The 57,671-nt window shown below is 27.0% G+C and carries 66 protein-coding genes (2 of these 66 cut by a window edge); 42 read left to right on the top strand and 24 right to left on the bottom strand.

From position 1 onward, the window contains the following. From coaBC to hypF, 11 genes are all read left to right on the top strand, one after another. Positions 1-687 carry the 3' portion of a bifunctional phosphopantothenoylcysteine decarboxylase/phosphopantothenate--cysteine ligase CoaBC gene (coaBC, locus tag ATH_RS09225; protein ID WP_066172502.1) on the top strand. It extends 525 nt beyond the left edge of the window, so 687 of the gene's 1,212 nt are visible here — the last part of the coding sequence; the start codon falls outside the window, past its left edge; the stop codon is at positions 685-687. Then, positions 687-1,379 carry a di-trans,poly-cis-decaprenylcistransferase gene (locus tag ATH_RS09220; RefSeq protein WP_066172497.1) on the top strand — a complete coding sequence of 231 codons (693 nt, stop codon included), beginning with the start codon at positions 687-689 and terminating at the stop codon, positions 1,377-1,379. The genes coaBC and ATH_RS09220 overlap by 1 nt, the downstream gene beginning before the upstream one ends. A 2-nt stretch (positions 1,380-1,381) precedes the next feature. After that, positions 1,382-1,873 (top strand): prepilin peptidase, encoded by a 492-nt coding sequence (locus ATH_RS09215; protein WP_066172493.1) that lies wholly within the window; start codon positions 1,382-1,384, stop codon positions 1,871-1,873. Further along, the gene (locus tag ATH_RS09210) at positions 1,870-2,886 is read left to right on the top strand and encodes an LptF/LptG family permease (RefSeq protein ID WP_066172490.1); all 1,017 of its coding nucleotides are present in this window, start codon (positions 1,870-1,872) and stop codon (positions 2,884-2,886) included. The genes ATH_RS09215 and ATH_RS09210 overlap by 4 nt, the downstream gene beginning before the upstream one ends. 2 nt (positions 2,887-2,888) lie before the next feature. Beyond that, positions 2,889-3,611 (top strand): tRNA pseudouridine(38-40) synthase TruA, encoded by a 723-nt coding sequence (gene truA, locus ATH_RS09205; RefSeq protein ID WP_066390076.1) that lies wholly within the window; start codon positions 2,889-2,891, stop codon positions 3,609-3,611. Between the two features lie 70 nt (positions 3,612-3,681). Next, positions 3,682-4,845, top strand: a complete 1,164-nt coding sequence (locus tag ATH_RS09200; RefSeq protein ID WP_066172484.1) for a hydrogenase small subunit — start codon at positions 3,682-3,684, stop codon at positions 4,843-4,845. Between the two features lie 2 nt (positions 4,846-4,847). Further along, the gene (locus ATH_RS09195; protein ID WP_066176775.1) at positions 4,848-6,584 is read left to right on the top strand and encodes a nickel-dependent hydrogenase large subunit; all 1,737 of its coding nucleotides are present in this window, start codon (positions 4,848-4,850) and stop codon (positions 6,582-6,584) included. A 9-nt stretch (positions 6,585-6,593) separates the two neighbouring features. Beyond that, on the top strand, positions 6,594-7,262 hold the full coding sequence (cybH, locus tag ATH_RS09190) for a Ni/Fe-hydrogenase, b-type cytochrome subunit (protein WP_066172478.1): 669 nt from the start codon (positions 6,594-6,596) through the stop codon (positions 7,260-7,262). Continuing rightward, on the top strand, positions 7,259-7,819 hold the full coding sequence (locus ATH_RS09185) for a HyaD/HybD family hydrogenase maturation endopeptidase (RefSeq protein WP_066180612.1): 561 nt from the start codon (positions 7,259-7,261) through the stop codon (positions 7,817-7,819). The genes cybH and ATH_RS09185 overlap by 4 nt, the downstream gene beginning before the upstream one ends. Then, entirely contained in the window at positions 7,803-9,422 is a 1,620-nt protein-coding gene (locus ATH_RS09180) for a hypothetical protein (protein ID WP_066172473.1), read from the top strand. The genes ATH_RS09185 and ATH_RS09180 overlap by 17 nt, the downstream gene beginning before the upstream one ends. 11 nt (positions 9,423-9,433) lie before the next feature. Continuing rightward, the gene (gene hypF / locus ATH_RS09175) at positions 9,434-11,674 is read left to right on the top strand and encodes a carbamoyltransferase HypF (RefSeq protein ID WP_066172470.1); all 2,241 of its coding nucleotides are present in this window, start codon (positions 9,434-9,436) and stop codon (positions 11,672-11,674) included. On the opposite strand, the gene ATH_RS09170 is transcribed toward hypF, so the two are convergent. After that, entirely contained in the window at positions 11,664-12,311 is a 648-nt protein-coding gene (locus ATH_RS09170) for a hypothetical protein (RefSeq protein ID WP_066172468.1), read from the bottom strand. The two genes, hypF and ATH_RS09170, sit on opposite strands and share 11 nt — an antisense overlap. 117 nt (positions 12,312-12,428) lie before the next feature. Here ATH_RS09170 and hypB point away from each other — a divergent pair, with 117 nt between their 5' ends. From hypB to mltA, 17 genes are all read left to right on the top strand, one after another. After that, on the top strand, positions 12,429-13,196 hold the full coding sequence (hypB, locus tag ATH_RS09165; RefSeq protein ID WP_066172465.1) for a hydrogenase nickel incorporation protein HypB: 768 nt from the start codon (positions 12,429-12,431) through the stop codon (positions 13,194-13,196). Positions 13,197-13,200: 4 nt separating this feature from the next. Further along, positions 13,201-13,482 carry a HypC/HybG/HupF family hydrogenase formation chaperone gene (locus tag ATH_RS09160; RefSeq protein WP_066172463.1) on the top strand — a complete coding sequence of 94 codons (282 nt, stop codon included), beginning with the start codon at positions 13,201-13,203 and terminating at the stop codon, positions 13,480-13,482. A 2-nt stretch (positions 13,483-13,484) separates the two neighbouring features. Then, on the top strand, positions 13,485-14,612 hold the full coding sequence (gene hypD, locus ATH_RS09155; protein ID WP_066172459.1) for a hydrogenase formation protein HypD: 1,128 nt from the start codon (positions 13,485-13,487) through the stop codon (positions 14,610-14,612). 3 nt (positions 14,613-14,615) lie between these two features. Then, positions 14,616-15,758: an McrC family protein gene (locus ATH_RS09150; RefSeq protein ID WP_066176783.1), complete on the top strand. Its 1,143-nt coding sequence runs from the start codon at positions 14,616-14,618 to the stop codon at positions 15,756-15,758. 1 nt (position 15,759) lies between these two features. Continuing rightward, a complete protein-coding gene (locus ATH_RS09145) occupies positions 15,760-16,986 on the top strand; it encodes an McrB family protein (RefSeq protein WP_066172455.1) in 1,227 nt (408 codons plus the stop codon). Continuing rightward, complete coding sequence (locus ATH_RS09140) at positions 16,983-17,339, top strand: nucleotide pyrophosphohydrolase (RefSeq protein ID WP_066172451.1); 357 nt, start codon at positions 16,983-16,985, stop codon at positions 17,337-17,339. The genes ATH_RS09145 and ATH_RS09140 overlap by 4 nt, the downstream gene beginning before the upstream one ends. Further along, a complete protein-coding gene (gene hypE / locus ATH_RS09135) occupies positions 17,336-18,334 on the top strand; it encodes a hydrogenase expression/formation protein HypE (protein WP_066178286.1) in 999 nt (332 codons plus the stop codon). Before ATH_RS09140 ends, hypE begins: the two co-directional genes overlap by 4 nt. Before the next feature lie 17 nt (positions 18,335-18,351). After that, on the top strand, positions 18,352-18,693 hold the full coding sequence (gene hypA, locus ATH_RS09130; protein ID WP_066172445.1) for a hydrogenase/urease nickel incorporation protein HypA: 342 nt from the start codon (positions 18,352-18,354) through the stop codon (positions 18,691-18,693). Positions 18,694-18,785: 92 nt separating this feature from the next. Continuing rightward, a complete protein-coding gene (locus tag ATH_RS09125; RefSeq protein WP_066172442.1) occupies positions 18,786-19,511 on the top strand; it encodes a DUF4198 domain-containing protein in 726 nt (241 codons plus the stop codon). Between the two features lies 1 nt (position 19,512). Continuing rightward, positions 19,513-20,115, top strand: a complete 603-nt coding sequence (locus ATH_RS09120) for a CbiM family transporter (protein WP_066172436.1) — start codon at positions 19,513-19,515, stop codon at positions 20,113-20,115. Continuing rightward, entirely contained in the window at positions 20,112-20,591 is a 480-nt protein-coding gene (locus ATH_RS09115; RefSeq protein ID WP_066172433.1) for a hypothetical protein, read from the top strand. The genes ATH_RS09120 and ATH_RS09115 overlap by 4 nt, the downstream gene beginning before the upstream one ends. After that, positions 20,588-21,232 carry an energy-coupling factor transporter transmembrane component T family protein gene (locus ATH_RS09110; RefSeq protein ID WP_066172429.1) on the top strand — a complete coding sequence of 215 codons (645 nt, stop codon included), beginning with the start codon at positions 20,588-20,590 and terminating at the stop codon, positions 21,230-21,232. The genes ATH_RS09115 and ATH_RS09110 overlap by 4 nt, the downstream gene beginning before the upstream one ends. Further along, positions 21,229-21,876 (top strand): energy-coupling factor ABC transporter ATP-binding protein, encoded by a 648-nt coding sequence (locus ATH_RS09105; protein ID WP_066172426.1) that lies wholly within the window; start codon positions 21,229-21,231, stop codon positions 21,874-21,876. Before ATH_RS09110 ends, ATH_RS09105 begins: the two co-directional genes overlap by 4 nt. A gap of 101 nt (positions 21,877-21,977) precedes the next feature. Next, complete coding sequence (locus ATH_RS09100; protein WP_066172424.1) at positions 21,978-22,766, top strand: heat-shock protein; 789 nt, start codon at positions 21,978-21,980, stop codon at positions 22,764-22,766. A gap of 10 nt (positions 22,767-22,776) precedes the next feature. Beyond that, on the top strand, positions 22,777-23,346 hold the full coding sequence (gene grpE / locus ATH_RS09095; RefSeq protein WP_083191849.1) for a nucleotide exchange factor GrpE: 570 nt from the start codon (positions 22,777-22,779) through the stop codon (positions 23,344-23,346). Positions 23,347-23,410: 64 nt separating this feature from the next. Further along, a complete protein-coding gene (dnaK, locus tag ATH_RS09090; RefSeq protein WP_066172421.1) occupies positions 23,411-25,294 on the top strand; it encodes a molecular chaperone DnaK in 1,884 nt (627 codons plus the stop codon). Between the two features lie 10 nt (positions 25,295-25,304). Next, on the top strand, positions 25,305-26,366 hold the full coding sequence (mltA, locus tag ATH_RS09085; RefSeq protein WP_119184133.1) for a murein transglycosylase A: 1,062 nt from the start codon (positions 25,305-25,307) through the stop codon (positions 26,364-26,366). 30 nt (positions 26,367-26,396) lie between these two features. Here mltA and ATH_RS09080 read toward each other — a convergent pair whose 3' ends face one another. Together ATH_RS09080 and ATH_RS09075 are read right to left on the bottom strand one after the other, a co-directional pair. After that, entirely contained in the window at positions 26,397-26,624 is a 228-nt protein-coding gene (locus ATH_RS09080; protein WP_066180635.1) for a hypothetical protein, read from the bottom strand. Between the two features lie 146 nt (positions 26,625-26,770). Further along, entirely contained in the window at positions 26,771-27,013 is a 243-nt protein-coding gene (locus ATH_RS09075) for a hypothetical protein (RefSeq protein WP_066180638.1), read from the bottom strand. 84 nt (positions 27,014-27,097) lie between these two features. Here ATH_RS09075 and ATH_RS09070 point away from each other — a divergent pair, with 84 nt between their 5' ends. The 8 genes from ATH_RS09070 (at position 27,098) to ATH_RS09035 (ending at position 33,934) form a co-directional block, all read left to right on the top strand. Beyond that, positions 27,098-27,901 (top strand): phosphatidylserine decarboxylase, encoded by an 804-nt coding sequence (locus ATH_RS09070; RefSeq protein ID WP_066180641.1) that lies wholly within the window; start codon positions 27,098-27,100, stop codon positions 27,899-27,901. Beyond that, positions 27,888-29,261 (top strand): EAL domain-containing protein, encoded by a 1,374-nt coding sequence (locus tag ATH_RS09065; RefSeq protein ID WP_170167571.1) that lies wholly within the window; start codon positions 27,888-27,890, stop codon positions 29,259-29,261. The genes ATH_RS09070 and ATH_RS09065 overlap by 14 nt, the downstream gene beginning before the upstream one ends. Before the next feature lie 57 nt (positions 29,262-29,318). Continuing rightward, a complete protein-coding gene (locus ATH_RS09060; protein WP_066180647.1) occupies positions 29,319-29,543 on the top strand; it encodes a hypothetical protein in 225 nt (74 codons plus the stop codon). 51 nt (positions 29,544-29,594) lie between these two features. Beyond that, complete coding sequence (locus ATH_RS09055) at positions 29,595-30,017, top strand: ATP-dependent zinc protease family protein (RefSeq protein WP_306457598.1); 423 nt, start codon at positions 29,595-29,597, stop codon at positions 30,015-30,017. Then, positions 30,017-30,949, top strand: a complete 933-nt coding sequence (rimK, locus tag ATH_RS09050; RefSeq protein ID WP_066390077.1) for a 30S ribosomal protein S6--L-glutamate ligase — start codon at positions 30,017-30,019, stop codon at positions 30,947-30,949. The genes ATH_RS09055 and rimK overlap by 1 nt, the downstream gene beginning before the upstream one ends. A 94-nt stretch (positions 30,950-31,043) precedes the next feature. Continuing rightward, a complete protein-coding gene (locus ATH_RS09045; protein ID WP_066180655.1) occupies positions 31,044-31,403 on the top strand; it encodes a thioredoxin family protein in 360 nt (119 codons plus the stop codon). Between the two features lie 8 nt (positions 31,404-31,411). Further along, positions 31,412-33,169, top strand: a complete 1,758-nt coding sequence (gene dsbD, locus ATH_RS09040) for a protein-disulfide reductase DsbD (protein ID WP_066180657.1) — start codon at positions 31,412-31,414, stop codon at positions 33,167-33,169. A gap of 15 nt (positions 33,170-33,184) precedes the next feature. Then, on the top strand, positions 33,185-33,934 hold the full coding sequence (locus tag ATH_RS09035; RefSeq protein WP_066180659.1) for a sulfite exporter TauE/SafE family protein: 750 nt from the start codon (positions 33,185-33,187) through the stop codon (positions 33,932-33,934). A gap of 29 nt (positions 33,935-33,963) precedes the next feature. Here ATH_RS09035 and ATH_RS09030 read toward each other — a convergent pair whose 3' ends face one another. Next, positions 33,964-35,373, bottom strand: coding sequence for an anion permease (locus ATH_RS09030; RefSeq protein ID WP_066185901.1), 1,410 nt, complete (start codon positions 35,371-35,373; stop codon positions 33,964-33,966). A 120-nt stretch (positions 35,374-35,493) separates the two neighbouring features. Between ATH_RS09030 and ATH_RS09025 the strand changes: the two genes are divergently transcribed. Both ATH_RS09025 and ATH_RS09020 read left to right on the top strand, forming a co-directional pair. Continuing rightward, complete coding sequence (locus tag ATH_RS09025) at positions 35,494-36,120, top strand: GDSL-type esterase/lipase family protein (protein ID WP_066180665.1); 627 nt, start codon at positions 35,494-35,496, stop codon at positions 36,118-36,120. 3 nt (positions 36,121-36,123) lie between these two features. Further along, positions 36,124-36,723 (top strand): MarC family protein, encoded by a 600-nt coding sequence (locus ATH_RS09020; RefSeq protein ID WP_066180668.1) that lies wholly within the window; start codon positions 36,124-36,126, stop codon positions 36,721-36,723. On the opposite strand, the gene ATH_RS09015 is transcribed toward ATH_RS09020, so the two are convergent. Continuing rightward, positions 36,720-38,003: a tellurium resistance protein TerC gene (locus tag ATH_RS09015; protein ID WP_066180671.1), complete on the bottom strand. Its 1,284-nt coding sequence runs from the start codon at positions 38,001-38,003 to the stop codon at positions 36,720-36,722. The two genes, ATH_RS09020 and ATH_RS09015, sit on opposite strands and share 4 nt — an antisense overlap. Before the next feature lie 67 nt (positions 38,004-38,070). On the opposite strand from ATH_RS09015, the gene maf reads away from it, so the two are divergent. Then, positions 38,071-38,616 carry a septum formation inhibitor Maf gene (gene maf, locus ATH_RS09010; protein WP_066180674.1) on the top strand — a complete coding sequence of 182 codons (546 nt, stop codon included), beginning with the start codon at positions 38,071-38,073 and terminating at the stop codon, positions 38,614-38,616. A 57-nt stretch (positions 38,617-38,673) separates the two neighbouring features. Here the strand turns inward: maf and ATH_RS09005 are convergent, their stop codons facing one another. From ATH_RS09005 to gap, 9 genes are all read right to left on the bottom strand, one after another. Continuing rightward, a complete protein-coding gene (locus tag ATH_RS09005) occupies positions 38,674-39,699 on the bottom strand; it encodes a cytochrome-c peroxidase (RefSeq protein WP_066180677.1) in 1,026 nt (341 codons plus the stop codon). 119 nt (positions 39,700-39,818) lie between these two features. Next, on the bottom strand, positions 39,819-41,624 hold the full coding sequence (gene dxs, locus ATH_RS09000) for a 1-deoxy-D-xylulose-5-phosphate synthase (RefSeq protein ID WP_066180680.1): 1,806 nt from the start codon (positions 41,622-41,624) through the stop codon (positions 39,819-39,821). A gap of 8 nt (positions 41,625-41,632) precedes the next feature. Beyond that, entirely contained in the window at positions 41,633-42,736 is a 1,104-nt protein-coding gene (gene hisC / locus ATH_RS08995) for a histidinol-phosphate transaminase (protein WP_066180683.1), read from the bottom strand. Positions 42,737-42,748: 12 nt separating this feature from the next. After that, positions 42,749-43,828: a chorismate mutase gene (pheA, locus tag ATH_RS08990; RefSeq protein ID WP_066180685.1), complete on the bottom strand. Its 1,080-nt coding sequence runs from the start codon at positions 43,826-43,828 to the stop codon at positions 42,749-42,751. A 9-nt stretch (positions 43,829-43,837) separates the two neighbouring features. Beyond that, positions 43,838-45,046, bottom strand: a complete 1,209-nt coding sequence (gene lysA, locus ATH_RS08985; RefSeq protein WP_066180689.1) for a diaminopimelate decarboxylase — start codon at positions 45,044-45,046, stop codon at positions 43,838-43,840. Between the two features lie 110 nt (positions 45,047-45,156). Further along, positions 45,157-45,981 carry an enoyl-ACP reductase FabI gene (gene fabI, locus ATH_RS08980; RefSeq protein ID WP_066180692.1) on the bottom strand — a complete coding sequence of 275 codons (825 nt, stop codon included), beginning with the start codon at positions 45,979-45,981 and terminating at the stop codon, positions 45,157-45,159. Next, positions 45,978-46,691 (bottom strand): triose-phosphate isomerase, encoded by a 714-nt coding sequence (locus ATH_RS08975; protein WP_066180696.1) that lies wholly within the window; start codon positions 46,689-46,691, stop codon positions 45,978-45,980. The genes fabI and ATH_RS08975 overlap by 4 nt, the downstream gene beginning before the upstream one ends. Continuing rightward, positions 46,692-47,894, bottom strand: a complete 1,203-nt coding sequence (locus ATH_RS08970; protein ID WP_066180698.1) for a phosphoglycerate kinase — start codon at positions 47,892-47,894, stop codon at positions 46,692-46,694. A gap of 8 nt (positions 47,895-47,902) precedes the next feature. Further along, a complete protein-coding gene (gene gap, locus ATH_RS08965; RefSeq protein ID WP_066180701.1) occupies positions 47,903-48,901 on the bottom strand; it encodes a type I glyceraldehyde-3-phosphate dehydrogenase in 999 nt (332 codons plus the stop codon). A 90-nt stretch (positions 48,902-48,991) separates the two neighbouring features. Between gap and nadD the strand changes: the two genes are divergently transcribed. Both nadD and rsfS read left to right on the top strand, forming a co-directional pair. Next, entirely contained in the window at positions 48,992-49,546 is a 555-nt protein-coding gene (nadD, locus tag ATH_RS08960; protein ID WP_066180704.1) for a nicotinate (nicotinamide) nucleotide adenylyltransferase, read from the top strand. After that, on the top strand, positions 49,543-49,869 hold the full coding sequence (gene rsfS / locus ATH_RS08955) for a ribosome silencing factor (RefSeq protein ID WP_066180707.1): 327 nt from the start codon (positions 49,543-49,545) through the stop codon (positions 49,867-49,869). Before nadD ends, rsfS begins: the two co-directional genes overlap by 4 nt. A gap of 22 nt (positions 49,870-49,891) precedes the next feature. Here rsfS and argS read toward each other — a convergent pair whose 3' ends face one another. Genes argS through ATH_RS08905 form a run of 10 tightly spaced genes read right to left on the bottom strand, consistent with a single transcriptional unit; the run spans position 49,892 to position 57,385 of the window. Next, positions 49,892-51,490, bottom strand: a complete 1,599-nt coding sequence (argS, locus tag ATH_RS08950; protein WP_066180710.1) for an arginine--tRNA ligase — start codon at positions 51,488-51,490, stop codon at positions 49,892-49,894. Positions 51,491-51,499: 9 nt separating this feature from the next. Next, positions 51,500-51,712 (bottom strand): twin-arginine translocase TatA/TatE family subunit, encoded by a 213-nt coding sequence (locus tag ATH_RS08945; RefSeq protein ID WP_066180712.1) that lies wholly within the window; start codon positions 51,710-51,712, stop codon positions 51,500-51,502. A 2-nt stretch (positions 51,713-51,714) separates the two neighbouring features. Further along, positions 51,715-51,945, bottom strand: a complete 231-nt coding sequence (gene tatA / locus ATH_RS08940) for a twin-arginine translocase TatA/TatE family subunit (protein WP_066180715.1) — start codon at positions 51,943-51,945, stop codon at positions 51,715-51,717. A 59-nt stretch (positions 51,946-52,004) separates the two neighbouring features. Then, the gene (gene crcB / locus ATH_RS08935) at positions 52,005-52,391 is read right to left on the bottom strand and encodes a fluoride efflux transporter CrcB (RefSeq protein ID WP_066180717.1); all 387 of its coding nucleotides are present in this window, start codon (positions 52,389-52,391) and stop codon (positions 52,005-52,007) included. After that, positions 52,381-53,067 carry a lysophospholipid acyltransferase family protein gene (locus tag ATH_RS08930; RefSeq protein WP_066180720.1) on the bottom strand — a complete coding sequence of 229 codons (687 nt, stop codon included), beginning with the start codon at positions 53,065-53,067 and terminating at the stop codon, positions 52,381-52,383. Before ATH_RS08930 ends, crcB begins: the two co-directional genes overlap by 11 nt. Beyond that, a complete protein-coding gene (locus tag ATH_RS08925; RefSeq protein WP_066180723.1) occupies positions 53,054-54,124 on the bottom strand; it encodes a hypothetical protein in 1,071 nt (356 codons plus the stop codon). Before ATH_RS08925 ends, ATH_RS08930 begins: the two co-directional genes overlap by 14 nt. A gap of 24 nt (positions 54,125-54,148) precedes the next feature. Beyond that, positions 54,149-54,820 carry a phosphoribosylformylglycinamidine synthase I gene (purQ, locus tag ATH_RS08920; protein ID WP_066180726.1) on the bottom strand — a complete coding sequence of 224 codons (672 nt, stop codon included), beginning with the start codon at positions 54,818-54,820 and terminating at the stop codon, positions 54,149-54,151. Between the two features lie 2 nt (positions 54,821-54,822). After that, complete coding sequence (gene purS / locus ATH_RS08915; protein ID WP_066180731.1) at positions 54,823-55,068, bottom strand: phosphoribosylformylglycinamidine synthase subunit PurS; 246 nt, start codon at positions 55,066-55,068, stop codon at positions 54,823-54,825. A 45-nt stretch (positions 55,069-55,113) separates the two neighbouring features. Further along, the gene (locus ATH_RS08910) at positions 55,114-56,067 is read right to left on the bottom strand and encodes a phosphoribosylaminoimidazolesuccinocarboxamide synthase (RefSeq protein ID WP_066390078.1); all 954 of its coding nucleotides are present in this window, start codon (positions 56,065-56,067) and stop codon (positions 55,114-55,116) included. 10 nt (positions 56,068-56,077) lie between these two features. Beyond that, the gene (locus ATH_RS08905) at positions 56,078-57,385 is read right to left on the bottom strand and encodes a S41 family peptidase (protein WP_066180736.1); all 1,308 of its coding nucleotides are present in this window, start codon (positions 57,383-57,385) and stop codon (positions 56,078-56,080) included. Between the two features lie 111 nt (positions 57,386-57,496). Here ATH_RS08905 and ATH_RS08900 point away from each other — a divergent pair, with 111 nt between their 5' ends. Further along, positions 57,497-57,671, top strand: the start of a protein-coding gene (locus tag ATH_RS08900) for a hypothetical protein (protein ID WP_066180737.1). 404 nt of this gene lie beyond the right edge of the window; the window shows 175 of its 579 coding nt (coding positions 1-175); it begins with the start codon at positions 57,497-57,499; its stop codon lies beyond the right edge, outside the window.

Below are 57,671 nucleotides of genomic sequence, written 5' to 3'. Positions count from 1 at the left end.
AAAACTGCAAGAGAATTATTAAAAAGTGAATATTGGGAAAATAGAGATGCTGTAATAAGTGGTGGTGGAACATTAGAAAAAATTGATGAGGTAAGATATATTTCAAACTTTTCAAGTGGGAAAATGGCATCATCTATGGCAATGGCACTTTATTATAAAGGTGCAAATGTAAAGCTTGTAAGTACAAGAGGATATGAAAATATTGCTAAAAACATAGAATTAAGAGTTGTAGAGAGTTCTAAAGAGATGTTAGATAGTTTACTTTATTTTATGGAAAATGCGAATTTATATAAAAAACCATATCTCTTTAAAGCAGCAGCTGTTAGTGATTATATTCCTAAAAAAACATATGAAGGAAAACTAAAAAAAGAGAGTTTAGGAGATAGTTTTTCCCTAGAATTAGTTCAAAATATAGATATATTGAATACTCTTCCAAAAAACTATTTTTATAGTATTGGATTTAAAGCAGAAATGGATAAAGAAAATGCAAAAAAAAATGCACAAAATATGCTTATAAAAAAATCATTAGATTCTGTTTGCCTTAATATTTTAGAAAACTCTGATAGTTTTGGAACATCAAATAATAAAATAGAGCTAATAGGAAAAAACTTTGAGCAAAGTTTTAATGGAGATAAATTAAATTTATCTTTAGAAATATTAGAATTTTTTGAAAAAGAGTATAAATAATGGAGCAAACTTCTAATAATTCCTTAAATCATATTGCAATAATAATGGATGGAAATGGAAGATGGGCGAAAAATAAGGGATTAAATAGAACAGCAGGTCATGAAGAGGGTGCAAAAGTTGTAAGAGAAATCACAACTTATTGTGCAAAAATAGGTATTAAATATTTAACTTTGTATGCTTTTTCTACTGAAAACTGGGCAAGACCAAAACTTGAAATAGAGTATCTTATGAAACTTCTTGATAAATATCTAAAAAATGAGTTAAAAACTTTGATGGAAAATAGTATTAGATTTAAAGCAATTGGAGATTTAAGTAAATTTTCTAAAGCTTTACAAAAAACTATAAAAGATGTAGAAGAGAAAACGGCAGATAATAAAAACTTAACTCAAGTTTTAGCACTGAATTATGGTTCAAAAGATGAGATTATTAGAGCTATAAAGAAATTAACTGAGAAAAATCTTGAAATAAATGAGAAAAACTTCGAAGCTTGTCTTGATACAGCAGAGATAGGAAATGTTGACTTACTTATAAGAACAAGTGGAGAAATAAGGCTTTCAAACTATTTATTGTGGCAAAATGCGTATGCAGAGATGTTTTTTACATCTACACTTTGGCCAGATTTTAACTCAAAAGAGTTAGAAAATATTATTGAAGAGTTTTATAATAGACAAAGAAGATTTGGAGGAGTTTGATTATGGAAAATATTTTATTGGCAATTTTTTGTATAAATTTATTGCTTCTTGTTATTTATGATTTTAAATACAAAGCAGTTCCTGATTATCTTTTATTAATATCATTAATTTTGGCATTTTTCATAACAAGTGAGAATTTAATAGAAGCTATTAAAACAGCATTTATAATAAGTGGTGCATTTGTACTTCTTAATTTTTTGGCAACTTTTTATATACAAAATATAAAATCAAGAATATTTAAAGATGAAAGTTTAAAAACTCAAACAGCTTTGGGAGAAGGAGATGTTATCTTATTAGCATCTTTTGGAGTTATTTTAGGTCTTACATCTACTGTAATTTTAGTATTTCTAGCAGCAATATTTGCAATATTCTTATATATATACCAAGTAAAAAGAGGTGGAAATAGAGAAATTCCTTTTATTCCTCCTTTAGCAATAGCATTTTTTATAACACATTTTTCTGATATTTTAACGCTTTTTAAGGATTATATTTGAGATTAAACAGATATTTACATACACAACTTAGCCTTACATTTTTTCCTATATTTTTAGGACTATTTTTTATAACTTCAGTTGTATTCTTAGTAAAACTTGCTAGTCTTACATCTGTAATTACAATGAGTTTATGGGAATTAATAGTTCTATTCTCTTACTCAATTCCACAAATTATTTTTTATACTTTACCAATTACTTTTTTTATTTCACTTGCTATTAGTGTTGGTAAATTATCAAGTGAATATGAACTTACTGTTATTACATCTTTTGGACTAAATCCTTTAAAAGTATTAAAAATATTTTTACCAATAACAGTTTTAATGACAGCTATTCTTTTAGTTATATCTTTAGGATTAATTCCTAAAACAAAATATCTTACAAAAACATTTATGGATTTTAAGAAAAAAGAGGCAAACTTTAATATAAAAGAGAGTGAATTTGGACAAAAATTTGGAGATTGGCTTATTTATATCTCTTCAAAAGATGATAAAACATATAAAGATGTAAAACTATTTAAAACAGAAAAAGATAAAGAGCAATTTATTATAAGTGAACAAGCACACTTAATAAATCAAGATGGAAACCTTAGTTTTAAACTTGAAAGTGGAAAAGTTTTTATAATTGATCATAAAGAGTTTAATCAAATTGATTATGAAAATATGTATATAAATGACACAATAGAAAATTCAAATTATGAAGATTTTAAAAATAGTTATAAGTTTTGGAAAAGTAATTTAAAGAAGAATAAAGATCTTGATGATTTTACTTTTTTTATATTAACTTCAATTTTTCCTTTGATATCTCTGTTTTTAGTTGTTGTTTTTGGATATTTTAATCCAAGATATGAAAAAAACAAAACAACAGCTTTTGCAGTTTTAGCAGTTGTTTTATACTATATATTAATAAAGTATATTGGAGATAACTTTCTTTTACACGCAATATATATTATTCCACTTATTTGGATAATAGCTAGTTATATTTTATATAGTACAACAATCAAAAAAGAGTATTAAACTTGAATTTAAAGTTTACTATCTCTTATGATGGAAGTGCTTTTTTGGGAAGTCAAAAACAAACAAATAAGAATACAGTTGAAGATGAGCTTTTAAAAGTCTTTAAAGCTTTAAATATTAGTACAAAAATTATTCTAAGTGGAAGAACTGATAGAGATGTTCACGCAACAAAGCAAGTATTTAATTGTGAAATACCAGATTTTTGGGAAGATTTAATTAAATTAAGAGAAGTTATAAATAGAAGAGTAGTTCAAAGTATAAAGATTTTGAAAATAGAAAAAGTAAATGATGATTTTCATTCAAGATTTTCTGCAAAGAGAAGAACTTATAGATATCTAATAACAACAAAGAATACAAATCCTTTTAACCAAAAATATATAACTTATGTAAAAAGTGTTGATGAAGAACTTTTAAAAGAGGCAATAAAAGAGTTTATTGGTATCTATGATTTTAAATATTTTCATAAAACAGGAAGCGAAAAAGAACAAACAAAAAGGCAAATTTTTGACACAAAATTTTATAAATATAGAGATATTTACGTTTTTAAATTTACAGCAAACTCATATTTAAGATCTCAAATAAGATTAATGGTTGGATTTTTACTAGCAATTAATGAGAAAAAATTAAGTATTGAAGATTTAAAAGATCAATTAAGAGTTAAAAAACATATATTTAAAACTCCAGTAGCTCCCAATGGATTGTATTTGACTAAAATCGATTATTGATTATTATTTATAAATGATTAAAGCTAAAGAAGATAAAATAAACTACAAAAAATATAAGCAAGGAGCATTTTTGAAGAATAGTGAACTTTATGAAAAATTATCTAATCGATTAATTGGTTTAGAAGCTTTAGAAGGTTTTAAAGAAGAAAAGTCTTTAACTACACACTTAGAAGAAAAAGGTGTATCAAGAAGGGATTTTATGAAGTGGGCAGCTGCTATGACAGCTATGTTAGCTCTTCCTTCAAGCTTTTCTCCTTTAATTGCAAAAGCAGCAACTTTGAGTGATAGATTACCAATTATTTGGTTACATATGGCTGAGTGTACAGGATGTAGTGAATCTTTACTTAGAACAGATGCTCCTACAATTGATTCACTTATTTTTGATTATATCTCTTTAGAATATCATGAAACTTTGATGGCGGCTTCTGGTTGGCAAGCTGAACACAATCTTGAAACAGCTATTGAAAAATATAAGGGAAGATATATTTTAATGGTTGAGGGTGGAATACCAACAGGGGAAAATGCTTCTTTTTTAACAATTGGAGGTCATGGAAAAACAGGAGAACAGTCAGCAATCGAAGCATCTAATAATGCTTTAGCAATATTTGCAATAGGAACTTGTTCTGCTTTTGGAGGGATTCAAGCAGCTCATCCAAATCCAACAGGAGCTCAAGCCTTATCAAAAGTTACAGATAAACATGTAATAAATGTTCCAGGGTGTCCACCAAGTGAGAAAAATATAGTTGGAACATTACTTCATTATATACTTTATGGAACTTTACCAGCACTTGATGCTTATAACAGACCAAAATGGGCTTATGGATTAAGAATTCATGACTTATGTGAAAGAAGAGGGCACTTTGATGCAGGTGAGTTTGTTGAAGAGTTTGGAGATGAAGGGGCTAAACAAGGTTACTGTTTATATAAAGTAGGATGTAAAGGACCATATACATTTAATAACTGTTCAAAGAATAAATTCAACTCTCATATGTCTTGGCCAATTCAAGCTGGGCATGGATGTATTGGTTGTAGTGAACCAAATTTCTGGGATACAATGGGACCACTTGAAGAACCACTTGCAAATAGATTGTACAATACAATATTTAAAGGTTTAGGGGCAGATGCAACAGCTGATAAAATAGGAGTTGGATTATTGACTCTTACAGGAATTGGAATTGCAGCACATGCAGCTATTTCAAAGTATAAAAATCCAAAAGATTCACAAGGAGAATAATAGTGTCAAATAAAAGAGTTATAATAGACCCAATTACAAGAATAGAGGGGCATTTAAGAGTTGAAGTTGAAGTTGATGAAAATAATGTGATTCAAAAAGCTTATTCATCTTCAACTTTATGGAGAGGATTAGAGACAATAGTAAAAAATAGAGATCCAAGAGATGCAGGTTTTTTAATGCAAAGAATTTGTGGAGTTTGTACATATTCTCATTATAGAGCAGGAATTGAGGCTGTTGAAAATGCTTTAGGAATAGTACCTCCTTTAAATGCAAAACTTACAAGAAGTTTAATGTCAATGGCACTTTTTATGCATGATCATGTTGTTCATTTCTATCATCTTCATGGGCTTGATTGGGTTGATATTGTATCAGCTCTTGATGCAGATGAAAAAAAAGCTTCAAATGAAGCGTTTAAATATGCAGACTTTCCAATATCAACAGGTGAAAATGATTTAAAAAAAGTTAAAACAAGAGTAAAAGAGTTTGTTGAAAAAGGACAATTAGGACCTTTTGCAAATGCTTATTGGGGACACAAAACTTATAGATTATCTGCTGAACAAAATTTAATCTTATTATCACACTATTTAAAAGCATTAGAAGTTCAAAGAGATTTAGCAAAACTTATGGCTATTTTTGGTGGAAAGCAACCACATCCTCAAAGTTTAAGTGTAGGTGGAGTTACATGTATTATGGATCTCTTAGATCCTTCAAGAATGGGGGAATACCTAACACTATTTAAAAATGCAGCAGAGTTTATAGAAAATGCTTATCATGCAGATATCGTAATGGCAGCTAGTGTTTATAAAGATGAGTTATCAGTTACGCAAGAGGCTGGAGTTATGAACTTTATGGCTAATCAAGAAGTTATGTTAAATAAGACAGAGTTTTTATTTGATTCGGGAATTATTTTTGATGGAGATTTATCAAAAGTATTTGATATAAATGAAGATTTAATAACAGAAGAAGCAACTCATGCTTGGTATGAAAATGATGAAGCACTTCATCCTTATGATGGTAAAACAAATCCTTTATATACAGGATTAAAAGATATGAAAACTGTTGGAATGAATAAAGAGCTTGTAGATTCAAAAGTCTTAGATGTAAAAGGTAAATATTCATGGATAAAATCTCCAAGATATGATGGAAAAGCTATGGAAGTTGGACCACTTGCTTGTATTTTAGTATCTTATGCAAGAGGAAATAAAAGAGTAGTTCCAATAGTTGATGAATTTTTAGCTAAAACAGGTTTACCAAAAAGTGCATTATTTACTGCTCTAGGAAGAACAGCTGCTAGAATGCTTCAAGTAAAAACTATTGCAAAACATGGATTAGAAACATTTAATACTTTAATAGAAAATTTAAAAGTAGATGAAGAGACTTTTACATCTTACAAAATAGATAAAAACAAAGAGTATAAAGGTAGATATTTAGGAGATGTTCCAAGAGGAATGTTATCTCATTGGGTAAGAATAAAAAATGGAGTTATTGAAAATTATCAAGCTGTTGTTCCTTCAACTTGGAATGCAGGACCAATTGATGCAAAAGGACAAATGGGACCTTATGAAGCAAATTTAGTTGGTTTAAAAGTTCAAGATATTTCTCAACCACTTGAAATTATTAGAATTATTCATAGTTTTGACCCTTGTATTGCATGTGCTGTTCATGTTATGGATCAAAAAGGTAATGATTTAGGAACATACAAAGTAGATCCATTATATGGTTTTTCTTGCAATAGTTAAGGATAAACTATGATAAAAAAACATTATGAATACTCTGTATGGCTTAGAATTACACACTGGCTTAGAGTTTTATCTATAACGGCTCTTACTTTTACAGGATTTTATTTAGCTTTTCCATTTATAGCACCAGCTTTAAATGGAGGAGAACCAACAAATTTCTTAAATGCTTTAATGAGAAGTTGGCATATAATTTTTGGATTTTTACTAATTTGTGTAACTATTGGGAAAATGTATCTTTTTTTCTTTGATAAAGAGAGTAAAAATGAAAGAGCTTCATTTTGGGATTTTATATCTCCAAAAATGTGGATAAAACAGATTAAATATTATATTTTAATAGGTGAACATACTAAATTAAAAGGACTTTATAATCCACTACAATTTATTGCTTATTCAACAGTATATATATCTTTGATATTTATATCTTTAACTGGATTGATTTTATATATACATGTTTATCATGAGGGATTAGGTGGATTTTTATATGATATTTTAAGACCAATTGAGGTTTTAATGGGTGGTTTAGCTTTAGTTAGAGAACTTCATCATATTTTTATGTGGATATTTTTAATATTTCTACCTATACATATTTATTTGGTTGTTTTCAACTCAATTTATGGAAAAAAAGGGGATATGGATTCAATTATCTCAGGATATAAATGGGAAGATGATCATAAATGAATATCTTAATTTTAGGAATAGGAAATATCCTATTCCAAGATGAGGGAATTGGAGCACATTTTATTCACTATTTAGATGAAAAGTATGAGTTCAAGTCTTCAAATAATAGTATAAGTTTAGTTGATGGTGGAACTTTGGCTCAAAGACTTATTCCTTTAATTGTTAAATATGATGAAGTTTTAGTGGTTGATTGTATTGATTCTTTAAACTCAAAAGCTGGAGATGTTTTCTTCTTTGATTATAGAAAAGTTCCATCAGAGATAAACTGGCAAGGAAGTGCTCACGAAGTTGAAATGCTTCAAACTTTAAATATGATTGAAATGAATGATGATTTACCAAGAACTCATATTTTGGGAGTTATTCCTAAAAGAGTTGCAGATGATACTACATTTGATTTAAGTAGTGAAATAATTGAAGCTACAAAAGTTATGGAAAAGAGTGTAATAGAGTATCTTTCTAAATTAGATGTAGAAGTAAAAAAAATAAAAGATATTAGCATAGAAGAGATAGCTATGATTTCATTTAAAAGAGATATAAAAAATGGTCCTAGAGTTTAAGTTTAACTATAAATCAAGTAATAAAACTTTGATGAAATTCTTGGATTTTGTTGCAAAAAAGTTTAATTGTGATTATAAAATATATCAAAAATTAGATTTTGTTTATTTGTATATTGAAGCAGAAGATGAGATATTAGAAGAGTTCTCAAATACTTTGTCTTTGTATGTACCTATGTCAATTTTTTATTATGGTTTGGAGCTTGAAGTAGTTGAAAAACTCCCTCTTGAAACTTCAAGCTCTTTTGATGAAGAGAGTATAATCTCTTTTTCTCCAAGTTCACTAAAAGAAGTAGAAGATAAAGATAGTATAGATTTTTATAATGCTTTTAAATCTTGTGAAGTTTCTAAAGGTTTTGAAGATGCAACTTTTATTTTTGAAAATCAAGAAGTAAAATCAGATAAAAAACTTTTTGAGAAATTAAGTTTTTTAATAAATGAAGATAAAAAGATAAAGATAAAGACTTTAAGTGGAACTTTTGTATTTTCAAAACTAAAAAATATAGAAAAAAGTAAAGAGCTTTTAGTTGTAAATTTAGAAAATATAAGTAGCTTAGTGGTTGAAGATGCAAATTCGATAGTTGCTCTTGCAAGTATTGAAAAACCTAAAATAGAGTTTAGAATAAATGATATTTTTAGATTAAAAAATAAAACAGATAAAAAAAGTATAGATATAAGATATGTAAATGATTTAACACTATACTTACTTAGTCTTGAGCTAAAAAAACTAGATATTGATTTTTTAAATATTGAAAATGAAGATGCTAGTTTTGATTATTTCTTAGATGTAAAAAGCAAAAATATTATAAATCTGGATATCCCAAAAATATTGTGCTTTGATAATAAAAAACTTATTTTGGAGTCAAACTCTTACTCTAAAAAATTAGATACAGTTTTTAGTAAATTTAAAGAGAAAGATAAATCTCAGTTTATGACAGTTTTGGCAGAAAATGAACTTTTTGAAAACTCTATTATAAGTTTTTATATTAGCTCTTCAAACAAAAATAAAATCTCTTATTACTCAAAAAATGGTTTAGTTGATATTTTGCAAGATCTATATATTCCAAGTACAATAGAAGAGGTTTTTGAATCTATAAAAAAAGATACAAAAGGTGAAAGACTCTTGAAAAACTATAAAAATAAGTTTGAAGATATTTACAACAAAGCATTAAATACAGAGATAGATTTTAGTGATAAAACATTTCTCTCATATTTTAAAATAGCAAAGATTATACTAAATTTTGAAGATGATATTATTTTAAATGCTACAAACTCTTTGCTTGAAAAAGGACCAAGAATAGACTATAAACTTTTTGATAATAAAGAGGTGTTTAATAGAAAGTTTGATTATTTGCCACTTTTAAAATCAGCTATGAGTTTTAAGTTAGCAGGAGTTGATGAACAAACAATTAGTTTGGGTTTTATTGAAAGTTTGGCACACTTTATAGCAAATGAAGTTGATAATTTACATGGTAATTATGAGCTTGAAGGAGTTAGTTTAAGTGGAGATATGTTTAGCAATATTAGATTTAATCAGCTTGTTGAAAAAAGCATAACAAAAAACTTTAAAATATACTACAACAAAGAGTTTGTAATTCAAAAATAGGTATAAAATTTATGATAAATCAAAAAATATCTATTTTTGGATTGGTTCAAGGTGTTGGTTTTCGACCATTTATCTATAATTTAGCATTAAAATACAATATAAAAGGTTGTGTTAAAAATGATGAAAATGGAGTTGAAATCCTTGCTTTTGCAAAGATAAAAGATATAGAAGAGTTTACAAAAGAGCTTAGATTAAATCCACCAAAATTAGCAAAAATAATTGATATAAACATTCAGAATTTAGAGTTTAAAAAGTATGATAAATTTGAAATTATAGCTAGCTCGAATTTAAATTATGGAAATAAAAATGCTCTTATTTACCCTGATATCTCTATTTGTGAAGAATGTATAGATGATATTTCTGATAAAAATAATTTTAGATATAACTATGCTTTAACAAACTGTATAAATTGTGGACCAAGGTACTCAATTATTGAAAATACTCCTTATGATAGAGAACACACCTCTTTAAAAGATTTTGTCTTATGTGAAAAATGCAAAGCTGAGTTTGAAAACCCTAAAAATAGAAGATATCATGCACAAGCAATATCTTGTGAAGAGTGTGGACCAACTACTTTTTTATATGATAAAAATCAAAAATTGATATCTAAAAAAATAGATGCTATAACTCAAGCAACACAATATATAAAAGATGGAAAAATTGTAGCTATTAAAGGTATAGCAGGTTTTCATATTGTTTGTGATGCAACAAATTGTAAAGCTATATTAAAAATAAGAGAGTTTAAAAAAAGAGCTACAAAACCTTTTGCTGTGATGTTTAAAGATATAGAAGAGTTAAAAAAGTATGCAGATTTTAATAAATTTGAAGAGAATATCTTAAGTTCAAAAGAGAGACCAATAGTTTTATTGAAAAAGAAAAAAAACAGTAAATTATCAAAGCAAATATCTCCAAATATAGAACTTGTTGGTTCTTTTTTACCAAATAGTGCTTTACACTATCTTCTTTTTAAAAATTTAGAAAAACCAATTTTAGCAACAAGTGCAAATTTAAAAGATGAACCAATTATTACAAAAAAAGAGTATATCTTTTCAAAACTATCTTTACTTGTTGATTATGTGCTTGATTATAATAGAGAAATAGTAAATAGTTGTGATGATTCAATAGTTCAAATCGTAGATGAAAAAATAATAAAGCTTAGAAATAGTAGAGGTTTCTCTCCAAATATATTGCAAGTAGAAAATAAGTTTTCAAAAAGAGTTTTAAGCTTAGGAGCTAATCAAAAATCTACTTTTAGTATAGCTTTTGGAAATAAAATTATAACAACACCATATTTAGGAGATTTAAAATCAATATCTTCAATAGAAAACTATAAGAAAACTCTTCATAAATTTCTTAATTTATATGATTTTATACCTGAAATTATAGTTTGTGATAAACATCCAAAATATGAGACCACAAAAATTGCTTTTGAGTTTTTAAATAAAAATGAAGAATTGAATTTAGTTCAAGTTCAACATCATTATTCTCATATTTTAGCTGTTTTAGCAGAAAAATCTTTAAAAAAAGATGTTTTGGCATTTTGTTTTGATGGAACAGGATATGGTGATGATGGAAATATTTGGGGTGGAGAAGTTTTTATAGCAAATCAAAAAGAGTATAAAAGAGTAAATCACTTAAAATATTTTAAACTTATAGGTGGAGAATTAGCTATAAAAGAGCCAAAAAGAGTAGCTTTGTCATTACTTTTTGATAGCCATTCACTAGAGGAAATTTTATCTTTACCTTTGGAATTTCTAAAAATATTTGAAAAAAATGAGATAAAAAATCTATATACAATTTGGCAAAAAAGTATAAATTCACCACTTACAAGCTCTTTTGGAAGAGTTTTTGATGCAGTTTGTTCACTTGCTAATATTCTTCATATTCAAGAGTTTGAAGGACAAACAGGTCTTTACTTAGAGAATTTATATGATGAAAATATCAAAGAAAGTTTCTCTTATGAGCTGATTGATAATATTATAGATATTTCACCAATGATAAAAGAGCTAGTGTTTGAAAAAGATAAAAGCTCTATTGCTTCAAAATTTATAAATACTATTGCAAATATAATTTTTGATATCTCAAATTTAAATCAAGAATTAGATATTGTTTTAAGTGGTGGAGTGTTTCAGAATAGAACTTTACTTAAAATTGTATTTGAAAAATTAAAAGATAAAGAGCTTTATATAGGTGAAAACTATAGTACAAATGATGAGAATATATCTTTAGGACAAGCTTTTTTTACTCTTTAAAATAAATAGAATTTAAAATCTCTAATTGCTCATTTTTATTGTAATTAAATCTAAACTCACACTCTTTTAAGTAGTAGAAAAAATTGTTTTCATCTACACCTTTGTATTTTTTCAACTCATCTTCAAGAAATTCCCAAAATAGTTTCAGAGTTGTTTTATGTGAATTTTGGGATTGAAGTTTGTACCAAAGTAGATATTGAAAAAAATCTTCATCGTTTGTAGCAAAAGTTCTATATTTTATATTTGGCATTAGAAGGGTATATACTTTTTGATTTGAGTGAAAACCTATAATATTTATAGCTTCATCTAGTGATTTTACTTTTTTACTTTTTCCTCTTTGTTTAAAGTAGTAAAACTCCTCATATTCACTATAATCTTTTATAGATGCTTGATAAGAGTTTTCTAAAAAAACAGCTATTTTTTTTCTAAATAGATCAAATCTATCTTTTATGGTTTTATAGTTTAGATTTAGCTCTTTTGAACTTTGAAGTGCATTTTTAGCTTCGCAAAATTTCTCTATGATTAATATATCTTTTTCTATTTTTTTTAAAGATAGCTTTTTTGCACATTTTTTGCATTTTATGTAATCATTTGCTAAATTATAAAATTTTTTGTTTTTGCAGTTTGGACAAATCATAAGAATAGTTTATCAAGTTTGTTCTAAAAATATATAAGTGACATAGACTATTATTAGATATTTAGCCTTTTTGAGTTAAACTAGATAAAAGATATATAAAAACAAAAGGAAATAAAAATGTGTAAAGATTGCGGTTGTACAATAGCAGGACAAGAACATAATCATCATGATCATCATCATTCACATGGGCATTCTCATTTAAATGAGAATATACATCATAATCCACAGCTAAATGATGCAAAAACAATTTCTGTTATTCAAAAGATTTTAGATAAAAATGACCATGAAGCAAGACATAATAGAGCTCATTTTGATAATCATAAAGTTTTAGGAATAAATCTTATGTCGAGTCCTGGAAGTGGAAAAACTACGCTTTTGGAACATATAGTAGATATTGCAGATTTTAAATTTGCAGTTGTAGAGGGTGATTTAGAAACTTCAAGAGATGCAGATAGATTAAAAGCAAAAGGAATAGATGCTGTTCAGATACAAACAGGAAGTGCTTGTCATCTTGACGCATTTATGGTTCATAAAGGTTTACATGATCTATCTTTAGAAAATATTGATGTTTGTTTTGTGGAAAATGTTGGGAATTTAGTTTGTCCAGCATCTTATGATGTAGGAACTCATTTAAATATTGTTATGGTTTCAATTCCAGAAGGTGAAGATAAAATAGCAAAATATCCAGTTATGTTTAGAAGTGCTGATTTAATACTTTTTACAAAAGTTGATCTACTTCCGCACTTTGAATATGATATAGAAAAAGAGAAAACTGAAGCTAGAAAACTAAAACCAAATGTTGATATTTTGGAAGTTTCTATAAAAGATAAGCAATCACTTCAAAATGTTATTGATTGGATAAACTTTAAAAGAAAGATGAGATAACAAGATGTGTTTATCAATCCCATCAAAAATAAAAAGTATAGATAAAGAGTTAAATAGTTGTGTAGTTGATACTATGGGTGTTGAAAGAGTTGCTAGTTTGGATTTGATAGATGAAGAGGTACAAATAGGGGACTATGTGTTGATTCATATTGGATTTGCAATGAATAAAATAGATGAAGAGTATGCTTTGGAATCTCTCAAGCTTTATGAAAAGATAATAGAAGAGCTCGAGGAAGAAGATAGGTTAGCGGCTATTGAAGATTCCCAAAATTGTCCAAATAGATAAAAATGAAAAATAGTTTAGAATTAAAAGATTTATATGATGGTTTTAGAGATGCAAAAACAATAAAAGCATTTAAAAAACTAATAGATGATGAGTTAAAAGATTATCCTAAAACTATAAATATTATGGAGGTTTGTGGAGGGCATACTCATACAATTATGAAGTATGGAATACCACAAATTATGGATAAAAAAATTAATTTTATTCATGGACCTGGTTGCCCTGTTTGTGTTATGCCAAAAGATAGAATTGATAGTGCATATACTTTAAGTTTACAAAAAGATGTGATACTTGTAACGCTTGGAGATATGATAAAAGTTCCAGGAAGCCTTGGTAGTTTACAAGATGCTAGAAGCAAAGGTGCTGATGTAAGATTTGTCTATTCTCCACTTGATTGTTTGAAAATTGCTAGTGAAAATAGAGATAAAATTATAATCTTTTTTGCAATTGGTTTTGAAACAACAACTCCTATGACTTGTGCTTTAATTGAACAAGTTATTAAAAATGATATTAAAAATATTTTGTTTTCTATAAATCATATTACCGTTCCTGAGGTTATGAGAGTTTTAGTAGATGATGAAAATTGTAAGATAGATGCTTTTTTAGGACCATCGCATGTAAGCGTTATTAGTGGAAGTAAAATTTATGAAGAGTTTCCTTTAAAGTACAATAAACCTGTTGTTGTAGCTGGTTTTGAGCCAGTTGATGTGATGCAAAGTATTTATATGATTGTAAAACAGTTTAAGGAACAAAGAGCAAATCTTGAAATAGAGTATAAAAGGCTTGTTTCTTATGATGGAAATATAAAAGCTCAAGAGCTTATAAATAGATACTTCAAAAAAGTTCCTTTTAAATTTAGAGGAATTGGCGAAGTAGAAAATAGTGGATATGAGTTAAAAGATGAGTTAGAAAATTATAATGCAAAAATAGTTTATAAAAATATACTTCCAACACACGAGGTAAAAGAGAATAAAGCTTGTAGATGTCCTGAAATTTTAAAAGGTGTTGCAAAACCAACTGATTGTAAAATTTTTGGAACTGTATGTAATCCAGCAAACCCAATTGGTTCTTGTATGGTAAGTAGTGAGGGTGCTTGTAGTGCTTATTATAAATATGGGAATTTATTAAAATAGTAAATGCAAAATATAATATATGAATATGAAGAGATAAAAGAAGATTTAGAGCATTATAAAAAATTAAAAAATCATATTATTAACACAAAAGAACTACATAAATATTTTACTCTTGATTGGAAAGATTTAAAAGCAAAGCAATATTGTGGAATTTTAAATTTTGACAATCAAGATTTTTATATCTTACCAAAAATAGCAAATAACAATGAACAAAATTTAAATATATTTATTTATATGCTTATGTATGCTTACGATATAAAATTATCAAATGAACAAATAGCAAGTTGTCAAAATCAAGAAAAGCATACAATTTTAGAAGTATTTGTACAAATGTTTGCAAATGGACTTTTAAAAGAGCTTAAAAAAGGAATATATAAGAAGTATATTACAGAGCAAGAAAATTTGAGTGTTTTAAAAGGAAAATATCTTATAAATGAAAATTTAAAATATAACTTTACAAAAAACAAAATTTATTGTGAATATGATGAATTTAGTTCAAACAATAATTTAAATCAATTTTTTTTATATACCGTGAAATATCTGCAAAAGTTTGTAAATGATAAGAAACTTCTAAAACAGTGTGAATTGATATTTGATGAGGTTGATTTTAGACAAATTGATATTAATAAAATAAACATTCATTTTGATAGATTAAATCTACGTTTTAAAATAAGTTTTGAAATAGCTCTTTTACTTTTGAAACAATCTATTCCACTATTTAATCAAGATAAAAAATCATTTGCCTTTTTATTTGATATGAATATATTGTTTGAAAAGTTTATAGCTAAAATGATAAAAGAGTTAGATAGTAATGCAAAAATACAAAATCAAGATGAGTTTGGAGATTTAACTTTAAAGCCAGATATAATACTAGAAAATCAAATAATCGATACAAAATATAAAAAAATCAAATCATTAGAAGATATAAAACAAAGTGATAAACTTCAAGCTTTTACGTATGGTATAAATTATAAATTAGGAAATGTAATGCTTTTATATCCAAAACATTTAGATAATATAAAATATGATTTAGTTTTAGGTAAAGAGAGTTTGGTAAATTTAAAAATACGAAGTATTGATTTGAATTATGATGAAAATAGCTTTGATAGATATATAAAAGAAATAAAACAAAACATAAGGATCTAGAATGAAGATAATACCTACAACAGAAGAGCATACAAAAGATTTATACGAAAAATTTAAATCTCTTTATGGGAATATTTCTAACCAAGAGTTAAAAGATAAAATTAAATATGAAATTATTAATGAAAATAAATTTCAATGGAATCAAGCAAGTTTAGATATGTATATTAATGCTTTAATTTCAATGATAAGTGGTAATAATTTTACATTCACTATAAATAACTATTCAAAAGAATACTTTCTTAATAGCATTAAAAAAGATTTTGGTGAGGAAAAGTTTAGGTTAGCAGAACAATCACTAAAACAGCATGAAGAAAATAGAAAGAATAAAAAAGAAAATAAAAATATTAATACAAATATAACTTTTAAAAATAATTATGAGAAAGAATATGACTATAAAGAAATTGAGATAAGTAATAAAATAAAAAATCTAATGCTCTATGGAGCTCCTGGTGTTGGTAAAACTCATAACTATAAAAGATTAATATCTATGATTGAAAATGGTGAAAATGAAAAAACTATTTTTGATGCTATTTCTAAAAATGAGATTACAAATAATTTTGATAATTCAATTTTTGAAACTATAAAAAATGAAAAAAGAGTAGAGTTTGTAACTTTCCATCAAAGTTACTCTTATGAAGATTTTATAGAAGGATTTAGACCTCAAGAAGATGGAAGTATAAAATTAGAAGACGGTATATTTAAAAAAATATGTGAAGATGCAAATAAAGAAAAACAAAAAAACTTCTACATAGTAATTGATGAAATAAATAGAGGAAATATCTCTAAGATTTTTGGTGAGTTAATAACACTTATAGAAGAAGATAAAAGAGATGATTATGAAGTTACACTTCCATATTCAAAAGAGAAGTTTAAAATCCCATCAAATCTTTATATTATAGCAACTATGAATAGTACAGATAAATCTATTGCAACTATTGATATAGCATTAAGAAGAAGATTTACATTTTTAAAGATGAAGCCAAATTTGAATTTAGTTAAATATGAAAATGCACAAAAGTTGATGGAAAAATTAAACAAACATATTTCAAATGCTATAAGTGAAGATTATGCTTTAGGACATAGCTATTTTATGAAAATAGAAGATGAAAACAATCTGGAATTTGTAAAAGAGTATAAAATAAAACCACTTTTAGAAGAGTATTTTTATGGTGATGAAACAAATTATAAAATTGCAGAAGATATTTTATATGGAAGAGATGATAAATGAATATAGAAAAAATAAAACAAAGAATTCAAAAGTTTAGTGATGATAGAAACTGGGAAGAGTTTCATAATCCAAAAAATCTAGTTATGGCATTAAATGGAGAAGTTGGAGAGCTAAATGAGATTTTTCAGTGGTTAAATTTTGAAGAGAGTATAAATTTACCAGAAGATGTGAAAGAGCATACAAAAGAGGAAGTAGCAGATATTGCAATATATCTTATACGAATTTGTATGAAATTGGATATTGACTTAGAAGAAGCAATTTTAAATAAAATGATAAAAAATGAATTAAAATATCCAAGTGAAACTTCTCAAGCAGGAAGTAAAAAATATAGTAAAAGTAGAGAAAATAGATGACAAAAAGAGTAAGTTTAGCTCATGGAAATGGTGGATTAGAAAATAATGAACTAATTAAAGAGGTTTTTTATAAAGCTTTTAAAAATGATATTTTAGAAAAAAGTGAAGATGCAGCTATTATTGAAAATGGAAAACTTGCTTTTAGTACAGATTCATTTACGGTAAGTCCACTGTTTTTTAAAGGTGCAGATATAGGAAAACTTGCTATTTGTGGAACTTGTAACGATTTAGCAATGATGGGAGCAAAGCCAAAATATCTTACATGTTCAGTAATCATTGAAGAGGGATTTGAAGTAGAACAACTACAAAATATAGTAAATTCTATGAAAAAAGAGCTTGAACTTAATGAAGCAATAGTTGTAAGTGGAGATACAAAAGTAGTACCAAAAGGAGCAGTTGATAAGATTTTTATAAATACAACAGGTATTGGAGAAGTGCTTTATCAAGGAATTAGTTCAAATAATATAAGTGAAGATGATTTAATAATAGTAAGTAGAGATATTGGAGCTCATGGAGCTACTATTTTTACTGCAAGAGAAGGAATAGAATTAAATTCAAATTTACAAAGTGATTGTGCCTCTTTATTTCCACAAGTAAAAGCTTTAATAGATAGTAAAATAAAGATAACTGCTTTAAGAGATGCTACAAGAGGTGGAGTTAGTGCAGTTTTAAATGAATGGGCAAAGCAATCAAATATTTGTATAGAAATAGAAGAAGATAGTATTCCTGTAAGTGATGAAGTAAAAGGAGTTTGTGAAATACTTGGATTTGAAGCAACAAATTTAGCAAACGAAGGAACATTTGTATTAGCAATCTCAAGAATTGATGCAGAAAAAACTATTGAGATACTAAATAGATTTAATGATAAAAAAAATGCTTCAATTATTGGGAAAGTGACACAAGAATATCCAGAAAAAGTTATTTTAAATAGTCCATGGGGAACTAAAAGATTTTTAGATATACCAAGTGGTGAGCTTCTTCCAAGAATATGCTAAAAGAGAGAAAATAAAATATGCATGAATATAGTATAGTTCAGTCACTATTGGAAAGTTGTGAAGAACACGCAAGACAAAATAGGGCAAAAGAAGTTACAAAAGTAGTTGTAAAAATTGGAGTTTTAAGTGGAGTTGAACCTGATTTACTTCAAACAGCTTTTGATACTTTTAAAGAAAAAACAATATGTGATAAAGCAGAATTTATAATAAATATTCAAAGAGTTGAGATTTCTTGTAATAAATGCAATAGTGAGTCAATATTGGAAAAACATGAGTTTTCATGTCCAAAATGCCAAAGTACAGATATAAAGGTGACAGATGGTGAAGATATGTATTTGATGAGTTTAGAATTAGAGTGAATTGGTTCTAAAAATATATAAGAAACTACAAAATTTATATTTTATAAAGTAAAGCCAATTATAATCTACAAAAAACTACAAAGGACAATTTTATGAAAAAAATTATAAGTTTATTAGCTTTAGCATCGCTTTTTGCAAATGCTCACTTCTTAACTCTTCTTCCAAGTACGGACAATGTTGAAGATAAAAAAGATGCAAAAATAGAATTAGATACTATGTTTATTCACCCTTTTGATCAAAGTGGTATGAATATGGAAAAACCAAAAGGAATTTTTGTAAATAGTACTAAAAACTCATTGCCTTTAACGGAGACAAAAAAGTTTGATCACAAAGCTTGGACTACAAGTTATGAGATTAAAACACCAGGTGTTTATAAGTTTTTTGTACAACCAGAGCCGTATTTTGAGGAAGCAGAAGATCTATTTATCAGCCATGTTCCAAAAGTTATAGTTAGTTCATTTGGTGTACAAGAAGGATGGGATGAGCCAATTGGTTTAAAATATGAGATTGTCCCTCTTACAAAACCATTTGCTTTATACTCTGGAAATCTTTTTCAAGGAGTTTTTCTAAAAGATGGAAAACCACAAGCTAATATTAGTGTTGAGGTTGAACTATACAATGAAGCTGGTATTAAAGCTCCAACAGAAATGCATACTACTCAAACTGTAAAAACAGATAAAAATGGAGTTTTCTCTTTTGTTATGAACCAAAAAGGTTGGTGGGGATTTGCTGGTTTAATGGTAGAAAATGAAAAAGAGCTAAATGGAAAAAAATATCCTATTGAAAATGGTGCATTAATTTGGATAAAAGCACACTAATATGCATATTAGTGATGGTGTTTTAAGCCTTGAGGTTACAGCAGTTAGTACAGCTGTAGCTTTTGGTTTTTTAGTTTACTCTTTTAAAAATTTATCAAATGATAAAATAGCATTGGCATCTTCGTTTAGTGCTTTATTTTTTATAGCTTCATTTATTCATATTCCTTTTGGTTTTACTCAAATTCATCTAATGCTTGTAGGTTTTATTGGAATATTTTTAGGAAGTATTGCAATATTTTCTATATCAATTGCACTTATTCTTCAAGCTTTACTTTTGGGATATGGTGGATTAAGTTCTATAGGAGCAAATATTTTGATTATAGCTGTTCCTGCATATTTGGTATTTTTGTTATTTAAAATAGAGATTCTTAAAAAACTAAATGAAAAAGTTAAATTCTTTTTAATTGGTTTTATTGGAGTACTTATTCCTACAATTATTATGTTTATACTTCTGATTTTTTCAAAAGAAGAGTATAAAAATGCTGCATATTCTATAATTATAGTAAATATACCAACTATGATATTAGAAGCTTTAATCACACTTTTCTTATTTTTATATGTAAAAAAAGCGATGCCAAATCTATTTAAAGGATTAAATATATGAGAATTTTTTTAATTTTAGTTTTGCCTATATTTTTATTTGCTCATAAGATAAATATGTATTTAGATATAAAAGATGATAGTTTATACATAAACTCATATTTTGCAAATGCAAAGCCATGTAAAAACTGTAAGTTTAAAATAGAGACAAAAGATAGATTAGTTCTTGAAGATAGATTAAATGATAATGGAGAATATATTTATAAAGGTTCAAATGAGTATTTTAAAGTGACAGTTGATGCTGGAAGTTCTCATATTGTGACTAAAGAGATAGAATCTTTAAAAATAAAAAATGAAAATATAATTGAAGAAAAAATAGAAGATAAAAAGCTTAAAGATTTAATAGAAGAAAATAGTTTACTAAAGAATAAAATAGAGGTTTTAGAAGAGCAATTAAACTATTTTGAAATATTCAAAATTGTTTTTGGTTTGATTTTAATATCTTTGATATTTTTAATTATAAAGAGAGTTAAAAGTTGAGACTAAACCCAGCTATCTCTTTATTGAGTGCAGTTGGATTTAGTTTGATTTTGAGTTTCTCAAAATTTGAACTTTTTTTTATACTTCCAATAATTTTCCTTATATATTTAAACTATAAAAATATTATAAATATTTTAAAGAAATTACTATTTTTAAATATCTTTATAGTTGTATTGGCTCTTTTTTTATATTTTGAAAGTAATATAAATGAAGCTTTAGAACTGTTCTTCAAAGTAAATTTTATACTTCTGTTTAATCTTTTACTTTTTTACTCTTCAAGTGGGTTTGATATTGTAAAAGCTTTTATGATATTGAGATTTCCAAAAAAAATTAACTCTATTTTATATTTTACAGTTAAGTTTATTTTTGATTTAAATCTTGAATTAAAAAGTATAAAAGAGTCTTTAAAAGCTAGAAATTTTAAAGCAAGAACAGATATATTTACATACAAAACATATGGAAATATTTTTGGAATCCTTTTTATAAAAACTATTAAAAATAGTGAAAGTTTAAAAGATACTTTTAAAATAAGAGCTTTTAAAGATGAGATTTTTTTAAACTATGAAAATAGTTTCAAAATTTTAGATTTTATTTTAGTAGTACTATTGATTATTATACTTTTAGTGAAGGTAGTTTTATGAGTTGTTCAATAAATTTAAAAAATATTTCATATAAAAAAGATGATTATGTATTGTTTGAAAATGTAATAATTGATTTAAAGCATAAAGAAAAGATAGCAATTATTGGGAAAAATGGTGTAGGTAAAACTACATTATTAAAAATTATAGCAGGATTACAAACTCCATCAGCTGGAACTATTGAACTTTTTCACAATAGAATAAATAGTAGTGATGATTTTGAAAAGTTTAGAGATAAAATAGCATATTTACCACAAAATATAAATAGCTTTTTTTTAACTATTAGTGTAATTGAAGATGTTATGTTCTCTTTAAGAACTCTTGGAATTAATAAAGAGGAAGCATATAAAAAAAGTATAGATATCTTAAAAAAACTAGATATTCTTCATTTAGAAAATAGAGTAATCTATGAATTAAGTGGAGGAGAGAAAAAAATTGTAGCATTAGCAGCTATTTTGGTTAAAGAGCCTGAGATATTACTTCTTGATGAACCTACAAATGACTTAGATGAAAGTAGTGAAAAGAGAGTTTTAGAAATTTTAAATAATACAGAAAAATCAATGATAATAGTGTCTCATAAACAAGCTTTTTTAGATAAGTTAGTCTCAAAAACATATCATTTAGAAGATAAAACTTTAAAATATTAAAATTTTCACAATACAATACTTGACAAACATTCACTCACTTTGTTATAATTCTTTAGCAGTTAAAGTTATAGAGTGCTAAAATTTAAATAAAGAGCAGGTTTATGATAGATAAAAAAGAGTTTTTACTACAATCTATAATAAAAGCATATATTGAGCATCTTGAGCCAATAGGTTCAAAAGAGCTGAAATCTATGTATGATCTAGAGTATTCAACTGCAACAATAAGAGGATATTTTAAAAAGCTTGGAGATGAAGGTTTTTTAGCTCAAGAACATGTAAGTAGTGGAAGAACTCCTACAAATGAAGCTTTAAAACAGTATTGGATAGGAAGATTAAATTTCAAGCTTAAAGGTATAAATATCAAAGCTTTAGAACATTTTGCAAAAAATATTGGATTAACAATTTTTTTACAAAAAGAAAGAAGTGATATCTTAGAGAATATTATAAATGTTGAGAGTAGATATATCATTTTAGAGTTTACAAATTTTGCAGTTAGTATAAAGTATAGTCAAGCTTTATACAAATTTTTGAGTGATTTTTTACAAATCTCTTTAGATGAAATTCTAAAAATTTCAAAAGATGTTGGAGCATATGAATTATATAATGCAATAAAACAATCTTTGCAAAATGATTTTGAAATATTTAACTATAAAGAGTTTTTAAATTTAGCTTTAAATTATGATTTTGATGAGTTTACAATTAATAGATTTCTTAAGGGAAATATTATGGAAGATTTGAAAGAAGGTCTATATTTTGATGGTTTGTTACCTCAAAATTATATTGGAATATGTAAATTCTGCAAAATCAATAATGAAGATTATAAGATGTTTATTGTTGGTGAGTTATCAAAAGATTATGAATACTTTTTTGAACAAATTACAAATTTTTAAGGAGTAAAACTTGAGTGAGAAAATAGAAGAAAAAATAGAAGAACAAGTAGAACAAGAGATTGAGAAATCTGAAAATTGTTGTGAAAATAAAGAGTGTGAAGAGAAAAAAGAGGAGAGTTCTGAAGATATTATTGCAAAACTTCAAGAAGAACTAAAGCAAAGTGAAGAGAAGTTTTTAAGAGTTCATGCTGATTTTGAGAATATCAAAAAAAGATTAGAAAAAGAGAAATTTATGGCAATAGATTATGCAAGTGAAAAGTTTGCAAAAGATATTTTAACACCATTAGATACTCTTGAAATGGCTCTTAAATCTTCAGAAGCTGATATTAAAGCAGAAGAGTTACTTCCAAAAATAAAAGAGGGAATAGAGCTTACAATTAAAAGTTTTTTAAGCACTTTTGAAAAACATGGAGTAAGTAAAGTAGAAACAGATGGCGAATTTGATCCAAACTTTCATAATGCTGTTATGCAAGTAGATAGCGAAAATCACAAAACAGGTGAAATTGTAGCTGAGTTACAAAAAGGTTATGTTTTAAAAGATAGGCTTTTAAGACCTGCAATGGTTAGTATAGCAAACTAAAATATTGACCGTAATGTCATAAAACTATTAATAATAGATTTAAAACTTAATAAAAGGAAAAAAAATGAGTAAAGTTATAGGTATAGATTTAGGAACAACAAACTCTTGTGTTGCTGTTTATGAGAATGGTGAAGCAAAAATTATTCCAAATAAAGAGGGAAAAAATACAACTCCATCAATTGTTGCATATACAGACAAAGGTGATGTTTTAGTTGGAGATCCAGCAAAAAGACAAGCAATTACAAATCCAGAAAAAACAATATATTCTATTAAAAGAATTATGGGTTTAATGATGAATGAAGAGAATGCTAAAGAAGCACAATCAAAAGTTGGATATAAAATTGTTGATAGAAATGGAGCAGCAGCTGTTGAAATTGGTGGAAAAGTTTATACTCCGCAAGAGATTTCTGCAAAAATTTTAGGAAAATTAAAAGCTGATGCTGAAGAGTATTTAGGAGCAAAAGTTACAGATGCTGTTATTACTGTTCCTGCATATTTTAATGATGCACAAAGAAAAGCTACTCAAGAAGCTGGAACTATTGCTGGATTAAATGTATTAAGAATTATAAATGAGCCAACAGCAGCTTCTTTAGCTTATGGACTTGATAAAAAAGGTGAAGAGAAAGTTTTAGTTTATGACTTTGGTGGAGGAACATTTGACGTTACAGTATTAGAAATAGGTGATGGAACATTTGAAGTTCTTTCAACAGATGGAAATGCTTTCTTAGGTGGAGATGATTTTGATAATGCAATTATTGATTGGTTAGCAGAAGAGTTTAAAAGTGAAAATGGATTTGATATAAAAAATGACAAAATGGCTCTTCAAAGATTAAAAGATGCTGCTGAAAATGCTAAAAAAGAACTAAGTTCAGCTGAGAGTACAGAGATTAATTTACCATTTATCTCTATGGGAAATGCAGGTCCTGTACACTTAGTTAAATCTTTAACAAGAGCAAAATTTGAAGCAATGACTGAAAAATTAATCAATGAAACACTAAATCATATTAAAGTTGCTTTAAAAGATTCAGGTCTTGATAAAGGTGAAATTAATGAAATTATCATGGTTGGTGGATCTACAAGATTACCAAAAGCAAACCAAGTTGTAAGAGATTTCTTTGGAAAAGATTTAAATAAAGGTGTAAATCCAGATGAAGTTGTAGCAGCTGGTGCTGCTGTGCAAGCTGGAGTTTTAAGAGGAGATGTAAAAGATGTTCTTTTACTTGATGTTACACCACTATCTCTTGGAATTGAAACTCTAGGTGGAGTTATGACAAAACTTATTGAAAAAGGAACTACAATTCCTGTTAAAAAGTCACAAGTTTTCTCAACAGCTGATGATAATCAACCAGCAGTTTCTATTCATGTTTCTCAAGGAGAAAGAGAGTTTGCAAAAGATAATAAATCTTTAGGTATGTTTGAACTTTCAGATATTCCAGCAGCTCCAAGAGGTGTTCCTCAAATTGAAGTAACATTTGATATTGATGCAAATGGTGTTTTAAATGTAAGTGCTAAGGATAAAGGAACAGGAAAAGAAAATACAATTACAATTTCTGGAAGTTCTGGATTAAGTGATGATGAAATTGCAAAAATGGTTGCAGAAGCTGAAGCAAACAAAGATGCTGATGCTAAGAAAAAAGCTCTAATTGAGATAAGAAATCAAGCAGATGCAATGCTTCACTCTACTAAAAAAACTTTAGAAGAGAATGAAAATGCAATCTCTGAAGAAGAGAAAAAAGCTATTATTGATGCAGCTGCTGAACTTGAAGAGATTTTAAAAGATGATAATGCTACAAAAGAGCAAATTGAAGAGAAGTTAAAAGTTTTAACTGAAAAATCTCATAAATTAGCAGAAGCTATGTATAAAAAAGAGGGTGAAGCTGCTCAAGGTGGACAAGCAAACCAAAAATCAAAAAAAGATGACGATGTTATCGATGCAGAAGTAGAGTAATCTCTACTTCATGCAACACATTAAATATCTTCTTATAATATTAATCTCATTTTTTTTTATTTCATGTTCACAAAAAGATATAAGTTTTGAGAAAACTTCATTTTCAAAAATAGATGGTTTTTTTGATGATGATTTAAATCTTGCTTTTGAAGTATTTAAAAAAGATTGTGAAAAATCACAAATTAATCCAAAATTCACAAATGTTTGTAAACTTTCAGAAACTTATGATGATGCCAAAAAGTTCTTTACAGAAAATTTCGAAGCTTTTACAATTGTTGATAGAAACAAAAGTAAGCAAGGACTAATAACAGGATATTATGAACCTCTTTTAAAAGGGAGTTTTGAAAAAACTTTAAAATATAAATATCCAGTTTATGCTCTGCCAGAAGATTTAGTGATTTCTGATGATAGTAAATTAAAAGATTATAGAAATATAGGTAGAGTAGAAAACAATAGATTAACTCCATACTATAAAAGAGAAGAGATAGATGCACAAATAAGTAAAAGTTTAAAAGCAATACTTTATGTAGATAATAAGATAGATCTATTTTTTCTCCAGATTCAAGGAAGTGGAAGAGTTGAACTTGAAGATAAAACTCTTATAAATCTTGCTTGGGCAGGGCAAAATGGAAGAGCTTATAGATCTATTGGTAAATACTTAGTAGAGAACAATATTTTTACTCTTGAAGAGATTGATGGAATAAAGATAAAAGAGTATCTAAATGAAAACCAAGAAAAAGTTGATGAAATTTTAAATACAAATGAGAGTTATATATTTTTCAAAATATCTCCAAATATCGCAACAGGTGCTTTAAATACAGTATTGACTCCAAAGAGAAATATTGCTGTTGATAGAAGATATATTGAGCTTGGAACTCCTGTTTTTATAAAGACTACAAATCCAATAACAAAAGAACCTATAAATAAACTTGTTGTAGCTGCTGATGTTGGTGGTGCAATAAAAGGTGAAATAAGAGCTGATTTTTATTGGGGTTTTGGAGAAGAAGCCAAATTAAATTCACATAAAATGAAAGAATATGGCGAAATAATTGTATTGGAACCAAAAAAATAGTTAGTGTAGAAAAATCTACACTAAGCTAAATTATTTGCTACTTTTTTTGATAGCTTTTTTAATTAAACTTTGTTTATTTTTAAGTTTTTTAAGTTTTTTCTTATCATTTTTTGATGTTTTTTTAAGTTCAGATTTGATTTTTGATCTTTTTGACTTTAATTCACCAACAAGTTTCTTAGACTCTTTTTTTTGTGATTTGCTTAACTCATCTTTTTTTGTAAGTTTTACAAGTTCTTTAACTGCTTTTGTAGTTTTCATTTTATACTCCGTGTAATATTTTTGTTTACAAAATATAGTAAACTTACCTTCTTTATAGTTCTTCTAAATAAAAAACACAATGAAGATCGATACATAGTACAGAAGTAAATCTTAGTTTAAGCTTACTCTAAATTATTTTATAATTATTACATACAACAACCATTTCCACAACAAGAGTTAATAGGTTCATCTTTATAAAATTTAATAATAAAATTATTAAACATCTCTTGAACTTCAAAAGAGTGCTTTTTACAAAAAGTATTATTCATATAATTTCTTAAATCAATAGCTTTTTGAAGAGCATCATCTTTTGAGTAAAACTCAAAAGTTCCGTCTAATTTATATTTATAAAAACAACTGCATTTATCTTGAATCACTAGTTTATACATAAAAAATCCTAAAATATATTAATAAAAGCATAATTCTAGCAAAAAAAGAGTAAAATATTAGCCATATTAAATTTGGGGAAAAACATGCATATAACAAATCTTTTATCACAATACTTTGGTAAATTCGCAAAAAAAGAGTTTCCAAATCCTATTCAAAAACTTATAAACAACTCATATGCAAAAATTATGAAATTGGATTTAAGAGAATTTAAAAGTGCAAAACATTATAAAAGTTTAAATGAACTATTTACAAGAGAATTAATAATAAAAAGAGAGATAGATAATAGTGAAAATATATTTATCTCTCCAACTGATAGTTTAATTACAGAGTGTGGGAAATTAGAAAAAGATATTGCTTTACAAATTAAAGGGATGCAATATAGTGTTGAAGAACTTTTAACTTATTATTGTACTTCAAATTTTGAAAGACTAAAAGATGGAAATTTTATGAATTTTTATTTATCGCCAAAAGATTATCATAGATATCATGCACCAATAGATTTTAAACTAAAAAAACTAATTCATGTACCTGGAAAACTATACCCTGTAAATTTGAAATATTTAAATAAAGAGTTTGAACTTTTTGTTCAAAATGAAAGAGTGATTTTAGAGTGTGAATCAGATGGAAAACTATTTTATATGGTTTTTGTAGGAGCTCTGAATGTTGGACAAATGGTATTTGAATTTGAGAAAAGTGTTGAAACAAATAAAGATACAAGTGAGATAAAAGTATATAATTATGACAATATTGAAATTTCAAAAGCTGATTGTTTGGGATACTTTAAAATGGGTTCAACTGTTGTTATGTTGTGGGAGAAAGATTTTGTAAAACTTGAAGAGCTTTTAAATAAAGATATTAAGTTTGGACAAAGAATTGCTGAATTCTGAATTAATAATATTTCTATTAATATTTAGTTTCTCTTTAACAGTAGTTTTCTTCTATCTTTATATAAGAACTATTATAAAAGCAAGAAAAAGCAATAAAGAAGTAATATTAAAAGCAAAAAAAGAGGTAGAAGAGAGACTTTATAAAGATGAGCTAACAGGGCTAAAAAACAGAAAAGCTCTTGAGGATCAAATAAAAGATGAAGAGTCTGTGATTGTAATTTTACTTGATGTAGATGCATTTGAAGATTTAAATGAGATTTATGGATTTATAAATGCCGAATTTGTACTTAGCGAAATAGGAAAAATATTAAAAACTTTTGAAAATAGTTATGATTGTACAGCTTTTAGAATGAGTGGAGATATATTTGCTGTTTCAAATATAAATAATATGCCAATAGAAGAGATTTTTATATTAATAGAGAAGCTAGAAAAAACTTTTACAAATAGAAAAATATATGTAGAAAAGCTAAAAGATGATTTAACTATCTCTATGACTTTAGGTGTTTCTATTTTTCAAGAAGAGTCGATTATTACTGCTGCTATGGCACTAAAAAGAGCAAAATCTCTTAATCAAGGATATTTTGTATATAACAATGAACTAGACTCAAAAGAGCTAATAATTCAATCTTTATATTGGAGAGAAAATATTAAGAAGGCTTTAGAAGAGAATAGAATAGTTCCTTATTATCAAGCCATTGTAGATAAAAACAAAAATATAATAAAATATGAAACTCTTATGAGAATAGAGGATAAAGATCAATATAATCAAAATATTGTTGTAACACCAGATAAGTTTTTAGGAATATCATTTAAAACTAAACAATATTTAGAATTATCAAAAACAGTTATCTCTAAAACTCTTAAAAATCTTCTAAAAACAGATAAACAAATTACAATAAATATAAGCTTTAGAGATATTTTGAGTTATGAATTTATAGATTATTTAGAAGAAGCTATAAATAATATATCAGAAGAAGATAGAAAAAGATTAGTTTTTGAGATTTTAGAAAGTGAAAATGTAAGTGATTATGAGTTTCTTGAAGAGTTCATTTTAAAATATAAGAAAATGGGAATAAAGATTGCTATTGATGATTTTGGTAGTGGATATTCAAACTTTTTAAGAATTATAAGAATAAAACCTGAATATATAAAAATAGATGGTAGTTTAATCAAAAATATAGATACAGATCAAAACTCTTATGAAATAGTAAAATCAATAGTTGCTTTTTGTAAAACTTTAAATATTAGAACAGTTGCAGAGTTTGTTCATAAAGAAGAGATTTATAGGATATTGATAGATTTAGATATTGATGAGTTCCAAGGATTCTATTTAGGTAAACCTTCAGCTTCTTTTTCATAATTTAACAATAATAAAAGAAATTTCTTGTAGAATAAAGCAAACTAATAAGGAGATAAAATGACTGTGATTACTAAAATAAAAGAGTTTGAATTATCAGGTACAAAAAAAGGGAAAATATCTGTATCAAATGTAAGCGAACCTTATGGAAAAGATACAGAAGATGTAGTAAGTATTGGAATTGCATTAAATGGTGAAGATGTTCAATGGAAAGCTCATATTCCATATGATAATATCGATGAATTAATAGACGCTTTAGCAAAAGCAAAAAGCTTAAAAAAATAAATATAAACTCCAATTTGTGATATAATTTCTCTAATTTAAGAGGAGTTTATCTTGCAAGAAAAAATAATTGGAAGAGTAGAACCTATATCGATTTTGGATTTGGATTTAAGAAATCTTGATGCAAAAATTGATACAGGAGCCTACTCAAACTCTCTACATTGTGATGAAATAAAAATAATAGATGATAGTTTTGTTAGTTTTATCTTATTAGATAAAGTTCATCCATCTTATCACAATAAAAAAATTATACTACCAATATATAAATTTAAAAATGTAAAAAGCTCAAATGGAGATATTGAACTTAGGGCTTCTATAAGAGTAAGAGTGAGTTTTGCAGGGAAAGTTTACAAAACTGTAATCTCTTTAACTTCAAGGCAGAGTATGAAATATCCAATGCTAATTGGAAGGAAATTCTTACAAAATAGATTTTTAGTTGATGTATCAAAAAAGAATATTACAAAAAGGGATAAATAATGTTAATCTACATTTTATCAAGAAATGAAAATCTATATTCTACAAGAAGATTATTTGAAGAGATCCAAAATAAGGGATGGGAAGTTAGAGTAATTGATTATCTTAAATGTACAATAGAGATTATGAAGAGTGAGTTAGTTGTAAATTATGAAGGAGAGGTTTTAAAAATCCCTGATGCAATAATTCCTAGAATTGGTGCTAGTAGGACTTTTTTTGGTGCTTCAATAGTAAGGCACTTTGAAATGCAAGATGTTTTTTCAACGACTGGAAATTTAGCTCTTACAAGAAGTAGAGATAAATTAAGAAGCCTTCAAGTTCTATCAAAAAATGGAGTAGATTTACCAAGAACTGTTTTTGCATCAAATAAATCAAAAGCAAAAGATGTTATTGCTTTAAGTGGTGGAGCACCTTTAGTTTTAAAAATATTAGAAGGAACTCAAGGAGTTGGAGTAGTTCTCGTTGATAGTAAAAAAGCTGCAAAGTCTGTGCTAGACGCTTTTTATGGGATGGAAGTTAATTTGCTTGTACAAGAGTATATAGAAGAAGCAAATGGAAGTGATATAAGAGTTTTAATTGTAGATGGTGAAGTAGTTGCTGCTATGAAAAGACAAGGTGCTGAAGGTGATTTTAGATCTAACCTTCATCAAGGTGGAAATGCAACAATATATAAATTAAATAGAAAAGAAAAAAGTACAGCAATAGCTGCTGCAAAGGCAATGGGGCTTGGGGTTTGTGGAGTTGATATGATAATATCAAATAGAGGACCACTTGTTATGGAGGTAAATTCAAGTCCTGGCTTAGAAGGAATTGAAAAATCAACAGGAATAAATGTTGCTTTAAAAATTGTTGAATATATAGAAAAAAATATAAAAATAATAGATGAGATTAATCCAAAGAAAAGAAAAATAAAAAAAGATAATATTGGTGCATGAAATATTAAGAATTATAAGAGATTATTAATTATCAATATAAACTTTTCATTTACAAAACTTATATACAATTAATATTCGAAATAAAGGAGTAGGTATGAGAAAAATAGTTCTATTAGGATTATTTGTAAGTTATTTGTTCTCATTTGAAGAGCTAAATAAAGATAACTTTCACCAAAAAATAAAAGGTAAAAATGCTATTATAGATTTTCATGCACCTTGGTGTCCCCCTTGTAAAATCTTGGCAGTAAATTTAGAAGAATTTGACATAATAAAACCTGAAGATGTAGAAGTTTTTAAAGTAAATATAGATAATGAACAAGAGTTATCAAGAATATATAAAGTAAGAAGATTACCAACAATAATGATTTTTAAAGATGGTGAATTAATCAAACAATATGCAGGTATAAAAACAGCAGATGAGCTGTTGGAAATATCTAAAAATGATTTTAAATAGGAGAAGATATGAGAAAATGGCTATTAAGTTTATTAATAATAACATACTCTTTTTCATTAGATTTAGGAAATAAAGTTTTAGAGCCAGAAGAGGCTTTTCAAGTTACTTTTATACAAAATGAAAAAGATTTAAATATTAAGTTGGATTTAGGAAAAGATATATATTTATATGATGATAAGATAGAGATAAATATTACAAAACCTAAGAAAGTTGCTTTAAGAGATGAACTGAATCTCCCAAAACCAGTTGAATATGATGGATTTATTGTTCATTTAGATAATTTAAATTTAACTTTACCATATAGTTTGCTAAAAGATAAAATAGATTCAAATAAATATGAAATTGAATTGAAATTTCAAGGTTGTTCAAAAGCTGGGCTTTGTTATGCACCTATGAAAGAGAAAAAAGTTATATTTTTTGAAGCTTCAAATAATGAAGATAATCTAGCAAAACAAGAAGAGATTATTGAAGAAACTTTAGCTTCAAATGAACTTTTAAGTGAAACAGATAGTATTGCAAATACATTTAAAGATTCAGGTACACTTTTGGTTCTTGCTACATTCTTTGGTTTTGGACTTTTATTATCATTTACACCTTGTGTTTTTCCTATGATTCCTATATTATCTTCAATTATAGTAAAAGCTTCTCAAAATGAGAAAATGAGTGCCAAAAAAGGTTTCTTTATGTCACTTGTTTATGTTATTTCAATGAGTGTTGCATATGCAATGGCTGGAATAATAGCAGGAATATTTGGAGCAAATTTACAAGCAAGTTTACAAAACCCTTATGTATTAGTTACTTTTTCTCTAATATTTATTGCTCTTGCATTCTCTATGTTTGGATATTTTGAGATTAAACTTCCTCAAGCAATACAATCAAGAATAAATAAAACAACAGATGGAAAAGAGCAACAAGGAATTTTAGGAATTGCTATTATGGGATTCTTATCAGCACTTATCGTTGGACCTTGTGTTGCACCTCCTCTTGCAGGAGCATTAGTATATATTGGTCAAACAGGAGATGCACTTTTAGGAGGAATGGCTTTATTTGTTATGAGTTTAGGAATGGGTGTTCCTTTATTGTTAATAGGTCTTGGAGCTGGTAAGTTTATGCCAAAACCAGGTGGTTGGATGCTAAGTGTTACAAAAATATTTGGAATTATTATGTTAGGAGTTGCTATTTGGCTTCTTGATAGAGTTTTAAATCCAAGTATAACTATGTATTTATGGGCTTTATTATTTTTAGGAACAGGAATTTATTTAAGAATTTATACTCATATATTGGCTGAACTTATAAAAGTTGTAATTACTATTTTAGGAGTTATTTTATTTGTAGGAGCAATTAGTGGAGCAACAAATCCACTTAAACCACTTGATAAATTTACAAGTGGAGTGTCAATTTCACAAAAAGATGAATTAAATTTTACATATATTAAAAACATAAAAGAGCTAGAAGATGCAATATCAAAATCATCAAAACCAGTTATTCTTGATTTCTGGGCATCTTGGTGTGTTTCTTGTAAAGAGTTAGATGAAATTACTTTTAAAGATAGTGAAGTAATATCAAAATTGAAAAACTTTACACTTCTAAAAGTAGATGTAACAGCAAATAATGAAGATGATAAAGCTATTCAAAAGAGATTCGGAATAGTAGGACCTCCTGCATTAATCTTTTGGAATGAAAATAAAGAAGAAGTTAAAGCAGCAAAAATTGTTGGGTATAAAAATCCAAAAGAATTTATAGAGATTATTAATAGAAGCTTTTAAGCTTCTATTTTTTTAATGGAACTATTAACTACTTTTAATTTAATATTAATTGCTTCAATAGCCATCTCAGCCTTAATTCAAGGAAGTATTGGTGTTGGCTTTTTGATGTTAGCTACACCACTTTTAGCAACTTTTACAGATTTAAAAACTGCAATAATATATCTTCTTATACCAGCAATTGTTATAAATATTATGTCAATATTAAAAGAAGGAAGTTTTAAAGAAGCATTTTTGAAATTCTATAAATTAGCACTTTTCTCTTTAATTGGTAGTGCAATAGGAACATATATATTATTATATACAGATTCTGATATTTTTAAAATTTTACTTGTATTCTCTATTCTTTTTTATCTCTTCTTTAATAAGTTTAATATTAAATTTACTTGGATTTATGAGAAGAAAACTTTTAGTAGAATGTTTTTTGGTCTTATAACAGGATTATTAGGTGGCTTAACAAATGTAATGTCAGCTAGTCTTTTAATTTATACATTAGAGTCAAAGTTTACAAAAAAAGAGACAATACAAGCTGCAAATTTATGTTTCTTGTCTAGTAAAATTATACAAATTATACTTTTTTCATATTATGGATATATTACAAATGAAGTAATAAATATTTCAATATTTTCAGTTATTGCTACTATTATTTTTGTATATTTTGGATTTAAGATAAAAGATAAAATTTCTCAAGAGTTATACAATAAGATAATAAGAGTAGTTTTATTAATTATTGCATTTATACTAATATTTAAGCTGATTTTTCCATAAATTAAAAGAGAAAAAATCTCTTTTAATTTTTAAAGGAATATAAATACTCCAATAATGATTGGTATTAAATAAATAGTACCAAATATAGCACCTAGTGACCACCATTTTGCTTGTGAAATATAACCAGCTCCATACCAAATAGGAGAAGGTCCACAACCATAAGGAGTAATTATTCCCATAACACCTAAACTTCCAAGTAATAAAATTGTAAATGGAAGAACTTGTTCAGCTGGTAAAATTGTAACAGCAATAGTAATAAACACAGGAACTAAAGCACTAACATGAGCTGTTGTACTAGCAAAGAAATAGTGTAAGATATAGAAAATAACTATTAATGCAATCACAGCACTTGTTACATTTATATCTGTAAATACACTTGAGATATTTGATTCAAGATATTTGATTAAACCAACTTTCTTTAAACCATCTGCTAAAGCAACTAAAGTAGCAAACCAAATAAATACGTTAAATGCAGCTTTATCTGAAAGTAAATCATCCCAAGTTAAAATACCTGATAAAATAATTACAGAAACAACAGCAATAGCAGTAGTTGTAGAGTTTATTCCAACATCTTCTCCAAATATCCAAAGAATAAGTGCAACTAAAGCAAGACCTAGCATTAAATACTCTTTAAATGTAACACCACCTAATTTTTTAAGTTCTTCTGCTGCCCAAGCTGGAGCTTCAGGAGATTTCTTTTGAGTTGGTGGATAAACTACATAAGTAAGCCATGGAGTTAATAAAAATAGAGGAATCATAAGTGGTAGCATTATTTTTGCCCACTCCATCCAAGGAACAATAATATGTGCATCGTGTTGAGCAACCATTCCTACTGCCAAAACATTTGGTGCAAGAGCTGTTAGGAACATTGAACTTGTTACACAAGTAGAAGCAATAGCAACCCAAGATATATAAGCACCAAGTTTTCTTGGCTCTTTATCTGGATATGAACCAAATATTTCAGGAATATGAATTGCAACAGGATAGATAGTTCCACCACTTCTTGCAGTATTTGATGGCATAAATGGAGCTAAAGCTAAATCAGAAAATGCAACAGCATAACCTAAACCTAAAGAACTTTTTCCCATATATTTAACCATAAGTAAAGAAATTCTTTTACCTAAACCAGTTTTTTTATAACCAGCTGCAAACATAAATGCTGCAAAGATTAGCCAAATTGTAGTATTAGAAAAACCTGATAGAGCCCATTTGATACTCTCTCCAGAACCTCCAACTAAACCTACAGCAGCTACAAAAGATATTCCTACAAAACCAATAAGTGCTGCTGGAATAGGCTCAAGTATAAGTCCTATAATTACTGCTATAAAAATTCCTAAGTATCTCCAAGAGTCCTGAGTTAAACCTTCAGGTGCTGGAATAAACCAAATTACTAAGGCTATTAATACGGGTATTAGTAGCTTAATATTTTTCTGCGACATAAGTACTCCTAAATAATTTTTTTTGAATTATAGTATAAATTGCTAGTTAATAGTTTTAAAGTGTAATAAATATTACATATTAATTACATTTTGCTACAATATGGAAAACTAGGAGATGAGATGAGATTATTATCTGTTTTACTTTTTTTTGTAATTTACTCTTATTCTAATGAGTGGAAAATACAAAATGATCCATATTATAAACATAAAGTGAGCCAATTTTTCATGTTAAAAGATTTTAATACTTCAAAGATAATGATGTTAGGAGATTCAATAACTGATGAAGGAGAATGGAGCGAACTTTGGGGAGAGCTTGTTCAAAATAGGGGAATTAGTGGAGATACAACATTAGGTGTTTTAGATAGAGTTCATACAATTAGCTCAAATATAGAAGATGTTTATATAATGATTGGTGTAAATGATATTATGAGAGGATCAAATGCCAAAGAAGTATTTAAAAATTATAAAAAGATAGTTAAATATTTTTTAGATAAAAAAATAAAAGTAAATATTCAATCTACTTTATATATTGGTGAAAGTAGGAAATCTAATTTTAATAATGAAATAGAGTTATTAAATAAATCATTAAAAGATTTTGCAAAATTAAAAAATATAAAATTTATCGATTTAAATACTATATTGTCTGAAAATAATATTTTAAATTCACAATATACAAAAGATGATTTGCATTTAAATGGAGAAGCTTATCAATTATGGATAAATCTTTTAAAAGATAGTAGGAGATAAGATATGGAGCTTTTTTTATCTACTTATTTAAAGATGTTTTTTATTATGACTCCTTTTTTTGTCTTGAGTGTTTTTATAACAGTAACAAGTGATGCCACAATAGAAGAGAAAAGAAAATTAGCCACAAAAGTCACAATATCTGTAATAATTATGGCTTTTATTTTACTATTTTTTGGGAAACATATATTTTCTATATTTGGAATTACATTAGATGCTTTTAAAATTGGAGCAGGGGCACTACTTTTTGTAACAGCAATTGGTTTAATCTATGGAAATAAAGATGGACAAAAATTGAATGACAAAAACCTTCAAGAGTTAGCTGTTGTTCCTTTGGCTTTACCAATTACAATTGGTCCAGGAACAATAGGAATACTATTGGTTTTTGGAATAGAATTCCAAAGTCTTCAAGCAAAACTAACAGCAGGTTTAGCACTTTTATTTGCAATATTAACAATAGGAACTATGCTTTATTTATCATCATTAATTGAAAAGCTTATAAAAAAAGAGGGTTTATTGATAATTTCTAAAATAACAGGATTGATTTTGGCAGCTTTATCAGCACAAATTATGTTTACAGGTATTAAAGGTTTTTTTAACCTCTAAATACCTAAAAACTTTGATAATAAGAAAAGTAAAATAATACAAGCAAAATACATTTTAATACTATAAAAGAAATTTAATTTAAAAATCTCTTTTGCACTGCAAGAATATCTTGAACTCATTGTAAGATTTAATCCTGAAATTGGTGATGTTGAAACAGTTGTTGCCCAAGCCATCAAAAAAGTCATAGCTAATAAAGTATGATTTGCATCTATAAAAAAGTCTGCAAAAATAGATATAGATATAATAGGATGAATTCCTATAAAAGATAAAGAAATAAATATAAAAAGAATAATAGAAGCTATTTTATAATCAAAAACTTCAAAAGGAAAAGAGAAATTTAATCCTAATAAAACAGTTCCTGCTAAAATACCAAAAAGTCCAGCAATCAAAAATAATGATATTTCACTTTTCATTTTTGGTAAATCATCAAAGATATAATCTTTTAATATAAAGAAACTAGTTTTTAAACCTTTTTTCATAGGTAAAATAATAAGAGTAAGAGTAAATGCAAATGATGAAATAAGTAAAATTATTTTTAAATCTTCAAAATAAAAGTGAGTAATAATTACAAGAAAAGCTAAAATAGCTGGTAAAAAAAGATTTTCTAATGATAGAGGATAACCATAAAAACTATCCAAATTAAATCTATTTGTATTGACTTCAAGATATGTAAATACAAATGAAAATATTGCTAATATTAAACCAAAAGATATTATAGAAAAAGTATTTAAATTTGGTGCATATGTTAAAGCTGCTGCAAAAGCAACAAAAAAAGGCGACCAGTATGCATCACTTGCAAAAGAACGTGTTAAAACTATTATTTGTAAAGGAGATAATGTAGCTTTTTTATACATTTTATCTGCAACTAAAAGTAAAGAAGATATATTTATAACTGAACCAAATAGATGTATTCCTAAATATGTTTTAATAAATGCTTTTTTACCATTTGGAAGAGTCTCTTTATCTTCTTTTGGGATTGCAACAAGTTTTAAGAAACTAACAGATATTAATAGAACTAATAGATATAAATTTATACTAAAAATCTTTTCAAAATCTATATAAAAGTCATTTAAATAGCTATAAAAAAAAGCTATAAAAGAGAATAATAATAAGATTATTATTAGTTTTTTTGATTTTAATGTAGGGAAAAGTAATATTGCAGCTATCCAAATAGAAGAAACTGCAAATATATTAAAGCTATTATCTATAAAATATGAATAAATAGTAAAAATAAAACTAAGAAATATTAAAAGTCCTGAAAGTCTTGATAAAAATAGCATTTAAAACCTTTTTTGTAAAAATACATTATATAAAAACTTAGTATAATTCAAGCAAAAAGGATAAATCTTGATAAGACTTGGTTCAAATTCACCAACAAGAGCAAAAATTCTAAGAAGTTTTAATATAGATTTTATACAAAATGGTGGAAACTTTGATGAAGATAGTATAAGAACAACTAATCCAAAAGAGTTTTGTTTTATGGCTACAAAAGGAAAATTTGAAGAGTTATATAGTAAATATGGAATAGAAGATATGCCTTTGCTTGTAGCTGATAGTGTTGTTACTTGTGAAGGAAAACTTCTTAGAAAAGCAAAAGATTTTGATGATGCAAAATCTATGATAGAACTTCAAAGTGGAAATAAAACATCTGTAATATCTTGTATGATATTTAAAAGTAAAGAGCTAGAACTTATTGATATCTCAATTACAAGTTATGATTTTATGGAATTTGATAAAAAGGATATAGAAAATTATATAAAATCAGGTGAATGTTTTGGAAAAGCTGGAGCTATAATGGTTGAAGGTTTTTGTAAACCATATATAAAAAATGTTATTGGGCTTGAAAGTACAGCTATGGGACTTAGTATAGAAAAATTAATTCCTTTTTTGTAAATATAAAAAAGGCTAAGAGTTTAACTCTTAGCCTTTTAAAAACAGAGTAAAGAAAAATTAGTCAAATGTTGGTTTTGCTGTCTCTTCTGTACTAGCTGGAAGTTGTGGATATTTAAAATCAGGCATTCTTCCATCTAAAGTTTTCAAAAATGTTATAATTTTTGAAGCTTCAGCATCACTGATTTTAATTCCTAATTGTACTGAACCCATCTCTTTAATTGCATCACTTAATGACCAGAATTGCCCATTATGGAAATATGGTGCTGTTTGAGTAATATTTCTTAAAGTTGGAGTTTTTACCATACCATTTTCATCACCTTTAAAATCACCTACACTGATAAATTTATATTGGTTAGCAATTTGGAATGGTTGCATTGTTCCACCAAGAGCAATTCCTGTATGACAAGCTGTACAACCTTTTGATAAAAATAGATTTAAGCCATCTTGTTCTGCTTTTGAAAGAGCTTTTGAATCACCATTTAAAAAGTCATCAAATCTTGATGGAGTAACTAAAGTTTTCTCAAAAGTTGCAATAGTTTCAGTGATTATTTTAAAATCTACTTTTGTATCTTTTCCATAAGCATTTTTGAACTCTTCAACATATGCTGGAATAGAGTTTATTCTTTGCTCAACAAGTGCAGGTGGTGCTGCCATTTCAGGTCCAGCTTGAATTGGTCCAGCTGCTTGATCTGCAAGGTGTGGACTTCTTCCATCCCAGAATTGTGCTTTAAAGAATACTGAGTTATAAACAGTTGGTGAGTTTAAATGAAATGGATTTGCTGTCCATCCGTGACCAATAGCAGCTGGAATTCCATCAGCTCCACCAAGTCCTAAATTATGACAAGTATTACATGAAATAAGGTTACTTCTTGAAAGTCTTGGATCAAAGTATAATTTTTTCCCTAATTCTACTTTTGCATTAGTAATTGGATCTTTTGGATCTGTATCAATTAATTTCATAAGTTCTGATTTATTTGCAGGTATAGCCTCAAGACCTGAATCTTTTGCTTTTTTAATTAGTGCTTCATTTGCAAATGCAAAAGTAGTACAACAAAGTATTGCCAAAGAAATTTTAAATTTCATTATTTTCCTCCTAAATGATTTACAAAATCATAGGAGAATTTTTATTAAATAGAGGTTAAATTATAGCTTTTTTTTAGAAATATTATAATTTTTACTTATAATAGAAGATATTAATTGTCCTATATAACTTTTTTTACTAACTGATCTGCTAATAATTCAAGTGATTTCTCAACAAGCTTAGTATCCCCATGTTCTATAAAGATATCATTATATTCAAAAGAATTTACACTAATATTTAGTATATTTTCTTCGCTTAATAGTTCTAAAATAGCACTAGCAACTCCACCTTGTTTTTGTGAATCACTGAAAATATACCAAGAGTTATATTTTTCTGAAAGTTTTATTAACATATCTTTGTCTAAAGGTTTTACAAATCTTAAATCTAAAATTGCTATATCTTCTTCGTGTAGTTTTTCAACTTCTATGGCTTTACTAACACCAGCTCCATAAGCAATAAAAAGTTTATTTGATTTTCCATCTTTTAGAAGTTCTGATTTTCCTAAAACAAAAGGATTTGCTTTATAATCTAACTCTTTAAAAGCTCCTCTTGGATATCTAATAGCACATGGCTTATCTAAACTGTAAGCAAAATCTAAAGCAAAATTTAAAGTTTGGTTATCTCTTGGAGCAAATAAAACCATATTTGGAATAAATCTTAGAAAACTAATATCAAAAACACCTTGATGTGTTTCTCCATCATTTCCTACAATTCCAGCTCTATCCATAGCAAAAACAACAGGTAAGCCCATTATACAAACATCATGAACTATTTGATCAAATCCTCTTTGTAAGAATGTTGAATATATTGTAACAAAAGGCTTGAATCCTTCTTTTGCCATTGCAGCCATAGATGTAACTGCATGTTGTTCAGCAATAGCAACATCCCAAAATCTATCGGGAAACTTATCTAAAAGCTTATCTAAACCAGTTCCACTTGGCATTGCAGCGGTTACTCCAACAACATTATCATATTTTTCTGCAAGATTTAAAAGAGCATCTGAATATACAGCTGTTGCACTTTTATCAGATGATTTTTTAATAAATTCACCATCTTCAATATTAAATGGACCAACTCCATGCCACTCTTCGTGTTGACCTTCTGCTATTTTATAACCTTTACCTTTTGTTGTTCTTGCATGAACAATAACAGGTTTATTCATTGATTTTGCAATAGTTAATGTATCAATAATTTCTTCAATATCATGACCATCTATTGGACCAATATAATCAATTCCTAACTCTTCAAATAGTATTCCAGGAGTTATTAATTTAATTGAATTTTCAACTCTTTTTGCAAGATAAGTTGTTCCTTCTGGCATATTATTTCTAATAAATTTATCAACTCTTGCTTTAAAGCTTTGATAAAATTTCCCTGCTAATATTTTTGATAGATATTTTGAAATTGCTCCAATTGGTTTTGCAATACTCATTTCATTATCATTTAAAATAATCACAACTGGAAGTTTCAAATCTCCAAGTTCATTCATAGCTTCATAAACCATTCCAGCACTCATAGAACCATCACCAATCATAACAACTGGAACTCTATCTTCATTTTTTAGCTTAATAGCTTTTGCAGCACCAGTTGCAATAGAAATAGAAGTTGAGCTATGCCCAGCTACGAAATAATCTGCATCGCTCTCTTTTGGTTTTGTAAAACCACACATTCCGTCAAATTGTCTAACAGTTTCAAACTCTTCCCATCTGTTTGTTAGGAGTTTATGTGCATAGCATTGATGAGAAACATCAAAAATAAATGGGTCTTTTCTTACATCAAAAACTTTATGCATACCCAAAGTTAATTCAACAGCACCTAAAGTAGATGAAAAATGACCACCTTTTCTTGATACTACATCAATGATTCTTTCTCTAATTTTATTAGATATTTGAATTAATTCTTCAGTTGATTTTTCTTTTATCTGCATATTTAAATCTATTTTAACTCTTCTAAAACTTCATTTAATAGTTTAAAGAATTTCGTGTTTTGAGTAGTTGAACCAATAGTTACACGAATTGCATTTAAACCATAACCAGTTAAATCTCTTATTATCATTCCTTTTTCTAAAAGTTTTTGAGCAACTTGTTTAGATATAAAATTCTTAAATAAAATTGTAATAAAGTTTGTATATGAAGGTATATATTCAAAATTATTATCATTACAATATTTTTCAAATCTTTTCATTTGTTTGAAGTTTTTATCAATACAATCATTTACAAATTCTTCATCTTTTAATGCTTCAATAGCAGCTGCTAAACTTAAAGTCGTAATATTAAAAGGAGCTCTTAATTTATATAAATTTTGTATAATTTCTGGATTAGCAACACCATAACCAACTCTCATTCCTCCAAGAGCATATGCTTTTGAGAAAGTTCCAAGATAGATTGTATTTGGAAAAGTATCAATTAAATCTTTTGGAGATATTTTTTTATTAATATCTTTATAAGCAGCATATTCCATATATGCACCATCAATAATTACAAGAGTATTTTTATCAACAGATTCTAAAAATTCATAAACTTCTACTTTATCTAAACATTCACCTAAAGGGTTATTTGGGATACAAAGGAAAATAATATCTGGATTGTGTTTTTTGTAAAGTTTTTTGAACTCTTTTAAATTGTGTTGGCTAGATTTTGTTTTAATTATTTCAGCACCAGTCTGTTTTGCATATATTTCATACATTGCAAATGTTGTTTTTGCCATTAGAACTTTTGATTTTTTATTACATTTTGCGTGTATTGCAAACTCTAAAATTTGATCACTTCCAGAGCCAATAACAATATTATTACTTTCTACTTCATATTTAGATGCCAAAGCCTCTTTAAGTTCATACATAGAGTCATCAGGATATTTAAACATATCTTTTGCAATATCTTGAATTTTCTTAACAACTTTTGGACTTGTTCCATAAGGATTCTCATTTGATGCCAGTTTTACAACATCTTTAGGAGATATACCATACTCTCTTGTAACCAATTCAATTGGTTTTCCAGCTTCATATAGAGGCACATTTTTTAACACTTTATTGAATTTCATTTTGTTTCCTTTTTATATGTCTTTTATCTCTTTTACATAAGAGCCAAGTATCTTCACATTTTCACTATGTTTTTCTAAAACTTCTTTTATATTTTTATCATCTTTATGACCATCAAAGTCTATGAAAAAAATAGAATCACCTTCTACAATGTGTGATTTTATCTTAGTTAAGTTTATCTTTGCATTATTCAAATCATTTAAAAATTTAACCAATATACCTTGCTCATCAGGGAATTTTGCAAGAAGTGAAGTTTTATCATTTCCACTTGGAGAATTATCAAAATCACTCAAGATAAAAAATCTTGTTTTATTATTATCTTTATCTTCAATATTTTCAAATAATATAGGAAGATTATATATTTTTGCAGCTACATGAGCACAAATTGCTGCACTATTTGGCTCTTCAACAGCTAGTTTTGCTGCTTTAGTTGTTGATTCTACTGGAATTAGTTCTATCTCATCAAGACCATAGTTTGTTAAGAATCTTCTACATTGATCAAAAGCGATATCTTTTGAATATATTTTCTTTATATCTTCTATCTTATCACAAGTTGTTGCTAATGTATGATGAATATTTAATATTACTTCAGCAACAATTTTTGAGTTATAGTGAGTGAAACTATTTATAGTGTCATTTACAATACCATTTGAAGAGTTCTCAATTGGAACAACTCCAAATTTTATATTTTTTGCCTCAAGCTCTTTAAAAATTCCTTTTATTGAAGATATTGAAATATAAGAGCTCATAGCCCCAAATCTTGTTTCAGCTGCTTGATGAGTAAAACTTCCTTTTGGACCTAGATAGCCTATGTTCTCAGGTAGTTCAAGGTTTCTTGAAATTGCAAAAATCTCTAAAAATAGGGCTTCTATTGCACTTCTTGTAAGAAGTCCTTTACTTGCTTTATTAATATTATCAAGTCTTTCAATAATAGATTTTTCTCTTTCTGGTCTATAAATTGCACCACCACTTTGTGCTTTTATAACTCCAACTTGATGAACAAGTTCCATTCTTTCATTTAATAAATTAAGTAATCGATTATCTATATCATCAAGTTGATTTCTAATATCTATTAATCCTTTTTCGCTTGTCATTTTGTTACCTTATTTTATAAATTCAATTTCATGAGCAATTAAATCTTCAAAATTTTCTCTTCTTCTAATTAATCTATCTTCCCCATTTTCAATAGCAATTTCAGCAACTCTAGCTCTTGTATTATAGTTACTTGCCATTGTAAAGCCATATGCTCCAGCACTATAAATTGCAACTAAATCACCACTTTGTGTACTTGGTAAATCTATATTTTTTGCAAAAAAATCACCACTTTCACATACTGGTCCTACAATATTACAATCACTAAAATCTTTATTGTCATTTAAAACTTCAATTTTATGATAAGCATCATATAAAGCTGGTCTTATTAAATCATTCATTGCTCCATCAACAATAATAAATCTTTTATTTCCATTTATTTTTTCATATAAAACTTTTGTAATAAATATTCCAGAATTTCCAACAATAAATCTTCCAGGTTCACAAATAACTGTTAAATCAAGTCCAAACATAGAGTCTAAAATAGTTTGTGCATAATCATAAGTATTTATTAGTTTCTCATCATTATAAACAATTCCTAATCCTCCACCAATATCCATAAAAGATAGTTCTATTTTTATTGCTTTTAAATTTCTAACTAAATTTGCAACAATATTTATTGATTCTTTTATTGGTTCAAGTTCAGTTAATTGTGATCCAATATGACAATGAATTCCAGTTGGCTCCAAGTTTTCACTATTTTTACATTGAATATACATTCTTTTTGCTGTATCAATATCTACTCCAAACTTATTTTCATGAAGTCCAGTTGAAATATATGGATGAGTTTTTGGGTCTATATTTGGATTTACTCTTATAGAGATTCTTGCAACTTTATTTAACTCTTTTGAAATTAGTTCAACTCTGTTTAGCTCAGCTGCACTTTCAACATTTATCATAAGAATATCAAGTAAAAGTGCTTCTTTAATCTCATCATCACTTTTTCCAACACCTGAAAAAATGATTTTATATGTAGGAATTCCAACTTTTAAAGCTCTTTTTACTTCACCAATACTTACACAATCAGCACCAGCCCCAAGTTCTGCTAGATGTTTTATAACACTTAAATTTGAATTTGCCTTTACAGCATAAGCTATTAAAGACTTTCTTGCTCTAAAAGAGCTTTTTAACTCTTCATACTGTTTTGTTATATGATTAAAGTCATATACGTAAAATGGAGTTTGATATTTATCTGCTAGTTTTTTGAAATCTATACTCATGTTTATCCTAATTAAAATCTATTATAAAATTTTAAAAACTCTATGTTAAAGTTCTTAAAATTGTAAAATATAAAAGCCCTTAAGTTTTCTTAAGGGCTTTTAGAACAAATTTAATTATCCGTTCCATTCCAAGCAATTCTAGGTTTTCCATCCTCAAATTCAACAGCTGGCATTCCCATTATATTAAATCCACTATCGACATAGTGAATTTCTCCAGTTACTGCTTTGCTTAAATCACTAAGCATATACATTCCCGAGTTTCCAACTTCTTCAATAGTTACATTTTTCTTTAATGGAGAGTGTGCTTCATTCCATTTAAGCATAAATCTAAAATCACCAATTCCAGCAGCAGCTAAAGTTTTAATTGGACCAGCACTAATAGCATTTACTCTTATCCCATCTTTTCCTAAATCTTCAGCTAAATATTTTGTAGTCATCTCTAAAGCTGCTTTTGCAACTCCCATAAGATTGTAGTTTGGAATATATTTTGCTCCACCATAATATGTAAGAGTTAAAATTGAAGAGTTAGAACTTAAAAGAGGTTTTAGCTCTCTTGATACTTCAATCAATGAAAATACAGAGATATTCATAGCAATATCAAATGCCTCTTTTGAAATATTATGAAATCTTCCACTTAGTCCTTCTTTTGGAGCAAAAGCTATTGAGTGAACTATAAAATCAATCTCGCCTAAATCTTTTTGTAAAGATTCTCTTAATGCAACTATCTCTTCTGGTTTTGAAACATCACAAGGATAAACTAAATTTTCACTTCCAAATTGAGCAGCTATTGGCTCAACTCTTTTTTTTAGAGCATCATTTAAATATGTAAAGGCAATTGTTGCACCTTGCTCAGCACAAGCTTTTGCAATACCATAAGCAATTGATTTCTCATTTGCTACACCTAAAATAACACCTTTTTTACCTTTCATAATCATTTTAAATCCTTTGTTTTTTCTAATATCTGTATAAAATCATCTATATTCCAAGAAGCCGTACCAATTAAAGCTCCATCAACACTCTTTAAAGAGCAAATATCTTCTATATTTTCAAGTTTTACACTTCCACCATAAAGTAAAGCTTTGTCTATTTTACTTTTTATCGCTTCATGAATGTTTTTAATATCTTCAATAGTTGCTGTTACACCTGTTCCTATTGCCCAAATTGGTTCATAAGCTAAGATTAGTTTCTCATAATTTGTATCAATTCCTTCAAATTGTGCAAAAAGATACTCTAAAGTTTTATCTAAACCTTGATTTTTTATCTCTAAAGGTTCGCCAATACAGTAGATTATTTTAAAACCTTGGTTTTTATAAAAATTAAATTTTTTTGAAATATCTTCTTGAGATTCTTTAAAAATCTCTCTTCTCTCACTGTGACCAATTAAAATAGTTTTAAGACCAAACTCTTCAATTTGTTCAAGACCAATCTCACCTGTATAAGAACCTTTCATAGTTGGAAAAGCATTTTGAATACCAATATTTAAGTTTCTTTCACAAGAAAATGAGTCTAAAGAGCTTGAAGTAGGGAAAATTAAAACTTCATTTTTTATATTATTCTCTTTAATAAAAGAGTTTGTTTTTTCAATAAACTCTTTTGTACTTTTTCTTGTGTGGTTAGTCTTAAAATTACTTGCAATAATCAACATTTATTCTTCATCCTCTAAAAGTAGTGCTTTAACTCCTGGTAAAATTTTACCCTCTATAAGTTCAAGTGAAGCTCCACCACCAGTGCTTATAAATGTCATATCAGTTTCATCACCAGTTATTCTTACTAAATCAGCTGTATCTCCACCACCAACAACAGTTGTTGCATAAGAGTTAGCTACAGCATTTGATATCTTTGTACTACCTTTTGCAAATTTTTCCATCTCATAAACACCCATTGGACCATTCCACAAAATAGTGTTTGCATCATTTAAAACTTCACTAAATAAAAGTGCAGTTGCTGGACCAATATCTAAACCTATCCAAGTTTTTGGAATCTCTTGAACTGGAACTATTTTTGCTATTGCTTCAGGATCAAAAGCTTCAGCTACAACAATATCAACAGGTAAATATAGTTTTGTATTTTGTTTTTTTGCCAAATCCATTATTTTAATAGCTTCAGGAATCAAATCCTCTTCAACCAAAGATTTCCCAATCTCATGACCTTGAGCTTTTAAAAATGTAAATGCCATTCCTCCACCGATAACTATTTTATCAACTTTTGGAACTAAGTTATATAAAGCTTCTAGTTTACCAGATACTTTTGAACCACCAACTATTGATACAAAAGGTCTTTTTGGATTCTCAACTATATGGTGAAAAAATTTAATCTCTTTAGCAAGTAGGAATCCAGCTGCTTTATGGTTTTTATCAAAGTATTTTGCAACACCTTCAACTGATGAATGAGCTCTATGTGAAACTCCAAATGCATCATTTACATATACTTCAGCCATAGAAGCCAATTTTTTACTTAATTCTTCGTCGTTTTTTGTTTCACCAGCTTCAAATCTCATATTCTCTAAAAGCATAATTTCACCAGCTTTTAACTCTTTTGCCATTTGAATAGTTTTTTCACAAACTACATTTGGAGCTAACTTTATATCTTGTTTAAGTAATATATGAAGTCTCTTTGCAATTGGAGATAAAGAGTATTTTTCTTCAAATCCACCTTTTGGTCTTCCAAAGTGGCTAGCTAAAATAACTGAACAATCATTATCTATACAGTATCTAATTGTATTTAAAGCACTTCTAATTCTTCTATCATCTGTAATATTATTGTATTCATCAACAGGAACATTAAAATCACATCTAATAAATACTTTTTTACCAGCTATATTTATATTTTTTAACTCTTGTAAATTCATCTTAAAGCCTATTTATTAGAGATATATAAAGCTAAGTCTATTAATCTTGAAGAGTAACCCCACTCATTGTCGTACCAGCTCATTACTTTTATCATATTTCCACCAATAACTTGTGTTAAATCACTTGCAATTATTGTTGAATTTGTATTTCCTATTAAATCACTTGAAACTAGCATATCATTATCAACTGCTACAATTCCATTTAGCTCTTTTGATTTTTGAGTAAATAGAGCATTTATCTCCTCTTTTGTTGTATCTTTTTTAACTACAAAGTTTACATCTACCATTGATACATTTGGAGTTGGAACTCTTACACTTTGACCATGAAGTTTTCCATCAAGTTGAGGCATTATAAGTTTCATAGCTTTTGCTGCACCTGTACTTGTAGGAATCATATTTTGTGCACCAGCTCTTGATCTTCTTTTATCTGAATTATGTTTTACATCTAAGATATTTTGATCATTTGTATAAGAGTGAATAGTTGTCATTAAACCTTTTTCAATACCAAAAGCATCATCAATGATTTTTGCTATTGGTCCAAGACAATTTGTAGTGCAAGAAGCATTTGAAACTATTTTTTCACCATCATAAGTGTTTTCATTTACACCCATAACATAAGTTTTTGTAGTATCTTTTGCAGGTGCACTCATAACAACTTTTTTTGCACCATTTCTAATATGAATCTCACAAGCTTCTTGTGTAAGATAAGCTCCTGTACACTCCAATACTATTTCAGCTCCACAATCTTTTGTAAAAGTTAATTCATTTGCATCTCTTGTTGAATATAGTTTTGCATTAATTTTTCCCATTTTTAAAAAACCATTTTCAACTTTAACATCACCATTAAAAGTACCGTGAACTGTATCATATTTTGTAATATATTCAAGCATATCAGGTTTAGCTGTATCATTTATAGCAACTAATTCAATATCATCTCTTGTAGCAATAATTCTAGCTACACATCTTCCTATTCTTCCAAAACCATTTATTGCAACTTTAATAGCCATCTAATCCCTTTGTAAAAATTCTAAATAGCAAATATTTTATCCAAAAATTGCTATAATATAATTTAATCACAAAAGTAAGGAAAGTTTTTTTTGAAAATTGCAATTTTTGGTGGTAGTTTTGACCCAATTCATATAGCACATGAAACAATAGTAAGAACTGCTTTAAAAAATTTAGATCTTGATAGAATAATTGTTATTCCTACTTATTTAAATCCATTTAAAAAAGATTTTTTGTTTGAACCAGAAATAAGATTTGAATTTCTTAAAAAAGTCTTCCAAGATGATAGTAGAATTTTCGTTAGTGATTACGAAATAAAACAAAAAAAACTAAGCTATACTTATGAGACTATTAGATATATTAAATCTTTGTTAAATCCTAGTAAAATATATTTTATAATAGGAGAAGATAACTTAAAATCTCTTCATAAGTGGCATAATATCGATGAGTTGAAGAAAAATTTAGAATTTGTTGTAGCAAAAAGAGTGGGATATAATTTGGACAACAAAGAGTTTAAAAGTTTTGATATTAATATTGATATTAGTTCTACACTTTTAAGAGATAAATTGGATTTATCATATATTCCAGATATTATAAAAGATGATGTAAAAAAAGAGTTAGGAAAATTAAAAAAAGGAAAATTTTGAACAAAAGAATAGAAAATATCAAAGAGATATTAGAAGATAAAAAAGCAGTTGATGTTGAGGTTTTTGATTTAAGCACTAAAGATTATTTGGTTGATTATGTTGTTATTGCAACTACTTTAAATCCAAAACATGCAAGTGCATTATTAGATTATTTAAAAACTGATTTAAAACCTCAAGGTGAAGAGTTCTTAAGAGTTGATGAAGATGAAAATTGGACTGTTATAGATTTAGGTGATATTTTTATACATTTAATGAGTGAAAAATATAGAGAAAAATATAATATTGAAGAATTTTTAGAAAGTTTTGCTAAGTTTAAATCTTAGTAAATAAAATATACAAAAGAGATTACATAATCTCTTTTGCTTCAATTCCAAGTAATTTAAGTCCTGTTTTTAGACTTAACTTTGCCATACTTAAAACTTTTAGATAAGTTTTTTCTTCACTACTTCCAATAATTTTGTGTTCATTATAAAACTTATGAACACTTGAAGCTAAACTATATAAATATTCAGTGATTTTTTGCATCTCTCTTTTTGAGAAAGCATCTTCTAAAACAGAGTTTAAAAGTAAAGATTCATAAAGTAAATTTAGAGCTTCTGCATTTAAATTTTCAAATTTTTCATCTTTTATATCATCTATATTTAAAGATGATTTTACAAAAACTTGATTTATTCTTGCGTGTGCATAATTTATATAAAAAATAGGATTTGATGAATCTTGATTTTTAAGCATATCAATATCAAACTCTAAGTGAGTATCACTTTTTTTAGTTAAGAAGATAAATCTTAATGCATCACTTCCAATTTCAGCTGTTATATCAGACATTAAAATAACATTTCCAGCTCTTTTACTCATTTTATATGGTTGCCCACCTTTAAGTAGTTGAACCATTTGAGATAAAATAACTTCTAGTTTAGATGAATCATTCCTTAGAAATTCAATAGCTGCTTTAACTCTACTTATATATCCGTGGTGATCTGCTCCCCAAATATTTATATATTTGTCAAATTTTCTATCGAATTTATTTTTATGATAAATTATATCTCCAGCTAAATATGTAGGAATTCCATTTTCTCTTACAACAACTCTATCACTATCATCACCAAATTGAGTAGATTTTAGATATATTTTTTCATCTTTTGTATATAAAGAGCCATTTTGCTCTAAAACACTTTTTGTACTATCCCAAGAGCTATAAAGTGATTTTTCAGATACAAAGTTTTGGAAAGTTATTCCTAAATCACCTAAATCTTTTATAATTATTTGCATTACAATATCTTTTGCGAAAAGTGCCATCTCATCAAATCTATTTTCATCATAGATTATCTCTTTTCCATATTTTGTAATGATTTGTTCAGCAATTTCAACTAGATAATCGCCTCTATAATAACTCTCAGGATATTTTACTTTCTCTTTAAAAATAAAATCTCTAGCAGCCAAACTAACAGAAGTTCCTAGAAGTTGCATTTGAGCCCCAGCATCGTTTACATAATACTCTCTTGTAATATCAAAACCTAAATAATCACCAACTTTATATAAAGTATCTCCAAAAACTGCACCTCTTGCATGACCAATATGAAGTGGTCCAGTTGGATTTGCACTAACATACTCAAGAAGTATTTTTTCATCTCTTTTTGTATTTAGGTTTTTTGCAAAATCTTCTTTTTTATCTAAAGCTTCATTTGTAAGTTTTTCTATAAACCCTTTTGAAAGAGTGAAGTTTATAAAACCTTTTACAGCTTCAACCTTTTCAAATAACTCTTTATTTTCTAATTTAGAAACTAATTCATCAGCTAAAATCATAGGAGATTTTTTAAGCTCTTTTGCTAAAGAAAAAGCCACAGGAGTTGCAAAATGACCTAAAGATAAATCTTTTGGCTTTTCTAAAACAACATTACTCTTTTCTAATATACTTTCTATAAACTCTTTAACTATATTTTGCAAATTCTACTCTTATACTTGTTTTGTTTCATTATCTTTTTTATTTTCAATCTCTTCTATTTTAGAATCTTTTGAAACTTCTTCTTTCTCATCATCTTTTAGTGCATTTTTAAAGTTTTTAATTCCACTTCCAATACCTTTTGCAAGTTCAGGAATTTTCTTTCCACCAAAAAGAATAACAACAATTAATAGAATAACTAAAATCTGAATACCACTTGGTCCCATAATTATACTTTAGCTTCTTCTTTTTTATTTTCTTCTTTTTTTACTTCAGTCTTTTTGTCATCAATATTTGATGCACTTGCAACTTCATCTTCACCATCTTCTTTTACAGCTTTTTTGAAGTTTTTAATACCACTTCCAATACCTTTTGCAAGTTCTGGTATTTTTTTACCACCAAATAAAATTAATACTATTAAAACAATTACTAATAATTGCATACCACTTGGCATACCCATAATTATTCCTTTTTTTTAAGATAGCAATTATTATAGCTTTTTATAGCTTAAAAATTTTTCTATTTAATAAATATTTGAGCTAATTTTATACCAATGAAAACTGCAAGAATTGATCCAAATAAGTTTAAACAAATATTTAATATTGCAAAAGTTAAAGATGAATTTAAGAGTAAATAGCTATCTAAAGAAAAAGTAGAAAAAGTTGTAAGTCCACCTAAAAAACCTGTTATTAGTAGATATTTTAGATTATCAGAAACTATAAAAGAAGTAAAATATAAATAAAAGAATCCAATTAGAAAAGAGCCAATTAAATTTACAATTAGTATTCCAAGTGGAAAATCAATAGGATAAATTTTTACTTGATAATAAACAGCAAAATATCTTAGAATAGAGCCTAGAGCTCCACCTAAGCCAACGGCAAAAACTATTTGCCAATTAATGAACATAGTTTCTGTACTCTTTTTCGAAAACTTCTTTCATGTTTTTCTCAGTATCTTCATACCAAGATGTTTCTTTACTAGCAATAACTGGATCTAAATAAACTATTTTTACAATTCCTGGACTTGCTTCAAGTTTTTGGGAATCAACTATATTTCTAGTTCCAAATAAAACAATAGGTTGTACTTTTAAAGCATATTTATTCCCAAGCATTTTAGCACCAGCTTTAAAATCTCCCATAAATGTACCATCACTTCTTGTCCCTTCAGGGAAGATTGCTATTGGTCTATTTTTACTTAATCTATCTTTTGCTTCATTAATAAGATGAATAAGACCAGCTTTATTCTCTCTGTCAATACTTATCATTCTTGGAGCTTTTATAATATGACCAAAGAAGAACATATCTGTAATCTCCTGTTTTGCTACCCATGCAATATCTCTTTTATGTAAGTACTCAATTACTATAATATCAAGCATTGATTGATGATTCAAAAGAAGTAAATCACAACTTTCATCAGCTTTACCTTCAATTTCTATTTTAATACCTAAAAAGAAAATTTGAATTTTCATCCAAACTTTTATAACTTTATGTGTATGATTCCTAAAAATGTACATAAAAAGAATAACAAATGCAACAGTTACAGAAAATTGAATAGCAACAAATAAGCCTCTAATTTTTCTCAAAACTCTCCTCCTTTATCCAACCAATAAAATTATTATCAATTCCTAAGACTTTTTTAAATTGACCTTTTTTCTCTAATATTTCAACACTCTCTTTTTCTAAGGTTTGGAAGAAAATTGTTGAGTTTTTTGTAGGTAAAATATATATATATGAACCTTCACTTATATAACCCTTTTGATTTGGATAGTTATAAATTACAGCAAATATTAAAGTGATAATTACAAATATTAGTAATATTTTATTTCTTTTCCAAATAAAGATAAGTAAAAATATAATAAATACAATAATAGAAGCAATCTTTTTATATTTTTCAAATGTTGAATCATTAGGATTTAGATCTGTTTGAGTGCTTACAAGTTCATTTTGTAAAATAAGAGGTATTTTAATCTCTTCAAATTTATTTAAAGAGCTATTAAAATATGTAAAATATAGATTCTTTTGAAAAATAGGTGTTACAAAATAGTAAACTAGATTCTCTATATTTTCTTGTTCTTTTATACTATGAATTCCTTGTTCTTCAATAGAATTTAGATGAAAATTTCCTAAATTTGAATTTATAGCATCAATATCAACTATTGTAAGAGCTTCTTTATTGTTATATTGTTTAGTTTTATATGCTTTTAAAATCAACTCTTCAGCAACTATATTTGCATATCTTTCATCACTTTTACCAATTTTTGAGAAACTTATACCATCTAAAAATAGACTTGTATTATCTATTTCTTCATTATAATTTATTAAAGATACATTAATTTCAGGTAGTTTGAAATTTGGGCTTAGAACTTGAAGATAAAAACTATTCTGCCAAGTGTTATTAGATATCTTTTTCCAAGTTGAATTTGGATTTATAATATCTATATCTTCCATATCTAAAAAGGCAACTCTAAAGTTTGTAAATTTTGAGTTTGGAACTAAAGCTTCAATTGTAATTTCAAATTTTTGATTAGTATAGATATTTTTTGGTATTTTAGAAAAAGATAAATATAAATTTTTTGATGCCAAAAGATTTATGGCAAAAAGAGTTAAAAAAGATAAAAAAAGTAGAATAAATTTTTTCATATAAAATTTTAAAGTAGAATTAATCTACTTTAAAAAACCTTTTAACATATTAAGTCCATCACTTGAACCTAGCACATCTTCCATTGCTCTTTCAGGGTGAGGCATAAGACCAAATACATTTCTATTTTTATTACAAATACCAGCAATATTTGAAACACTTCCGTTCATATTTGTTAAATCACCATCAGAAGTACAATATTTAAGAAGAATTTGATTATTTTTTTCTAAATCTTTAAGACCAGCTTCATCAATATAATAATTACCATCATGGTGAGCAACAGGAATATTAACAATATCACCAATATTTAATAGTTTTAATAGAGGATTATTATTATCAATTACTTTTAAGTGGTGATGTTTAGAAATAAAATGCAAAGTATCATTTCTTTTCATAGCTCCTGGTAAAAGTCCAGCTTCAAGTAAGATTTGGAAACCATTACAAATACCTAAAACTTTTCCACCATTATTTGCAAACTCTTTTACACTTTCCATAATTTTAGCAAATCTTGCAATTGCACCACTTCTTAGATAATCTCCATATGAAAATCCACCTGGAACTACAACCAAATCACAGTTTTCTGGAAGTTTTTCATCTTTATGCCAAATTATTTCTACTTCACAATCTAATTTCTCAAATGCATATTTAGCATCAAATTCACAGTTTGTTCCTGGGAATCTAAGTACAGCAACTTTCATAATTAACCAACTATTTCAATTGAATAATCTTCAATTACAGTATTTGCAAGAAGTTTCTCACACATTTGAGCAACTTCAGCTTCAGCTTTTGATTTATCATTTGTATTTAATTCTATGATAATTTGTTTTCCAACTCTAACATCATTTATTAAATCTTTAAATCCTAATGTTCCTAAAGCATTATTTATTGCTTTTCCTTGATCATCAAGTACGCCTTTTTTTAAACCTATATTAACTATTGCTCTCATATTTATTGCCTCTTTTTATAATTTTTTGCGATTATATCGAAAATTTTATTTGCTTAATCTTTCTAAAATTGTTTTGTAACCATTTAAGATTTTATCTTTAATCTCTTGAGGTACCTTTACTTCTAGTTTTTCACTAGCTTTTAGAGATTTTGCTTGTTCTTTCCAGTTCTCTTTTTTACCAAAATCTCTTAAGATTTGTTTATCCATAGAAACAAAGTTAGCTTTTAAAAACTCCTCTTTTGGAATAAATCTTGAACTTTCTGGAGTTAAAATCTCATCACCAAGAACCCAAGTTCCATCTTCTTCTACAAAAACTTCAAATTTTGTATCAACTACAATAATTCCTCTTTCTTCTGCAAATTTTGTAAATGATTTAAACAAATTTTCTAATTTTTCTATAATTTCTGGGAAAACTTCTCTTACATCTGCTGATTTTAATGGTTCATCTTTTAATCCTTTTGTTGTAGGAGTAAAAATTGCATTATCAAATTTGTGCCACTCTTTTAAATCTTTTGGAAGATTTAATCCATAAGGATCTAAATTATCTTGAAGAGCTTGAAAAAGTGAACCAGTTAAATAATTTCTAAAAATAAGTTCAAATTGAACAAGCTCTCCATTAATTGTTGCTTCTAAAGGTTTACAAAGTTCCATTAATTGACATCTTGGATAAACTTTTAAACTAGAATCAACTTTTTCATCTAAAATAGCTGTTTTAATACCAAAATTATTTGCAAATTTTGCTCCAAAATTAGATATTGAAGTTTGAATTATTCCTTTTCCTTCAATCTCTAAATTAAGAGGAATATCAAAAACTGAAGTTCTATCACTTCTTACAAGTAGAATTTTTGCTTCTTTACCAGAAGTAGTATATAAATCAGCATTTTTACCTATATAAAATAAATTATAACCTGAATTTTCAAGCTCATCTAAGCCTTTGTTCGTAGTTGTTTTTTTGTTGTTTGGCCAAAGATTTAACTCTTTTATCTCTTCTATATTCATCAATATCCTTTTAAAATTTATTCATTATTATTAAACTTTTTAAAATACCTAGGGCAGTATTTAACTGATTATCTTTTAATAGATCCTCTTTTGAAATATCTTTTTTATTTTCATTCTTTATTGATTTTTCTTCATCCTTAACTCTTTTATCAACTTTTGTTAATTCGCCTTCTAAATGTCTTTTTAAATCAGCTTCTTTTATCCTAAATGCACTATCTTCATCTTGAGTTACCGAACCTGAACTAGCGATAATATCAGGAGTAACTCCTTCAGCTTGAATAGTTCGTCCACTTGGAAGATAGTATTTTGCAATAGTTAATTTAATATTTTCAGTTTTTTCATCATTTATAGGTAAAACAGCTTGTACAGAACCTTTACCAAAAGTTTTTTCACCAATAATAATTGCTCTTTTATGGTCTTGTAATGAACCACTAACAATTTCAGATGCAGAAGCTGAACCTTCATTTACAAGAACAACAAGTGGTAAATCAGTTTTAAAACTAAATTTATTTGCTTCAAATTTCTCATGCGACTCTTTATCTCTACCTTTTTGAGAAACTATTAAACCATTTCTAATAAAAGTATCAACAACTCCAATAGCTTGACCTAATAATCCACCAGGATTATTTCTTAAATCAAGAATTATTCCTTTTACATTTGGATTGTTTTTAATTGCTTTTTGTAGTTCATCAGTTACTTTTGCATCAAAACTTGAGATACGAATATATATTAAATTCTCATCTTCAATAGTTTTTGAAAATACAGATTTTACTTTAATAATATCTCTTTGCATTTTTATCTCTATTGGTTTTTGTTCACCTTTTCTTACAACAGTAATAGTAATATCAGTTTTTGCTTTACCTCTCATTTGGCTTACTGCTTCATCCAAAGTTATACCTAAAGTTGCATCATTATTTATTTTTAAAATTATATCACCAGCTTTTACACCAGCTTTATAAGCAGGAGTATCATCTATTGGAGCTATAACTGTTAATGCACCATCTCTCATTCCAACAGTGATTCCTAAGCCACCAAACTCACCAGTAGTCGAAATGTTCATCTCGTTTGAAGCTTTTTTATCTAAATAGCTTGAGTGAGCATCAAGTTCTTGCATAAGACCTTTTAATGCTTTATCTATAATTTCTTGAAGTTTTAAATCATCTACATAATATTTCTCAACTGTTCCTATTACTTTTGTTAGTTTTGTTAAAGATTCAAATCTAGTTTGCTCTGAAACTTGTGTATTTTGATTCTCTTTTGCAAGTAAAGAAATAGATAAAGATAGTAATATCATCGAAGAGATTAGTAGTTTTTTCATAATTTGTTACCTTTAAAATTTATGACAATAATTATACATAAAAAAAAATAAAAGTAAGATTTTAACAATATTTTTGTAGAATAATGTTTATTTTAAAAATAAGGCAAGATTATGAGTATGAAAGATGAAGTAAAGTTTATAAAAGATGAATTCAGTAATGACGAAAAACTTTTAGTAAATTTTGTAAAATTTGAGAGATTTTTTAAAAAATATAAAAAAATTATTTATGTATTGATATTTTTGGCAATAGTTACTCCAATTGGAATTTATATTAAAAATAGTATTG

The organism is Aliarcobacter thereius LMG 24486, from assembly GCF_004214815.1.
GTDB lineage: Bacteria > Campylobacterota > Campylobacteria > Campylobacterales > Arcobacteraceae > Aliarcobacter > Aliarcobacter thereius.
This window is presented reverse-complemented; position numbering and strand designations above follow the sequence as displayed.

Bases quoted from the DNA above. Each gene is read 5' to 3' on its own strand.
- ATH_RS09220 (WP_066172497.1), top strand. From the start codon at position 687: ATGGAGCAAACTTCTAATAATTCCTTAAATCATATTGCAATAATAATG.
- ATH_RS09215 (WP_066172493.1), top strand. From the start codon at position 1,382: ATGGAAAATATTTTATTGGCAATTTTTTGTATAAATTTATTGCTTCTT.
- cybH (WP_066172478.1), top strand. From the start codon at position 6,594: ATGATAAAAAAACATTATGAATACTCTGTATGGCTTAGAATTACACAC.
- ATH_RS09185 (WP_066180612.1), top strand. From the start codon at position 7,259: ATGAATATCTTAATTTTAGGAATAGGAAATATCCTATTCCAAGATGAG.
- ATH_RS09180 (WP_066172473.1), top strand. From the start codon at position 7,803: ATGGTCCTAGAGTTTAAGTTTAACTATAAATCAAGTAATAAAACTTTG.
- hypF (WP_066172470.1), top strand. From the start codon at position 9,434: ATGATAAATCAAAAAATATCTATTTTTGGATTGGTTCAAGGTGTTGGT.
- ATH_RS09170 (WP_066172468.1), bottom strand. From the start codon at position 12,311: ATGATTTGTCCAAACTGCAAAAACAAAAAATTTTATAATTTAGCAAAT.
- hypB (WP_066172465.1), top strand. From the start codon at position 12,429: ATGTGTAAAGATTGCGGTTGTACAATAGCAGGACAAGAACATAATCAT.
- ATH_RS09160 (WP_066172463.1), top strand. From the start codon at position 13,201: ATGTGTTTATCAATCCCATCAAAAATAAAAAGTATAGATAAAGAGTTA.
- hypD (WP_066172459.1), top strand. From the start codon at position 13,485: ATGAAAAATAGTTTAGAATTAAAAGATTTATATGATGGTTTTAGAGAT.
- ATH_RS09150 (WP_066176783.1), top strand. From the start codon at position 14,616: ATGCAAAATATAATATATGAATATGAAGAGATAAAAGAAGATTTAGAG.
- ATH_RS09145 (WP_066172455.1), top strand. From the start codon at position 15,760: ATGAAGATAATACCTACAACAGAAGAGCATACAAAAGATTTATACGAA.
- ATH_RS09140 (WP_066172451.1), top strand. From the start codon at position 16,983: ATGAATATAGAAAAAATAAAACAAAGAATTCAAAAGTTTAGTGATGAT.
- hypE (WP_066178286.1), top strand. From the start codon at position 17,336: ATGACAAAAAGAGTAAGTTTAGCTCATGGAAATGGTGGATTAGAAAAT.
- hypA (WP_066172445.1), top strand. From the start codon at position 18,352: ATGCATGAATATAGTATAGTTCAGTCACTATTGGAAAGTTGTGAAGAA.
- ATH_RS09125 (WP_066172442.1), top strand. From the start codon at position 18,786: ATGAAAAAAATTATAAGTTTATTAGCTTTAGCATCGCTTTTTGCAAAT.
- ATH_RS09120 (WP_066172436.1), top strand. From the start codon at position 19,513: ATGCATATTAGTGATGGTGTTTTAAGCCTTGAGGTTACAGCAGTTAGT.
- ATH_RS09115 (WP_066172433.1), top strand. From the start codon at position 20,112: ATGAGAATTTTTTTAATTTTAGTTTTGCCTATATTTTTATTTGCTCAT.
- ATH_RS09105 (WP_066172426.1), top strand. From the start codon at position 21,229: ATGAGTTGTTCAATAAATTTAAAAAATATTTCATATAAAAAAGATGAT.
- ATH_RS09100 (WP_066172424.1), top strand. From the start codon at position 21,978: ATGATAGATAAAAAAGAGTTTTTACTACAATCTATAATAAAAGCATAT.
- dnaK (WP_066172421.1), top strand. From the start codon at position 23,411: ATGAGTAAAGTTATAGGTATAGATTTAGGAACAACAAACTCTTGTGTT.
- mltA (WP_119184133.1), top strand. From the start codon at position 25,305: ATGCAACACATTAAATATCTTCTTATAATATTAATCTCATTTTTTTTT.
- ATH_RS09080 (WP_066180635.1), bottom strand. From the start codon at position 26,624: ATGAAAACTACAAAAGCAGTTAAAGAACTTGTAAAACTTACAAAAAAA.
- ATH_RS09075 (WP_066180638.1), bottom strand. From the start codon at position 27,013: ATGTATAAACTAGTGATTCAAGATAAATGCAGTTGTTTTTATAAATAT.
- ATH_RS09070 (WP_066180641.1), top strand. From the start codon at position 27,098: ATGCATATAACAAATCTTTTATCACAATACTTTGGTAAATTCGCAAAA.
- ATH_RS09060 (WP_066180647.1), top strand. From the start codon at position 29,319: ATGACTGTGATTACTAAAATAAAAGAGTTTGAATTATCAGGTACAAAA.
- rimK (WP_066390077.1), top strand. From the start codon at position 30,017: ATGTTAATCTACATTTTATCAAGAAATGAAAATCTATATTCTACAAGA.
- ATH_RS09045 (WP_066180655.1), top strand. From the start codon at position 31,044: ATGAGAAAAATAGTTCTATTAGGATTATTTGTAAGTTATTTGTTCTCA.
- dsbD (WP_066180657.1), top strand. From the start codon at position 31,412: ATGAGAAAATGGCTATTAAGTTTATTAATAATAACATACTCTTTTTCA.
- ATH_RS09035 (WP_066180659.1), top strand. From the start codon at position 33,185: ATGGAACTATTAACTACTTTTAATTTAATATTAATTGCTTCAATAGCC.
- ATH_RS09030 (WP_066185901.1), bottom strand. From the start codon at position 35,373: ATGTCGCAGAAAAATATTAAGCTACTAATACCCGTATTAATAGCCTTA.
- ATH_RS09025 (WP_066180665.1), top strand. From the start codon at position 35,494: ATGAGATTATTATCTGTTTTACTTTTTTTTGTAATTTACTCTTATTCT.
- ATH_RS09020 (WP_066180668.1), top strand. From the start codon at position 36,124: ATGGAGCTTTTTTTATCTACTTATTTAAAGATGTTTTTTATTATGACT.
- ATH_RS09015 (WP_066180671.1), bottom strand. From the start codon at position 38,003: ATGCTATTTTTATCAAGACTTTCAGGACTTTTAATATTTCTTAGTTTT.
- ATH_RS09005 (WP_066180677.1), bottom strand. From the start codon at position 39,699: ATGAAATTTAAAATTTCTTTGGCAATACTTTGTTGTACTACTTTTGCA.
- dxs (WP_066180680.1), bottom strand. From the start codon at position 41,624: ATGCAGATAAAAGAAAAATCAACTGAAGAATTAATTCAAATATCTAAT.
- hisC (WP_066180683.1), bottom strand. From the start codon at position 42,736: ATGAAATTCAATAAAGTGTTAAAAAATGTGCCTCTATATGAAGCTGGA.
- pheA (WP_066180685.1), bottom strand. From the start codon at position 43,828: ATGACAAGCGAAAAAGGATTAATAGATATTAGAAATCAACTTGATGAT.
- lysA (WP_066180689.1), bottom strand. From the start codon at position 45,046: ATGAGTATAGATTTCAAAAAACTAGCAGATAAATATCAAACTCCATTT.
- fabI (WP_066180692.1), bottom strand. From the start codon at position 45,981: ATGATTATGAAAGGTAAAAAAGGTGTTATTTTAGGTGTAGCAAATGAG.
- ATH_RS08975 (WP_066180696.1), bottom strand. From the start codon at position 46,691: ATGTTGATTATTGCAAGTAATTTTAAGACTAACCACACAAGAAAAAGT.
- ATH_RS08970 (WP_066180698.1), bottom strand. From the start codon at position 47,894: ATGAATTTACAAGAGTTAAAAAATATAAATATAGCTGGTAAAAAAGTA.
- gap (WP_066180701.1), bottom strand. From the start codon at position 48,901: ATGGCTATTAAAGTTGCAATAAATGGTTTTGGAAGAATAGGAAGATGT.
- ATH_RS08945 (WP_066180712.1), bottom strand. From the start codon at position 51,712: ATGGGACCAAGTGGTATTCAGATTTTAGTTATTCTATTAATTGTTGTT.
- tatA (WP_066180715.1), bottom strand. From the start codon at position 51,945: ATGGGTATGCCAAGTGGTATGCAATTATTAGTAATTGTTTTAATAGTA.
- crcB (WP_066180717.1), bottom strand. From the start codon at position 52,391: ATGTTCATTAATTGGCAAATAGTTTTTGCCGTTGGCTTAGGTGGAGCT.
- ATH_RS08925 (WP_066180723.1), bottom strand. From the start codon at position 54,124: ATGAAAAAATTTATTCTACTTTTTTTATCTTTTTTAACTCTTTTTGCC.
- purQ (WP_066180726.1), bottom strand. From the start codon at position 54,820: ATGAAAGTTGCTGTACTTAGATTCCCAGGAACAAACTGTGAATTTGAT.
- purS (WP_066180731.1), bottom strand. From the start codon at position 55,068: ATGAGAGCAATAGTTAATATAGGTTTAAAAAAAGGCGTACTTGATGAT.
- ATH_RS08910 (WP_066390078.1), bottom strand. From the start codon at position 56,067: ATGAATATAGAAGAGATAAAAGAGTTAAATCTTTGGCCAAACAACAAA.
- ATH_RS08905 (WP_066180736.1), bottom strand. From the start codon at position 57,385: ATGAAAAAACTACTAATCTCTTCGATGATATTACTATCTTTATCTATT.